Here is a 57,671-nt window from a genome sequence, read left to right as displayed (position 1 = left end):
CAAGACCTGATGCTCGGCCGCTCGATGGAAGTCGATGCGCTGCTGGCCGTGCCGCTCGAACTTGCGCGGATGACGGGGGTAGCGACGCCGACGCTCGACCTTATCGTCGGCCTCGCCGTTCAGCGCGCCCGCGCGGCAGGACTGTACAAAGACTGAGGCACGGCATTGAAATCGCGGGCAGATCTTCGCCCGCGATTTCCAAGAGCTGGGCATATAATAGGAAGTTATACCGCCGTCACAGCCCATCTATCGCGGTTGTAATCATTGTTATAAGGTCTTGCTCAAGACAAATAACGCCGGACGAAGTGGAGAGTAGTCATGCAGGCACGACCGCCTGTTGAAACGGGCATGGATGGGCAATCTTCGACCAAAGGTTCGAAATATCGCCAGCATCCCGCCGCTCCCCTTCATCTGAAAGCCCGGACGGCCGTGATCGACGGCCTTTGGGATGCCTCTACATCGAGAGCATAGCTCTCATAAACCGCCGGACCGACGGCTAAGGTCGCACGGAATGATCCGTGCTGTCTCTTGGCTCGCGGTTCTGATCGCCACATCCGGCCGAATGGCAGAATGAATATTTCGCCCGGACACATAAGCTCTGAAAAAGGGAGGGGTTTACTATGAAAAAGACATACAAGCATTTCGGCATGACCAGCCTGGGCGTAGTTTCGCTGATGCTGATGACGTCAGCCCCCGCCATGGCGCAGACCACTGAGGCGCCCCAGGACGCGCAGGCCTCCGGCGGATTGCAGGATATCGTCGTCACCGCGCAGAAGCGCGCGCAGAATGTTCAAGATGTCCCGATCGCCATCTCCGCAGTCCTTGGAGAATCCCTCGCCAAGGCCGGGGTGGTCACGACCGAGGACCTCAAGACGACCTTCGCAGGCGTCAACATCAAGACCACCAGCTCGCAGTTTCAGCCCTCCATTCGTGGCGTTGGCACCTCGACCTCCAACGTCGAGAACGCGGTCGCCCTCTATATCGACGGCGTCTATTATGCGAACCAGAGCGACGCCCGCCGCGAACTGAACGATATCGAGCAGGTTGCCGTGCTCAAGGGTCCGCAGGGCACCCTGTTCGGCCGCAACGCGACCGCCGGCGTTATCCAGATCACCACCCGCGCGCCCTCCCATAGCTGGAGTGGCGAGGTGAACGCCAATGTCGATCAATATGCGACGCTGCGCACCGGCGCCTACATCACCGGGCCGCTCAGCGACACGCTCGCCTTCAGCCTTTCCGGCAACTACACCACGCAGGGCGAAGGCTGGGGCAAGAACTACACCACCGGCAAGGACACCTACAAGATCGACCATATCGCGGCGATCCGTGGCAAACTGCTGTTCGAGCCCGGCGACAATACCGACATTACGCTGATCGGCGACTATACGTCGCGCAGGGACAATCTGGGCGCCTATTTCCGTGCCTTCCCTGGCACGACCGTCAACCCGCTGGTCCCCTATGTCCAGCCGCCAGGCGTGCATGACAGCTACAACAATGTCGATTCCCTGAACCGCTATGATGGCGGAGGCGCGAGCCTGACGATCAACCATGAATTTGGTTTCGGCAAGTTTCAGAGCATCACCGCCTATCGCAAGTTCACCACCGGCTACATCATCGATGCCGATATGACGCGCGCAGCAGGTCATCGCCTCGACACCAGCCACAACAAGGGCGAAAGCTTCTCGCAGGAAGTACAGCTGACGTCTGCCGAAGGCAGCCCGCTCAACTGGGCGGTCGGGGCCTTCTACTTCCACTACACCAACGCGCTCGATCCGATGCACCGCGACTTCGGGACGCCGCTCTACATCACGTCGCCAGCTTCCTATGTCACCCGCGACCTCTTCAGCAAGGAGACGGTGGACTCCGTCGCGCCCTATGCCCAGGCGGATTTCGAGATCCTGCCTGCAACGCGGCTGACCCTTGGCGCGCGCTGGACCTATGAAAAGCGCTCGCTCGACTCCCGCTGGCCTTCGACCCGCGCGGACGGCACTTTCGTCCCGAACAGCATCCCGGCGGTCGACGGCGCGTCGATCACCGCCAAGCGGCCGACATGGCGTATCGCCCTCGATCACAAGTTCAGCGACGATATTCTGGGCTATGTGTCGTGGAACCGCGGCTTCAAGAGCGGCGGCTTCAACCTCGCCAACCCTGCGAACCCGCCCTACAAGCCCGAGCGGCTGGACGCCTATGAAGCGGGCCTGAAGACCACGCTGCTGGATCGTAAGCTGCGCCTGAACATCGCCGGCTTCTACTATAAGTACGACAATCTCCAGGTCCTCCAGCTGAGCGCGGCGGCACCGGTCATCACGAACGGCGCCAAGGCGGAACTGTACGGCGTGGACATGGACTTCGAGGCGCAGCTCACGCCGGAACTGCGCTTCATGGGCAGCGCCGAGGTGCTGCACGCGGAGTTCACCAGCTATCCGGGCGCGGTCATCAGCTTCACGCAGCCGACGGGAGGCATCGGCACGCGCTTTGGCGACGTCAGCGGCAATCGCCTGCCGCTTTCGCAGAAGTTCGTGGCGAACGCCGCGCTCGACTATACGAAGCAAGTGTCCTTCGGTGAGATCAACCTGAACGCGGCCGTCGCCTATAATGGCAACTACGCCTTCGACCCGGACAATGTAGTCAAGCAGAAGGGCTATACGAACATCAACCTTGCCGCGAACTGGACGCTTCCCGACGATGATTTCACAATCGGCGTCTTCGTCCGCAACCTGCTGAACAACAAGGTGATCTCCTACTCGACCGCATCGTCGCCGCTGGGATACATCACGACTTATGACAATCCGCCCATCACCTACGGTGTCTCGGCCAAATATAAGTTCTGATGCCTTCGGAGCCGATCGCTCCATGACATGAACGTGAACCCGGCGGTGTTGCTCCTTTGAGGATAGGCGCCGCCGGGTTTTCGCGTTCAGCCGCTGCCGGGGTCGGGGGATAACGGGGCCTTATACCCCTACATCCCCGACCTTCGATCAGGGTTGCCCCAGGTGCCGGTAACACCCCATCTCATCTCGATACAGCAACTGGGCGGCCGCGTACCGCCAGCGATAGGGAAAACAAGATAGTGCCAGGCGGACATTCTCCGGTGATTCTTTCCGCTTCCGATCTTGTGGACCCTGCGCTCCTCATCGAACGGGCGCAGATCGCGGGCGAGTGGGTCGCGGCGCAGAGCGGCGCGACGCTTATCGTGACCGACCCGGCCAGCGGGAAAACAATTGGCACCGTCCCCGATTGCGGCGCCGCCGACACCCGGCGCGCCATCGACGCGGCGGCTGCGGCGCTCCCTGCCTGGCGCGCCCGCACCGCGGGGGAACGCGCCGCCATCATCGAGCGCTGGCATGATCTGGTGCTCGCCAATGTGGACGACCTCGCCCGCATCATGACCGCCGAGCAGGGCAAGCCCCTGGACGAGGCAGCAGGCGAGATCCGCTACGCCGCCACCTTCATCAAATGGTTCGCGGAGGAAGGCCGGCGCGTCAGCGGTCATGACATTCCCGCCCCGACGGCTGATCGCCGGATCATGGTGCGCAGAGAGCCGGTCGGCGTGTGCGCGGCGATCACCCCCTGGAACTTCCCGGCGGCGATGATCACGCGGAAGGTTGCACCCGCCCTCGCCGCAGGCTGCACGATCGTCGTCAAGCCTTCGGACCTGACGCCCTTCACCGCTCTTGCACTGGGGCTGCTGGCCGAGCGGGCGGGTGTTCCGGCGGGCGTGCTGAACACCGTCACGGGGCGGCCGGAGGAAATCGGGCAGGAACTGACGCAGAGTCCGATCGTGCGCAAGCTGACCTTCACCGGCTCGACGCGCGTCGGCGCCCTGCTGATGCGGCAATGTGCGGACACGATCAAGAAGCTCAGCCTGGAACTGGGCGGCAATGCGCCCTTCATCGTCTTTGACGACGCCGATGTCGACCTGGCCGTCGACGGCGTCATGTCGAGCAAGTTCCGCAACGCCGGCCAGACCTGCGTCTGCGCCAACCGCATCTTCGTGCAATCGGGCATCCACGACCGCTTCGTCGAGAAGCTGGGGATCGCGATCGCCGCGCTGAAGGTCGGACCAGGCGTCGCGCCCGGCGTCGGCATCGGCCCCCTCATCAACCAGGCGGCGCGGGACAAGGTGGCGCAGCATGTCGCTGACGCCGTCGGCAAGGGCGCCCGCGTCGCCGCCGCCGCTGAGGTGCCGGGCGACAGCTACACTCAGCCGGTGCTCATCACCGGCGCCACGCCCGACATGCTGCTGGCGAGCGAGGAGACGTTCGGCCCGGTCGCTCCGGTCTTCCGCTTCGAGGAGGAGCAGGATGCGGTCGCGCTCGCCAATGGGACGCCGTTTGGCCTTGCCGCCTATTTCTACACGGACGACCTCCACCGCGCCTGGCGGGTGGGAGAGGCGCTCGACTTCGGCATGGTCGGGCTCAACACCGGCAGCATCGCGATGGAGATGGCGCCGTTCGGGGGCGTCAAGCATTCCGGCCTCGGCCGCGAAGGCGGGCGCGAGGGGATCGAGGAATATCTCGAAACCAAGGCATTCCACTGGGCCGGCCTGAAGCCCGCCTGACGCAGATCATATCCACAAGGAACATAGGATGAGTGAGAAGAAAAGCTATCGCATCGCCGTCATTCCCGGCGATGGTATCGGCAAGGAAGTCGTGCCCGGCGGCATCCAGGTGCTGGAAGCCGCCGCCGCCGCTTATGGCTTTACCATCGAGCAGCAATGGCATGATTTCGCCTGCTGCGAATATTATGCCGAACATGGTCAGATGATGCCTGATGATTGGAAGGCGCAGATCGGCGACGCCGACGCCATTTATTTCGGCGCGGTCGGCTGGCCCGACACCGTGCCCGACCATATCTCGCTCTGGGGCTCGCTGATCCAGTTCCGCCGCGAATATGACCAATATGTCAACCTGCGCCCGGTTCGCCTGATGCCGGGCGTCCCCTGCCCGCTGGCGGGCCGCAAGCCCGGCGACATCGACATGATGATCGTGCGCGAGAATACCGAGGGCGAATATTCGGCTATCGGCGGCATCTCCTTCCCCGGCACCGACCGCGAGATCGTGCTGCAGGAGACGGTGATGACGCGCTTCGGCACCGACCGCCTCCTGAAATATGCCTTTGATCTCGCCCAGGCGCGTCCGAAGAAGCACATCACTTCGGCCACCAAGTCCAACGGTATCGCCATTACCATGCCCTGGTGGGATGGCCGAGTCGAGGAAATGGCGAAAAATTATCCCGAGGTCCGCTCGGACAAATATCATATCGACATTCTCGCCGCGCAGTTCGTGATGAACCCGGACCGCTTCGACGTCGTCGTCGCCTCCAACCTGTTCGGCGATATCCTGTCCGACCTAGGCCCAGCCTGCACCGGCACGATCGGCATCGCGCCCTGCGGCAACATCAATCCCGACCGATCCAAGCCATCCCTGTTCGAGCCGGTCCACGGCTCGGCTCCCGACATCGCCGGCAAGGGCATCGCCAATCCGGTAGGTCAGATCTGGTGCGGCGCCATGATGCTCGACCATCTGGGCGAAACCGATGCCGCCGCGGCGGTCGTGTCTGCGATCGAGGAGGTGCTGGCTCAGGACAATCTGCGCACGCGCGATCTGGGCGGCACTGCCAATACGGAAGAATGCGCCGCCGCAATTGCAGCCGCCGTGCGGTGATGGCTTTGGCAGGGCAATATGTAGTCGCATAATGCCCTGCCATCGCCCGCACGCTGATCGTTCCACCAAGTGTGTTGAGCACAGCTCAACGACGCATCAATCCGTGAAGGACTAATTTCGCCTGAAAGCTTCGGCTATATGCGAGATCTCGACCGCGACTGATGTCGTGGGATCATTTGACATTGAGGCTCGTACATGGCTCACACCGCCGGCATCTCGGAACCGCCGACCTCCACAGAGATGGATGTTGAGCCGCGCTCGGGCTGGAGCGCCGTTTTCGCCCTGACACTTTGCGTTTCAACACTGATCGCATCGGAGTTCATGCCGATCAGTATCCTGACCCCGATTGCGTCGGACCTCCATCTTAGCGAGGGCGCGGCCGGGCAGGCCATCTCCATCTCCGGGCTGTTCGCCGTCATCGCCAGCCTGTCGATCGCCACGATCGCCCGCGGGATCGACCGCCGCCGCCTGCTGCTTGGCCTTACAGCATTGATGCTGGCATCGGGCGTCACCGTAGCGCTTGCCCCCAGTTACACTGTGCTGATGATCGGTCGCGCCCTGATTGGCGTCGTGATCGGGGGCTTCTGGTCGATGTCTGCCGCCACGGTCATGCGCCTCGTGCCAGAGGATCAGGTGCCGCGCGCACTTGCAATGCTTAATGGCGGAAACGCGCTTGCGACGACGATCGCGGCGCCGCTCGGCAGCTTCCTCGGCCAATTTATCGGGTGGCGGGGCGCCTTCTTCGCCGTCGTTCCGCTCGCTGCCGTCACCTTTGCATGGCAATGGCTGACGCTGCCGGCAATGCCCTCCGATCGCAATGGGTCGGACGCCAACGCGCTCGGTCTGCTGGCCCGCCCGGTGACTCGCGGCGGAATGCTGGCAGTCGCGCTGCTGTTCATGGGCCAGTTCGCCCTGTTCACCTATCTCCGGCCGTTTCTCGAAGGCACCACCGGCCTGAGCGTCTCGCTTCTCTCGCTGATATTGTTCATGATGGGCGGGGCGGGATTGTTGGGGACGTGGCTGATCGGTCGCGCCATCGCTGCCAGTCTTGCCGCCATCCTCATGCTCACGCCGCTCCTGATGGCGGGTATCGCGCTTGCGCTCACACTGCTCGGCACCGTTCCCACAGCCACCGCCCTGCTGCTCGCCGCCTGGGGCATGATCGGAACCGCCGTGCCGGTCGCCTGGTGGACCTGGCTCAGCCGCGCCTTGCCCGATGATGCGGAGGCCGGCGGCGGACTGATGGTCGCGGTCATCCAGCTCGCGATCACCTTGGGCGCAGCGGGCGGCGGCCTGCTGTTCGACACGGGCGGCTACCGCGCTACCTTCATCGCTGCTGCCGTCCTGCTCGGCGCATCAGCCCTGGTGGGAGCGACGAGCGCAAGGCGGGCGATGAAGAACACATTGGCAGGAGCAACGGCATGATCACCGCCAACGCCACTCACCGGAGCGCGCTGGAGCTCGATCGTCGCACGATGCTGCGCGGAGCAGGTGTCACGGCACTCTGCCTGCCCATCCTCACCTCCCCAATCGCAGAGGCAAGAACCATGATCAAAGATGCAGACAATTTCTATGTCAGCGACAAGGTGACAATCGACAAGGTCACCTTCAGCGACCAGTTCCGGATGAAAATCGCCGGCAACCTGTTCGCGCCCAAAACGGTTGCGCGCGGCACTCGGCATCCCGCCATCATCGTTGGCCATCCCATGGGCGCGGTGAAGGAGCAGAGCGCCAATCTCTATGCGACCAAGATGGCGGAGCGCGGTTTCATCACGCTCTCGATCGATCTGCCATTCTGGGGCGAAAGCGAGGGCGCGCCCCGCAATGCGGTATCGCCCGACATGTATGCGGAAGCATTCAGCGCCGCGGCCGACTTTCTCGGCACCCAGCCGCTGGTGGACAAGGATGCTATCGGCGTTATCGGCATCTGCGGCAGCGGCAGCTTCGCGATCAGCGCCGCCAAGATCGATCCTCGGCTTCGGGCGATCGCGACAGTGAGCATGTACGACATGGGCGCGGCCAACCGTAGCGGCTTGGGCAAGGGCGTGTCAGTCGATCAGCGCAAGTCGTTCATAGCCGCCGCCGCCAACCAGCGGGACGTCGAATTCGCCGGTGGTAGGATCGGATATACCGGCGGCTGCACGCATGAACTGACCCCGCAGACAGACCCGATCCAGCGTGAGTTTTACGATTTCTACCGGACGCCACGCGGCGAGTTCACTCCGAAGAACGGTTCGCCGCTTACGACGACCCACCCGACGCTGACGAGCAACGTCAAGTTCATGAACTTCTATCCGTTCAACGATATCGATACGATCTCGCCCCGGCCCATGCTCTTCATCGCCGGGAACGAGGCCCACAGCCGGGAGTTCAGCGAGGACGCATTTGCGAGAGCCGCCGAACCAAAGGAACTCGCCTGGGTAAAGGGTGCAGGACATGTCGATCTGTACGACCGCGTCGACCTCATACCCTGGGACAAGCTCGACGGCTTCTTCCGCCGGCATCTGGTATGATGCGATGAGACCGCATCGCGTCATCGCACTCACTCTCTGGCTCCTCGGCTCGACAACGGCGAGCGCGAAGCCGGACGGCTCCCCTCCAGCACAAGGAGTTCCAATCATGGAAATCACACGCAAGGCTGACCTGAAAACCATTGACGGCCCGGCCGAGTTCTTCACGGGTAAGGTCACTATCACGGGCCAGTTCCAGCGCCACGAGCCGTCCCGCGTGGGGGGCGCCATCGTCCATTTCGAGCCAGGCGCCCGCACTGCCTGGCACAGGCACCCGCTCGGCCAGACGCTGATCGTGACGGAGGGGATCGGCTGGACACAGGTCGAGGGCGGCGAGATTCACGAGTTCCGTGCCGGCGACCAGATCTGGTGTCCCAAGGACAAGAAGCACTGGCACGGCGCCACGCCAACGACGGGCATGACCCATATCGCGATCCAGGAAAGCAAGGACGGCTCGCCCGTCACCTGGCTGGACCATGTCACCGACGAGGAATATCTTGCCGGCCCTTCGGCTTTGAATTCGGGGAGATAAAGCATGCGCGCGACCACCATGCCCGGCGCACGGGACGTTCGGATCGAGAATGTCCCGGACGCCACGATCGAACAGCCCACCGATGCCGTCATCCGGATCACGCGCGCCTGTATCTGCGGCAGCGACCTGTGGCCCTATAATGACGGTCCGAACGTGGCTCATCAGTGCATGGGCCATGAAGCGGTCGGCGTCGTCCTTGACGTCGGCAGCGACGTCCAGCGGATCAAACCTGGGCAAGTCGTTATCATGCCCTTCGCGGATTCCGACGGCACCTGCCTGTTTTGCGAAGAGGGTCTTCAGACCGCCTGTGTCCAGGTGAACTTCTTCGGCAGCGGCACCGGGCTTGGCGGAGCCCAGGCCGAGGCGCTGCGCATTCCCAACGCCGACGGCACGCTTTACCCCCTCGACATCGGCGAGGACGACGCGCTCATGCCGTCGCTCCTAACCCTTTCCGATGTGATGGGCACCGGACACCATGCGGCAGTGACCGCCCGCGTCCGTCGCGGCGGCAGCGTCGCGATCGTGGGTGATGGCGCGGTGGGCCTGTGCGGCGTGATTGCGGCCAAGCGGATAGGGGCCGAACAGATCATCATCATGGGCCGGCATCAGGACAGGATCGACCTTGCGCGGCGCTTCGGCGCGACCGATGTGGTGAGCGAACGCGGCGACGAAGCGATCGCGCGGGTTCGCGAACTGACCGGCGGCTATGGCGTCCAGTCCGTGCTGGAATGCGTCGGATCGGAGCCTGCGATTGTGACTTCGCTCGGCATCGTGCGGGCAGGTGGCGCCATTGGACGCGTCGGACTTCCGCATTATGACGCGGTACCCAACACCCGCCCCGCCTTCTACCAGAATGTGATCGTCGCTGGTGGGCCCGCGCCCGTACGAGCATATATCGACGAACTGCTGCCCGACATCCTGGACGGCCGCATAGAGCCCGGCCTTGTGTTCGACCGTACGGTCGACCTCGACGGCGTGCCGGATGGCTATCGCGCGATGAATGAGCGTGAGGCACTCAAGGTACTGATCCGTCCCTGACCCAGCCGAGGGCAGCCAATAAAGCCGCTCCTCACATCCAGTCGATAGGGCCGAGATGCCGGCGCCCGTCCGACGATCAGGAGTAAATGCGATGAACCCCACCTATGATTTCAAGGGCAAGGTCGCGTTCGTGACGGGCGCCAGCCAGGGCATGGGTCTTGCCGCCGCGCAAGCCTATGCCCGGGCGGGTGCCGCCGTGGTGTTGACTGACGTGCAGGCAGCGAAGGTCGCCGCCGAGGCCGATCGGATCGTTGCCGATGGCGGCAAGGCGGTCGGTATCGCCTGCGACGTCAGCGATGAAACCCAGGTTGCTGACGCGATCGGCCGGACTGCGGCGGAATTCGGCAGGCTCGACATGGCGTTCAACAATGCCGGCGTGCAGGCGCCGGCGGTCGACCTCGCGGACCAGGATGCCGCCGACTTCGACCGCGTCGCCGCGATCAACCTGCGCGGCCTTTGGGCCTGCATGAAGCATGAGCTCAAGCAGATGCGCACGCAGAAAAGCGGCACGATCGTCAACATGGCCTCGGCAGGCGGCCTTGTTGGGAACCTTGACCTCGCCGCCTATAACGCCACCAAGCACGGCGTCGTGGGCCTGACCAAAAGCGCCGCGCTGCGCTATGCGAAACAGGGCATCCGGATAAATGCGGTCTGCCCTTCGACCATCAACACGCCCATGGTCGCGAGCATGCTGGCAACCCAACCCGAAGCGATGGATGACATCATGCGTCTCCAGGTCATCGGCCGCCTTGGTGAACCGGAAGAGGTAGCGGCGGCTGTGATGTGGCTCTCCAGCTCCGGCGCCAGCTTCGTCCACGGCGTAGCGCTGCCGGTCGACGGCGGCTTCACCGCCAATTGACGACGAGCGGTCGCATATCATGAACGCCGTGCGTCCCCTCCCGACGAGGCGATGTATTATTTTTCGAGGAGCCGATCTCCATGTCTCAAAAGCCTGATCCCATCGGAACCGTCATCGCCCGGGCCGTCACCTATTCTGGTCCCGGCGGCTATGAAGTAGTCTCCCTCGCCGACCGGGCAGTCCGGCCGCCTGAGCCGGGCGAGGTCCGCATCAGGGTCGCCGCTGCGGCGTCGAGCCCGACGGACATATTGCTGCGCAGTTCTAACCGCGCCAGCCGTTTGCCCCCGCCGCTCACTCCGGGAATGGACGCCGCTGGCACAGTCGAGTCGGTGGGCTCGGGCGTCAATCATCTCGCAGTTGGCGACGCTGTGATGGCCACTGTTTCGCCGATGCGCCCTGAAGGTGGGGCGCAGGCTAGCTTCATCGTCATTCCTGCCGCTTCTGCAGTCCGCGCTCCGACGGGCATCTCATTCGCCCAGGCCGCGACCATTCCCATGAACGGCCTGACCGCCCTCTATGCACTCGAAATCGCCGCGCGCTCTCCCGGACAGACGCTTGCCGTGACGGGCGGTGCGGGCTGGCTCGCCTATCTCACGATCGTCATCGCGAAGCTGCGCGGGCTGCGCGTGGTAGCCGATGCCAAGATCTCCGACTTCGATCTTGTTCGCGGCTATGGCGCGGATGTGGTGGTGGAACGCGGGCAGGGCTTCACCGCGTCCGTTCGCCAAGCAGTGCCCGAGGGTGTCGATATGCTGCTCGACACCGCGCTCCTGGCCGAAACATCTTTCCCCGCGATCCGCGACGGTGGCATCTACATTCCCGTCAGGGGCTGGAACGGTCCCGACGCGGAACGCGGCATAGCCATCAAGCCGGTGATGGTGCCCGATGTGCTCGAACGGACGGACTGGCTGGAGGAACTGCGGGCGCTTGTGACCGCGGGACACATCACGCCGCTCGTGGCCGCGGAGTTTCCGGCCGAGCGTGTCGCCGATGCCCAGCGCCTGCTCGAGGCGGGCGGCGTTCGGGGCCGACCGGTGATCCTCTTCTAGCCAGGCGCCGCTACTGATCGATCCCGGAACGCAGCGGAGCGAGAAAATTTCACGGCTCGACTCTCGACGCGGCTGATCACGGTCGCCGAACGGATCAATTCCGCCGCGCTCCGCTCGCTTCAGGTCAGCGCTATCGGGTGAAATGGGATAGGGGAGCGGCGATCATCTAGAAATTCTTGTTGATGAACACATTGATCATCCGCGGCTCGTTATAAGCCCGATAGTAGGTCGGGTAGAGGCCGGCATTGGTCGGCGAATAGCCGCCCGCCTGCCCCCGCCGCAGGTCGAAGATGTTGCTGACCTTTATGCCCGTCGTCAGGCTTTCATCCTGCGTCGTGTAGTTGATCGTCCCATTGACGAACGTCTGACCGGGCACCGCAGTCTGCGCCGTATTGTAGAGATCGACGAACCGCCGCGATTCATATTGCGCGTCCACGCCGATCCGCCAGGCGCCGTCCGCTGCCAGCGGCAGGCGGTAATTGGCGGAGCCGGCGACTTGCCATTTGGGCGACAGCGGGAATTCCAGTCCGACCAGTGTCGTTCGTCCGGCCACATTGGGAGGCAGCGTCGCGGTGAAAGTGCGATATCGGGTCTTCAGATAGGAAATGCTGCTGCTGAGGTTCAGCCCCTCCGCCGGCGATGTCGCCAATTCCAGCTCCCCGCCCCAACTCGCCGCCTTGCCCGCGTTGATGAGCTGGTTGGTCACGATACCCTGCGCCGCCGTGCTGGTGGCGCGCACCTGGAAATCCTTGATGTCATTGTAGAAGACCGCAAGGTTCGCCGTCAGCAGATCGCCGAACAGGCGCGTTTTCAGCCCGATCTCATATGTGGTGAGCAGTTGCGGCTTGTAGGGTGTCTGGCTGCCCGCGACCGTGTTAGTGCGCAGGTCGTAGCCGCCCGACTTGAAGCCTTGCGACCAGGAGAGATATTGGAAGATCTGCGGCGACCATTCCACCTGCAGGCCAAATTTCGGCGTGAAGCTGGAAAAGCTTTTGGGTTTGGCAGTCACGTCGAAGCTGGTGAAGCTGCTGCTGGCCGATGTGCCCGTCGGATAGAGGCGGAAGAAGGCATCGGGATCATATCCCCATTCCTGCGGATCATGCAGCCCCCAGCGTGTCCCCTGCTGACCGATGTTGCGGAACTTGCGCCTGTCCGTAGTCCAGCGGCCGCCGATCGTCAGCGTCAGCGCGTCCGTCGCCTTGTAGTTGAGCTGACCGTAGGCGGAATAGCTGGTGGTGCGCAGCCAATTATTGGTATGCGTCACCGTCCCGATATTATCGACCGTGGCCCCGGCCGACTGGCTGAGGCGGTGATTGTGGAACCATTCCTGAAAATAATAGAGGCCAAGGACGAAGTTCAGGCGATCAAACTCGCCGTTAAGGTTGAATTCCTGGGTTTTCTGCCACTGGCGAAAGCTCGCATGGCTATCGCTCTTGATGGCGGTGACACCGTCATTGTCATAATAGATCGGACCATCGATCCCGCGATAGGCGGTCATCGACTTGGCGACGAGGTGATCGTCGATCTCATATTGCAGCGTCAGCGAGCCGCCATAAGCGTTCGTGGCGTTATAGGGCAGCGTGTCGGACCAGGTGAGGTCGGGATCGGTCTTGCGGCCGGTGCCGGTCTGTCCGTCCGGCTGGTTGACGGGCGTATAGTAGCTCTGGCTCGACCGGTCGAACATCGCGTCGCCGCTCAGCGTCACCGTCAGCCGATGGGTCAGCTGCGACTTCAGCTTACCCCGCAGGATGGTGAGGTCGAGGTCGTTGACGTCACGGTTGAGCGGCACGCTATATTGCCACCCGTCGCGCGTGTGACGGATGATGGAGAAGGCGGCGTTCAGCTTGTCGTCGGGCAGTATCGCGCCGGTGACCCGCGCCTTCAGGTCAAGGTTGTCGAAGCTGCCATAAGTGGCGCTGACGTAGAGATTATGTTCGGCCGTCGGGTCTTTGGTGATGAAGCGGATCGCGCCGGCACTGGAATTGCGGCCGTAGAGCGTACCCTGTGGTCCGCGCAGCACCTCCACCCGTTCAAGGTCCGGCGTGTCGTAGAGCGAGCCCACGGTGCGGGCCAGATAGACGTCATCGACATAAACCGCGACCGATGGTTCGGGATAGGTATCGATCTCTCCAATGCCGCGGATCGAGTAAGTTTGCGTCGTATAGGCGGTCGACCGCTTGGGCGCGAGCAGGCCGGGCACGCGCCCCGACAGATCGCGGAAGGTCGAGATGCCCTGCTGCTGGATGCCGTCCGCGCCGATCGCGGTGACGGCGATCGGCGTTTTCTGAATGCTCTCCTCACGCCGCGACGCGGTCACGAAGATCTCGGCCGTGGTATCGGCGGATGCATCCGCGGCAGCGTCACTCGCCTGTGCCGCCTGGATCGTCGCGCAGAGGGCAAGGAGTGCGACCCCGCCTTTCAGCAACGGGCGGCGGGCAGTCGAGCGATCGGTGTCTGTGGATATCATGATGTCCCCCTGTTCGGAGGTCTGACTAGCTCAGATCATGATGTCGTGAACAATGACAATGATTGTCGATATATTGTTTGATCTCATATCCAATTGTCATCAACGACATAGAGATAAATTCCATCTCCGAAATTTCCGGTGATGAGTCCATTCTCTTCCCCATATGATCGGAGGCTGCTGCTGATATGAGAAATACTCGATTGCCGGCATGGCCCTCATAATTAGTAGATATTCATGACAGCCGGAACGCGGCATGCGCCGGATTGTCGCATCTCTATAGATAGGAGAAGCCAGCGGGGAAACATGCAGTCGATTACGATTGGGATCAGGGCCGGTGTGGCCCTGATGGCGATGGCGCTCGGCCAGCATTCGCAGGCGCAGGGCTTGCCCGTGAATGACGCCGCAATCGGAGCTGCGCGCGATCCCATCGTCGTGACGGGAACCCGTCGGACGGACCGCACGGTCAGCGAGTCCGGGGGCCTATGGCGACACCCGGACTCAGACCATCGGCATCTTCCGCATGATCGAACCCTTTCTGGCAGCGCAGCGCTATAGTCTCAAGGACGTCATCAAGCTGACCGTGTTCCTCGTCGGCGACCCCAAGCTGGGCGGCAAGCAGGATTTCAAAGGCTTTTCGGAAGTCTATGCCCAGTTCTTCGGAACAGATGCCCCGCCCAATAAGGTCGCGCGCTCCATAGTGCAGGCTTCCCGCCTTTCCTGGTCGAGATCGAGGCGGTGGCGGCGAAGGTCCGGAGAGCGAGCCGCCCCGGTCCTGACCGTTCAGCAGTATCAAACAGCCTATGAGAAGGCCTCGTTGGTCGCCGCCCGGCCCTTCGCCTAAGTTCAACCCATCATCGAAAGGATCGGACAATGGCAGGGACGGCAAAGCGACAACTGCATCTTGGCGCCATTCTCGAAGGGGTCGGCGCCGATCATCAGACTTGGCTGGACCCCGATCTGCCGGGCGATGCCAGCATCGACATCAGTTGGTATATCGAGCAGGCCCGCGCCGCTGAAGCGGCCAAGTTCGACCTCGTCTTCCTCGTCGATTCACCCTATATCACGTCCGACACCGCTCCGCATTTTCTGAACCGGCTGGAACCCCTGACGCTGCTTTCGGCGGTGGCAGCCACCACATCGCATATCGGGTTGGTCGGCACGCTCACCACCTCCTACTGGGAACCCTATAATGTTGCGCGGCAGTTCGGGTCGCTCGACCAGATCAGCCGCGGCCGCGCCGGGTGGAATGTTGTCACCACAGGCCTCGAAGGCGCCGCCCGCAACTATGGGCGGGAAGAGCATTTCGACCATAAGCTGCGCTACGGCCGCGCCCGCGAGTTCGTGGATGTCGTGCGGGGCCTCTGGGACAGCTATGAGGATGACGCTTTCCCGCGTGACCGGAAATCAGGCATATTCCTCGACAAGAGCAAGCAGCACCGGCTGGACCATCAGGGGGAGCATTTCTCCGTCGCGGGGCCGCTGGCACTCAGCCGCTCAGCGCAGGGACAGCCCGTCATTTTCCAGGCTGGCGACAGCAATGAAGGCCGCAACCTGGGCGCTGCCATCGCGGAGGGCGCGTTCGCCAGCGCTCAGGATTTCGAAACCGGCCGCGCCTATTATGCCGATGTGAAGGCGCGCGCGGCAGCGCTGGGCCGCAATCCGGACCAGATCAAGGTGCTGCCGGGCCTCGTTCCCATCATCGCCGAGACGGACGACGAAGCCCATGCCATCGCAGAGGCGGCACAGGACGCACTGGACATTAAAAAGCTGCTGCTCCAGATCGGTCGCGCGTTCAACTATCACGACTTTTCGCAATATGATCTGGATGCGCCCTTCCCCGACCTGTCAGGCGTCACGCTCAACAGCTACAAGGGCCAGGCCGAACGGATCATTCGTATCGCCAGGCAGGACCGGCTGACGTTGCGCGAAGCCGCCTATCGCTTCGGCCAATGGCGTTCGGATTTCGTCGGATCGCCGGAAACGATCGCTAATGAAATCCAGCGCTGGTTCGATGGGCGAGCCGCCGACGGCTTCCTGTTGCGCGTCACGCGTCCGGCCGACTTCCGCCTGTTCCGGGAGAAGGTCGTGCCGATCCTTCAGCAGCGGGGGCTGTTCCGCACTGACTATGAAGGAACGACGCTGCGTAGCCATCTCGGCCTGCCGGTGCCCGAAAACCGCTACGCTCGCGAGCTTCCCGCCATCGCCGCTGAATGAGCAGCTTTCCTGCCGGACGGCCCTGAACCGGCGGTCCGCCTGCGAACTGCCGCCCCACAATCGCGCCGCTATGCCCCTTCGGCAGCGTGATGGGGCGGCATTTTTTTCGGCGCTTCTTCTTCACCCGCTGCTGCCCTTGGCATCAGTTCCCGGATCACGCCCCAATAGCCGCGCGTGATATGCGCGTCCGCTGCATAAGCCGGATCGGTGGTCATCAGATGCACATGCAGCCGGCGCAGATTTTGCCAGGGCACGGAGGGGAACAGATGATGTTCCAGATGATAGCTGACATTGAAGGGCGCGATCAGGAACCGGTCCAGCAATGTGGGGATGATGGTGCGTGTGCCGTTCAGTTCCCGCTCGTCCGCGACGCCATTATGCTCGGCGATCGCGCGGATGCGATTGAAGACATTGGCCCAGATGAATTGCGGGATCAGGAGAAGCCCCAATATCTGCCAGCGCCAGGGCGACACCAGGATCAGCCCGTAGAACAGCAGAGCCCAGACCACATATCGGACGCGCAGCCCCAGGCGGTAATCGAAGCCGAAGCGCCCGGGGTTATGGAAATTGGCGAAGGGTGCCCAGATGCGGCTGTCCCGCGCCATGCGGTAGAAATTGAGCCCGGTCACGCTGCGGACCAGCAGCCAGGCCATGGCAGCCGGGCTTTTCGGAAAATGCTGGTCGGGGTCCCTCTGCTGAACGCGATAGTCGCGGTCGCGCAGCGTGTTGGTATGGCGGTGGTGAACCATGTGATTGGCGCGGTACAGATGGATGCTGAAGCCGAGCGGAAAAGCTACGAACAGGTCCCCCATCCAGTCATTCACGCGGCGATTGCTGAACAGCATGCCATGACACGCGTCGTGCATCATCACCGCCAGGCACTGAATGCGCGATCCGATGACAAGGCCGGCGAGCAGATATACCGGCACCCGATCGACATGGATCGCGAGCGCGCCGGCGCCGATCATGATGGCCCACTGCAGGATGAGCAGCAGCGCGTTACGGCGATTGTCGATAACGGAAAGTTCGCGGACCAGCGCCAGCGTACCACGTCGCGAATAGCGATATCCGGGTGCACGCTCCTCCGCGATGTCTCCCATGAACAATTGACTCCGAATGCCTCACCAATCGCGCGGGGACGCTATGATCGGCGCCTTGCGGCGTCAAGAGTTACGCTCCGTGCCGCGTCCGTAAGGGCGACCCGGGGCGCAACCTTCCGCTAATCGAACGTCAGAAGCGTGTCCGAAGCGTCACGCCATAGGTACGCGGATCGCCCAGCGTGCCGGTAATCGCGCCCGTGTTGGCGGCTGATAGACTCTGATAATAGTCCTTGTTGAAGAGGTTGCGGCCCCACAATTGGACATCCACGCTCCCGTCGAGCGCCCGCACGCCAATGCGGGCGTTGAGCAGGCTGTAGCCGGGGATCAGCGAATAGCGCGAGAGGCTGGCCGTGGTGTAGAAGTTGGAGCGGTAGCTATAGTCGGCGCCGGCATAGATCTCCGCTTCCTGCCCCAGCGTTCTGCCGATCGCCGCCTTCGCCTCGCCGCCGGCCGAGAAAGCCCATTTGGAAACGCCCGGCAGCCGGCCGCCCGACAGGTTGCAGAATGTCGCCCCGATGGTTTCGATCGGGCACGGCGCCGTGTCATAGCTCACATATTTGGCGTTGGTGTAGCTGCCCGAGCCGTAGAGCGAGAGCCATGGCGCAGGGCTGGCGCGCAGGTCCGCCTCGACGCCGCGGGTGCGTACCTTGCCAACATTGGTGAAGTAGGAGATATTGTTGCGATCAGGCGCGGTATCGACGATCGTCGTCTGATAGTCGCTGACGTCGGTCCAGAAGCCGGCGAGATTGGCAGTCAGCTTGCCGCCCAGCCAGCTCGTCTTGAGTCCCAGTTCATAGCTATCGATCGTCTCAGGCTTGATTACCGGATCGACGGCGAATTGGCCGGTGGTGATGATGTTGGCGAGGTTGAGGCCGCCGAACTTGTTGCCCCGGCCGTATGTCGCATAGAGCAGCGCATCGGGCGTCACCTTCCACGACAGCGTCGCCTGGCCCGAAAGCCGGCCTTCCTTGGTCTTCGCTTCATAAAAATTGGCAACGCCATAGCGGCCCCGGATCGCCTGGGCAGCGGCCTGCTGCGCGGTGGTCAGGCCAGCCAGGCTGGCACCGGTCGCCACCTGGTCGAACCAGCCGGTCTTGGTTTCATAGGTGTAGCGCAGGCCCGTGGTGAGGTCGATGGTCGGCGTGATGTGCCAGATCGTCTGGCCGAACGCCGCATAGCTGTTCGTCACCGGCCGGGAGTGGCTGAGTACCGTGTAATTGTTGAGCGCCGCCGCACCAACCGCCGGGTCCGTGCTGGGCGCGAGGAACCAGCGCGCCGCGTCCGAGCCATAGGCGTTCAGCGCTTCGGCCTTGATCGATTGCCACAGATAATAGAGGCCCGCGATGTAGTCGACCTTGCGCTCGCCCTCCGACGCGATGCGCAATTCCTGGCTGAATTGCTGCTGGTTGTTGCTCTGGTGGAAGTCCCGGCCCGCATCGAGCCGCGTCCCGTCGCCATCATTATGCGGATACCAGTCCCAGCGCCGCCAGGACGTGACGGACGTCAGGCTGTTCCCCGGCAGCGTCAGGTCGGCAATCGCGGCCACCCCGCCCTGCCGCATCTTGTAGCGGGGGTTGCCATTCACATCGACGATGCGTTCGCCCGGCGCCTCTGTCACGACCGGCACGCCCAGCCGGGTCACACGGTCGGTATAGTTGTTGGCGAAGTTGGTGCCATTATCATAGCTGCGGATAACCCCGGTGAGCACCGCCGCAGCCGTTTGCTGCTTCTGGAAGCCATAGTCGCCGATCACGCGCAGCTTGAAATTGTCGGTCGGCGTGTAGAGCAGCTGCCCGCGCAGCCCGAAATCATGATAATCTTGGGTCTTGCCATTGTCGAAGCGGTTGGTGACATAGCCGTCCCGGTCCGTCTTCGACACATAGAGACGCGCGGCCAGCTTGTCTTCGATCAGCGCGCCGCTCGCATAAGCGTGCAGCTGGCGAAAGTCATGATTGCCATAGGTGACGTCGCCCCCAAATTCAGGTTGGAACGTGGGCGACTTGGTGGTGATGACGACGGCGCCGGCGGACGTATTCTTGCCGAACAGCGTGCCCTGCGGTCCGCGCAGCACTTCGATCCGCTCGACATCGGCAAGATCGAACACGGCCTGCCCCGGACGTGCTAGATAAACCTGATCCATATAGACGCCGACGGCCGGCTCCAGCCCGTCATTATAGACCGAGACATTGTTGCCGAGGCCGCGAATATTGATGCTGGTGTTGCGCGGATTGGTGACTGTCACCACCAGACTGGGGCTGAGCGCCTGAAGATCGCGCAGGTTATAGGTGCGGGTGGATGCCAGTTGCTCCCCGCCGAAGCTGTTGGCGGCGACGGGAACATCCTCGATCTTCTCATCACGACGCCGCGCAGTGACGATGATGGCGGCGCTGTCATCGATGGCATCGACAGCGGCAGCCGCGTTTTCCGCCGCATGGGCTTGCGGGAGTGGGGCCGCTGCGAGGGCAGCGGCAAGGGCGAGGGACGAGGAAGAACGCAGGTTGGTCATGAAACCCCTTTCACGGCGACCGGACAGTTGAGTTATTCTCAATCGCTTGACTAGAGAAAACGCTGGACATTGCGCCAGACAATTTTTCTATCGATGTCATAGACAATTGATTGCTTCGAATTCCTGCCCCTCCTGGCCTAGGTGCCACGACTGAAGTGCCAATCAGCTCTGGAGATGGTGGGATGAACAAACTTCTGAAATCAGCTATTTTTCTTGGCTTCACTGCACTGTCGTGGGGCGGCGGGGGCCATGCTCAGGCGGCGCCGGCTACAAGCCCCAGCCCCGCTCCTGCACCTGCGGCACAACGGCCGAATTTTCTGCTCATCGTCGCCGATGATCTTGGCTGGTCGGACCTTGGCTCCTTTGGCGGGGAGATTGCGACGCCCAATCTGGATGCGATTGCGACCGCTGGCGTGCGCTTCACCGGCTTCCACACAGCGCCGACCTGCTCGCCAACCCGGTCGATGCTGCTGAGCGGCGTCGACAATCATCAGGCCGGTCTTGGCAGCATGGCAGAAACGCTTCAGCCCGGACAAACAGGGCAGCCGGGCTATGAAGGCTATCTCAACGACCGGGTGGCCTCGATCGCCGAGCTGTTGCACGAGGGGGGGTACCGGACACTGATGGCGGGGAAATGGCATCTCGGGCTCACCCCGGAACGCGGGCCGGCGGCGCGCGGTTTCGAGCGCTCCTATGCTCTGCTTCAGGGCCTCGGCAATCATTTCGGCGCGGACCAGACCCATGCGTGGAAGGCGATCGACGCGGCACCGACCTATCGTGACAATGGCAAGATCGTGTCCTATCCCAAGGGCCGTTTTTCGGCGGACTATTTCACAGACCGGCTGATCGGCTTCCTGGAGGAAGGCGCGAAGGACAAGCGCCCCTTCTTCGCCTATCTGCCCTATTCGACGCCGCACTGGCCAATCCAGGCGCCGGCGGAAGTCATCGCCAAATATAAGGGCCGCTATGACGCGGGCTATGAAGCGCTGCGCGAAGCCCGGCTGAAGCGCCAGAAGGAACTGGGCCTCGTGCCCGCCGATCTCACTCCTCACGAACTTGTGGATGTCAAGCCATGGGCATCGCTGACCCCGCAGGAAAAAGCGGTGGAAGCACGCAAGATGGAAGTCTACGCGGCGATGGTCGATCGCATGGACGAGAATGTCGGCCGCGTCGTCGCGACGCTCAAGCGCCTCGGCAAATATGACGACACCGTCATCATCTTCCTCGCCGACAATGGGCCGGAGGGGAATGCCATCGACGCGCCGCATCAAGCCGCGCTGAAGCCCGAGGGCGCGGCGAAGCTGGGCATCGACAACAGCCTGGGGAATATCGGCGCGGCGACATCCTATCTCGGCTACGGGCCAGGCTGGGCACAGGCGAACAGCTCGCCATCCTGGCTGGTCAAGGGTTATCCGACCGAGGGCGGTACCCGCGTCACCGCCTTTGCCGCCGGGCCGCATATTGCGGGCGGCCGGATCGCCAGCGCGTTCCTCAGTGTCACCGACGTCGCTCCGACCCTGCTCGACCTCGCCGGCCAGACCCAGCCCGCCAGCTTTGCCGGCCGCCCCATCCTCCCCTTTCAGGGGCACAGTCTGGTGCCGGTGCTGAGCGGCAGCCAAGGTGCGGTCCGGCAATCGAGCGAGCCCGTCGGGACCGAACTGTTCTACCGCCGGGCATTGCGTAAGGGCGACTGGAAGGCGGTCTATCTGCCCGCATCTGGCAGCGCCTATCCGCGCAAGAGCGTCGGCAACGGCACTTGGCAATTGTTCAACGTCGCGAAGGACCCAGCCGAGACCCATGATCTGGCGCCAAGCGAGCCCGTCAAGCTGCGCGAGCTGATCGCCGATTGGGACAGCTACGCCAGGGAAAAGGGCGTCGTTCTTCCCGCTGCCCCGGCGCCGCAGCAATGAGGCGGATGCGGCGGATCGCGTGCGCGGCGTTCATCGCCACGGCCGGGGCTGCGCTGTTGAGCGCAGCGCCGCCGCCCCGCAGCACGTCGCTGCAAGCCGCAGGCTGCGACGTTCGCGATGGCCGGGTGCTGGTTCCGGCTGGCACCGTGCTGCTGGGCGAGGATGGCGAAGGACGGCCGGGCAGGAAGGTCGCGGTCGCCGCCTTCTGGATCGACCGGCATGAGGTTACCAATCGGCAGTTCGCAGCCTTCGTCGCTGCCACCGGATACCGCACCGCGGCGGAGCGGGAGGGCGGCTCCGCCATCTTCGTGCCCCCGGCGGGGCCGGTCGATCTCAACAATGCCGCCAGTTGGTGGCGCTATCGCAAGGGGGCCGACTGGCGGCATCCCGATGGCGCAGGCAGCAGCATCGAGGGGCGTGAAGATTGGCCGGTCATCCATGTCGATCATGAGGACGCCGCCGCCTATGCGCGCTGGGCTAGCGCTGCCCTGCCCGATGAAGCGCAATGGGAACGCGCCGCGCGCGACGATCAGGCAGCCTCCCGCCCTCCGGCCAGTTGGGCCTATGACGACGAAGGCCACCCGACGGCGAACAGCTGGCAGGGCGTATTCCCGGTTCGCGACACCGGTCGGGACGGCTATGCCGGACTGGCGCCCGTCGGCTGCTTCAAGGGCAACAGCTTCGGCCTGCACGACATGGTCGGCAATGTCTGGGAATGGACGAGCGAACAGCGCGGCCGCAGCGGACTCGTCAAAGGCGGCTCCTATCTCTGTGCGATGAACTATTGCGCCAATTTCCGCCCGGCCGCTTTCCAGGCGCAGGAGCTGGACCTTGGTACGTCGCATATTGGCTTCAGGACCATCAGCGCGGCGGGAGGTTCTCCCGCTCGGCGGTAACCGCCTTGCCTCGGTTCGCCCCTCACGAGGGGCCATGATGTCGGGTTCTCCGGGCACGCCGGATCACCCGCCGGCGCGGCGTGTCGCCTATTTTCTCGCCGGGGTGCTGACCGGGCGCGAATAAAATCAGCTTTACCGCCGCGCCCACCTATCGCCCCGACGCCCCGCTGGGTCCGTCAGGTCCGATCGGACCTGTCACCTTGTGGGGAGAATGACGGGAACTTTGCCCGCCTTGCTGCGCTCTCCCCCTGCAATCGGAGGCATCTATGGCAAGGACGATCAAGGCTCTATTCCCCAGCCGCCGCGAAGTGGAACTGGCGGTCGAGCATCTGGTTCAGGAATATGGGATCGAGCGCACGGACATCTTCATCGAGCCCGCTGGCCAGCAGAATAGCTCCGGCGCGCAGCCTGCCGGTGCCGATGTGGAAAGCGGCCATCCGGGAGAGAGCACGGACGCTCGGGGCGCCGCCTATGAGGGCGAATTGCTCGTCTCCGTCGACATGAACGAAGATGAAAGCGACGCCGTGAGGGAGGCGTTCCGGGAGGCTGGGGCCGCCGACGTGACCGTCTCATGAGCGCGGGAACAACAATGGGGTCGATCATGACCCGTCCGAACATCCGTTCGTCCTGAGCCTCTCGAAGGACGCGCGCAGGCTTCGACAGGCTCAGCCCGAACGGTGGTGTTGCGGATCAATGCAAAGCCTGGATCGCTTTCCCTGATTGAGGCCAGCGCAAGGGAGACAGGTCATCGCTACCTTCATGTTCGCGACCGGTGTCGAAAACAGCGTACCGACCATCGACAATGGCCGGACGCGGGTCGATGAAATGGAAAGCTGCGGCCATTATGACCGCTGGCAGGAGGATTTCGCGCTCGTCAGGGATATGGGCATCGGCTATCTACGCTACGGCCCGCCCATTCACCTGACCTGGCTTGGCCCGGATAAATATGACTGGGACTTTGCCGACAAGAGTTTCGCGGAACTCCAGCGGCTGGACCTCGTGCCGATTGTCGATCTCTGCCACTTCGGCGTGCCGGACTGGGTGGGGAATTTTCAGAACCCCGACTTTCCCGATCAGTTCGCGATCTATGCCGGCCGCTTCGCCGAGCGCTACCCTTGGGTGCAACTCTACACGCCAGTCAATGAAATGTATATCTGCGCGACCTTCTCGGCGCGCTATGGCTGGTGGAACGAGCAACTGAGCGACGACCGGGCGTTTGTGACCGCGCTCAAGCATCTGGTCCGCGCCAATGTCTGTGCGATGCGCCGGATATTGGAAGTGCGAGCCGACGCCATCTTCATTCAGAGCGAATCTTCCGAATATTTTCATGCGGAATCCCCAGCGGCTATTCGCCCTGCCGAGCTCATGAACTCGCAGCGCTTCCTCTCGCTCGATCTCAATTACGGCCGCCGCCTGGATTCGGAAATGTACGAATATCTGATGGATAACGGCATGACACGGGAGGAATATCATTTCTTCCTCGACAACCGCCTGAAACAGCATTGCATCATGGGCAATGACTATTATGTGACCAACGAACACCGGGTATCGGAAGACGGCCGGACCCGAGCATCAGGCGAGATATTCGGCTATAGCGAGATCACCCGCCAATATCATCAGCGCTATCATCTGCCGGTGATGCACACCGAAACCAACCTGTCGCAGGGCCCGCTCGGCACCGAAGCGGTCGATTGGTTGTGGAAGCAATGGGCCAACGTCCTGCGCGTCCGCAACGATGGCGTGCCGATCGTTGGCTTCACCTGGTATTCACTGACCGATCAGGTCGACTGGGACAGCGCCCTTCGCGAGAAGCGCGGCAACGTCAATCCGCTCGGCCTCTACGATCTCGACCGCAAGATCCGCCCGGTGGGTGAAGCCTATAAGCGGTTGATCCAGCAATGGCGCGATGTCCTTCCGACGCAGAGCCTATGCCTGACCGTGCCGGTGGTGCTGCCCAGCGACGCCGACCGCAATTTCGCGGCCGAGCAGCGCGCCCGCGCCAAGCGGATGATCAGGACGCCGGCCACCTCGCCGGCCGTGCAGGAGGATGGATGATGGAAGCGCGTTTCAAGGACCGCGTCGCGATCATCACGGGCGGGGCGGGCGGGATCGGCGCCGCCATCGCCGCGCGCCTCCGTGCCGAGGGCGCGGCCGCCCTCATTGCCGATCTCGACAGCGCCGCCGCCCAGGCCACGGCGGGCAAGATGGGCGGCGCAGCGCTCGGCTTCGGCTGCGACGTCGGCGCGGAGGATCAGGTGGCGGCTTGCGTCCAGGCGGCACTCGACCGGTTCGGCAGGCTCGACATCATCGTCAACAATGCAGGACTCATGTCCTTCAAGACGCTGGCGGAATGGTCCGGCGACGACTGGATGAAGGTGCTGCGCGTCGACCTGCTCGGGGCGGCCTTCTTCACCAAACAGGCCTTTCTCCATTTCGGCAGCAAAGGCGGCGCGATCGTCAACATCGCGAGCGTCCATGCCATGGAAACCAGCGCCAATGCCGCCCCTTATGCAGCGGCCAAGGCGGCCATGCTCTCGCTTACCCGCAGCACCGCGATCGAGGGGCGCGACGTGGCGATCCGTGCCAATGCGGTGCTGCCGGGCGCCATCGATACGCCGATGTTGTGGAACAATCCGAACGTCAAGTCAGGCGCCGAGACGATCGACAAGCGCGATGTAGGCACGCCGGCCAATATCGCCGCCGCCGTCGCCTTTCTGGCGAGCGACGACGCAGCCTTCATCACAGGCGCGTCGCTGGCGGTGGACGGCGGCCGCCTCGCCCGGCTTTGAGGGATCAGCCCGGCAGCCCGATCCCTGTGATCTCGGCAAACCGTTCCAGCAGCCGATCCTGAAACTCGACGTCGGCGGCCTCTTCCGCCGGCTCCTCCGTCCGAAGATTGTGCCAGTATCGGCCGCTGATCAGACCTGCCGGTTCCTCAGTAGCGGCGAGCCAGCTCTGCGTCCGCTGCCCGGTGTCGATATCGACAGGCGCGCTCGATCCGCCCATCCGCGTGCGCACCCAGCCGGGATCGACCGCGCTGCACAACACATCGGGCCAGCGGCGCGCCAGCGCAAAGGCGAGCGCCACGGCCTGCAACTTGCTTTCCGCATAGGCCTTCCCCGCATCCCAGCGCCGCACTGTCCAATCAAGATCGGGCAGCGATCCCTCGCCTCCCCGATGCAGGCCGCTGCTCATGTAAACGAGCCGCGCTGGGCGCTCGATCAATGCGGTCAGCATATAAGGCGCCAGACTGTTCACCGCGAAGATCGTGGCGTGCCCCTCCGGGGTCGATCCCCGCTCCGCCGTGCTGTATATCCCCGCATTGTGGATAATCGCGTCCATCCGCCCCAGCGCATTGACCTGATCGGCAACGGCGCGAACCTCGCTCCCGCTGGACAGATCGCCCACCGCCAGCCCGGCCGACCGTTCCGCGATATCCGAAACCGCCGAGACGCGCTCCTTCGAGCGCGCGTGGAGCACCACCTCATGACCTTGGCTCATCAGCGCTTCGGCTGCGGCACGGCCCAGACCCTCCGTGCTGCCGGTGATGAAGATGCGGGCCATGCTCCGCCTGCCTTTCGCTTGATCCATTCTGCCCCCGTAACGCTCCACGCCCCGAAAGGCTGCTTCAGCCGCAGCCACATGAGCCCGGCCGCATCGACCCGAGATATTTCACCTTCCCGTGCCGGACTCGACCCGAAAAGCGGGAACTAACCGGACCGTCATCCCTTACCCGCTTTGAACCGCCGAACTCATCCAGAACCGCCCGGGAGAATCCTTATGCCGACGCAAATTTCCGGCTTCAGCATCGCTCGCGAAGGCGACGAATATATCCTCACCTTCGAGGCGGGGGATCAGCCCGCCATCGAACTGACCGCCAGCTACGAACAACTCGACCTGATCGCCGAGGCCCTCGACGACCAGCTCGACCGCGATGAGGAAGATGCTCTCAGCTTCGATCCGGACGATGAGTGATCAGAATTTCACCCCCAGCCGAGCATAGTAAAACCCGCCGCTAAGGCCGAAGGGCGCGAAACTGCCGTAGAGGCCACCCCCGGTGCTGGCCTGCGTGATGCCGATCGCGTCCGGGTAGACGTCGAACAGATTGTTCGCACCGACCGCCAGGTTGACAGCGGGGGTCAGCTGCGCCGACACATCCAGATCGGTCACCCATTTTGCGCCGAACGTCCGATCGTCCGCTGTCGATGTCTGGCTGCTGCCCGTTTCGGTATAATGGCCAAACCGCGTCACGCGCAGCAGGCTCCGCACGGGGCCGATCGACCAGTCTCCGCTGAGGACCAGCTTGTCGCGCGGAGTGGCACGGACGAGGTCGGCCCTCGCCTGCCGCCCGAACAGCAGGGTGTTGGTCAGATTGCCAGGGTTTTCTGCCACGCGCAGCAATTTCGTCTTGTTGTAACTATAGGCGGCGTTGAGCTTGAGCTCACCCAGGCTCGCCGTCCGCAGCGTATATTCACCGACCAGGTCGACCCCTCGCGTCCGCGTATCTACCCCATTGATGAAGAATTGTGCGCTGCTGATCCCCGGCACCCCTCGCTGAGCAAGAATGGCCGTTACCTCCGGGCTGGTCAGGATCGCCCGCGCCTCCGCGCTGTTCAGGATTTCCGTCTTGACGATCCTGTCCTTGATACGAATCTGATAGGCATCGAGAGTCAGGCGGAAGGCGCCGCTTTCGAAGGTCGCCCCGCCGGTAAAGTTCAAGGACTTTTCCGGGGTCAGCGGCTTGGCGCCGAAATATCCAGCGATCGGATCATTGGGTGCGAGGAACTTCACCAATTGGGTGACATAGTCGCCATTGAGGACGATGCCGGTATTCTGGGATGTGGAGAAGCCCTGCTGCGCCAGCGACGGCGCGCGAAAGCCGGTGTTGACGCCGCCGCGCAGGGCGAAGCCGGGGAACAACTCATAGCGAGTCGAGATTTTGCCGCTGACCGTGTCGCCCGAACTATCGGTATAATGTTCAGCCCGCCCTGCGACACCGACGAACCAGGCGGGGGTGATATTCGCGCCGATATCGACATAGCCGGCGAAGTTGTTGCGCGTCAGGACGAAGGCGTCGGCGGCCGTCGTGCCGGTGAAGGACACCAGGCTCGCGGCGGGGCGCTGGCCGCCATAGGCCAGTTGGAAGGGGGTCGTTCCACGCGGAATGACATAGCCGCCGTCGCGATAGCTGTCCGGCTCGCCCGCCTTGTTCTGGAACCGCTCCCAGCGATGCTCGACGCCGAAGGCCAGCGTCAGCGGTTCGGCAAGGCCGATGTCGAAGGTCCGGCTGAAATCGATATTGTTGACCCACAGGCTGGAAATCTGCTTGCCCATGAAGAAGCTGGTCTTGCTGCTCGGCCCCAGCGACGGGTTCAGCGTATTGACCGCGCCCAGTTTCACATGATCGCGGCCGAAGCTGCTGCTGAAATCGACGTCAAGCCCCGCGAATGTCGTGCGCAGACCACCCGTGATCTGAAAATCCGTTTCCCAGATACGGCGCTTGGCAAGAAAGCCATTGGGGTAGAGTTCTGGCAGCGAATTCACATTATTGGCGTTGAACTGCCCGCGCCCGTCCTTGATATCGCGATAGCTGAGCGTCGAGAAGCTGTAGAGCGTCGTGTCCTCGCCTATCGGCAGTTCCGCATTATAGCTTCCATTGACGATATAGTCGCGGTTGGTGCGGCCATAATTGCCCGCGCGGTTACGATCGATCGTCGCCTCGCGCGGATCGCGCGAACCATCGGCCAGCCGAGGATAGAGATCGACCGAACCAGGCACGATCGCACCCGATGGATCGGCGCGGTCGTGAAACTTGCCCTCCACCGCGAAACGGATGAAGCCGCCGTCCGGCCCCAGCCGGGTGCCATAACTGACCGCTTGCTGGACCAGTTCGCCGCCCTTCTCATAAAGGCTACCTGCGGTGGTCGTGAACTCGCCCCCTTCCGGCGCTGCGTCCAGGATGAAGTTGATGACGCCGGAAATCGCGTCCGACCCATATTGAGCCGCCGCCCCGTCGCGCAGCACCTCGACCCGGCCGACCGCATTGGCGGGCAGAAGGTCGATGTCGACCGGCGTGCTGCCGCCCGAGATGCGGGAAAGATTGTTGATCAGCGAACTTGTGTGACGCCGCTTACCGTTCACCAGCACCAGCACATAATCACCGCTGAGGCCCCGGATCGCGATCGGCTTCGCGCCGGATGAGGTGCCGCCCCCGCTCAAAGCCGGCACGGTCAGCGACGGCACGATATTGCCCAGAATCTCCTTCAGCCCGACCCGCCCGGTGGCTTGCAACTCGCGCGTGTCGATGACGTCTATCGGAACAGGGCTGTCCGCAACGGTTCGGGCTCGGGCACCGCGCACGCCCGTCACCACGATGGCGGCGCTGTCCGCGGCTGCGTCGTCGGGCAGGACGGCGGCGGCATCATTGGCGGCAGCCTGCGATGTCGCCGCGCCGACGATCCCAATTGCAAGAACGGCGGCGGAAACAGACAGGCGCGGCCAGAGCGAAACGGACATAGATTCTTCCCCGATCAAAATGTGTCGGGACAAGAGTTATCGGGTGAGTTTATTCTGGCTAAGTGAATTAAACTGTATCCAACTTGAATTTAACTTTAATAAGATGTTCTCATAAGCATATTCGAATGCGTGATAACATTGCATCCGGTAGGCACGATTATTGGCAGAGACGATCCGCTGGAGCCAAAGAATTAACGGGAGGAGGCCGTAGTCTCCTCCCGCGTCAATGGGAAACGCGTTCGCAGTCAGGGTCACAGGTCCGCGTAGAGCGGCTCGTCGGCAATCAGAACGCGATGCAGCAGGCGCGGATAATCCCCATAGTTGCGCACCGCATAATGAACCGCCGCACGATTGTCCCAGAAGGCGACCGATCCCGGCTTCCAGGAGAAGCGAACCTGAAATTCAGGCCGCTTATATTGCAGCAGGACCTCATCGATCAGGCCCCGGCTCTCCGAAAGCTCCACCCCCAATATCTGCGGGTTCTGCGTCAGGTTGACCCAGAGGATCTTCTCCCCCGTCTCGCGATGGGTGCGCACGACCGGATGGGCGACGATCGGGTAATCATGGCCATCGGCATTGAGCGCGGCGCGATAATCATGGGTGACGTGCAAGCCCTCAAGCCGCTCCTTCACCGCGTCGGAAAGCCCCTCATAGGCGAGATGCGCGTCCACCCAGACGGTATCGCCGCCAACTGGCGGCAGGTCGACTGCGCGCAACACCGCTCCCCAGGTCGGGACAAGCCGCCAGCTCGTGTCGCTGTGATAAGCCTCGCCCGGCCGGATCGGCTGCGCGTAGCGCTTGTCGAAACGCGCATTGTCGCGGGCGGCGATGTTGTGAATGGGCGTGATCTTGGGGTCGTGCGCCGTGCTGGGGTGGGTGTAGAGCGGCCCGAACTGGCGGGCGAAGGCTGCATGGCTCTCATTGTCCAGCTGCTGGTCGCGAAAGAAGACGACCTTATATTTCAGCACCGCCGCCCGGATTGCGTCGCGCTGCGCGGGCGTGATCGGCTTGCCGATATCGATCCCGTGAATTTCCGCGCCGACGGTCGGCTGCAAGGGCCGCAGGTCTAGCTCATTGAAGTCATTTTGCGTGATGCTGTGGGCTGTAGCGGTGGACATATTCACACTCCTTTGGGCCAGACTCCTTGTAGAGTCATGCCGCAGGATTAAGGCGGCCGGGCCGCCGAATCTCATGAATATTTGTCACCATCCTATCAGTCCTGCCCATAGTAGCGACCAGATGATCCGCCGCCCTCTTCTATTTGATCAAGTCATAGAAGATCGGTCGATGCGCGTTGGTCTGTCCATACCGCCGCCGCTATCACCGGCAACCAACCTTTATCAGTGAGAACATCATGCCCCAACCACGCCACATCAAGCTTGGCTTCATCCTGCACGGCGTCGGCCGCACCTGGAACGACTGGCGCCATCCGGACCGCGACGTCAATGCCAGCACCAGCCTTGCCCATTATCAGAAGCAGGCCGCTACCGCAGAACGCGGAAAGTTCGATTTCCTGTTCGTCGCCGACAGCCTATCGATCACGGAAAAGTCGAGCCCGCATTATCTCAACCGTTTCGAACCGATCACGATCCTGTCCGCGCTGGCGGCCACGACGTCCCGCATCGGCCTGGTAGCCACCTTGACCGTCAGCTATTCCGAACCGTTCAACGTCGCGCGCCAGTTCGCCTCGCTGGATCACCTCAGCGGCGGCCGTGCCGGCTGGAACATCGTTACATCCTGGCTGGGCGACACGGCGGCGAACTTCAGCAAGACCGAACATCCGCCGCATGCCGTCCGCTATCGCATCGCCGGTGAATATCTGGACGTGGTGCAGGGGCTGTGGGACAGTTGGGAGGAAGGCGCCCATGTCGGCGACAAGAAAAGCGGCCGGTTCGTCGATCCGCAACGGCTGCATCGGCTCGATCACAAGGGGGAATTCTTCCAGGTGCGGGGCCCGCTCAACATAAAGCGCACACCGCAAGGCCAGCCCGTCATCTTCCAGGCAGGAGCCTCCGACGATGGACGGAACTTCGCGGCGAAACGTGCGGAAGTCATCTTCACCCATGCCGATGATGCGGAAGCGGGCCGCGCCTATTATGCCGATGTAAAGGCGCGCGCGAGGGGTTTTGGCCGCGACGCAGACCAATTGTTCATTCTGCCCGGCATCTCGCCCATCGTCGGAGAAACCGATGAAGATGCGGAAGCCCGATATCGGGAAGTCGCGGCACTGGAATCGATCGAAACCGGCCTTGGCTTCCTCTCACGCACCTTCAACGATCATGACTTCCGCCAATATGATCTGGACGCGCCCTTCCCCGATGTCGAACATATCGGCCTCAACAGCCAGCAAAGCGGCACGCTGCGGATTTTAAAGCAAGTACGGGAGGAAAATCTGACCTTGCGCCAAGTGGCCGAGCGGCTCGCGACTCCGCGCGGCGCTTTTGTCGGATCGCCAGAAACAGTGGCCGATCGGCTTCAGGCATGGTTCGAAAGCGGCGCTGCCGACGGCTTCGTCATATTCGAGCCGCTGCCGGGCCAGCTCGACCTGTTCGTGGACAAGGTGATCCCGATCCTTCAGGCGCGCGGTCTGTTTCGCACCGATTATGATGGAACGACGTTCCGCGAACATCTCGGGCTTCCCCGGCCGGACAACCGCTACAGCCGGACTTCTGAAAAGAGCGCAGCCTGATCCTGCTGAGTTGAACCCGTAGGGAGGGGAGGCGCCCGCCTCCCCATCTTCAACGCGTCAAAGCCTGGTTTCGCCGATCTCAAGATCGATGCGGCCCAATATGGCGTCCGCCTCCGGCCGGTCGAGCCAATCGGGGCTAACATGCAGCCAGCGCACGATGCGGCCGCTGTCCAGCAAAAGGAAGGAGGGCTGCGGCAGTTCCCAGCTGTTCGTGCCGGCGGTTTCGCCGATCCATCCGGCAGGCGGCGGGCTAGGCCGCTCGTCCGGCTGGAAGGCGATCCCCAGCAGCCGTGCCAGGTGGTTGTCGGTGTCGGTCGCAATGGCGAAGGGAAGAGCATGCCGCTCTTTGATCGCCTTCAGCAGATGGGCTGGCTGGGGACTGAGCGCCAGGAAGCCTATACCCCGTTCGGTAAGGCCGGGAGCCAATGCCCGCGCATAATAAGGCAGTGCGATATTGTCGGCCGGGCATCCCGCATAGCGGAAAAACGCGATCAGCGCGTGTCCCGGCGCGGTGATCTCGCCGAGCGACACCGTACCCCCCTCTACATTTGCAAAGGATAGGGGCGGCAGAACCACACCCGGCTGCGCAACGGCGGCAGGGTCGAACCGCTGCGATAGAAGCTGGCGCTGGTGAATATTGCCCTCTAGCTGGGCGGCGGTCCAGCTCTGTTCGCGCTCCGCCTGCAAAGCCGCGTAACGGGCCTTGAGCGTGTCGCCGGCTATGGTCGCCATGATCTTCTCCTTCGGGCAGGGGGCCTCCTATCTGGCGCCGGCGGGCGGCTGGCGCCAATGAGAGTTGCCCTGCGACGCCCGAAGAATGATCATAGGTGGCGCATCATCCGATGTTGCGCCTTGTCATGCGTCAGAGCCGGGCAACAGCCGCTCCACTCTGCTCAGAAGCCATCGGGCAGCGGCGGTGGCGGCGCCTCGATCTCCGGCTTGAACGTCAGATGGCATGCAACACATTGTTCGTTGATCCGGTCGCCCGCCTTCTGAAGCGCGGGATAGTCCTTACGCTCGGCAGCTTCCGCGCTGGCGCTGGCGGCCGCCCTGAAGGATGCCAGATGCCTGTCCCATTCCACATCGGGGATGCCATAGGCCGAATGTTCCAGCCCATAGCTTAGCTGCTGCAACGTCAGCGCGTCGCTTTCAGCATTTTCCCAGTCCTCATCGGTGACGGGTTTGCCGGACCGTTCGCCCTGCAGGTCGGTTTCCTCGGCCGTCCACTGCCATATCTGCTCGGCGTTGCGCTGCATGACATGGCCCATGAATTCCTTTATCTGCAGTTCCGACTGATCATTGAGCGAGGCACCCGCGAGCGCGTTGGCGCCTGCAAGACAGGCCAGCGCTCCGAATAGTAGGGCGAGCGCAATCTTCATCTTTGTTCGATCCTGATCTCAGTCAATTGTCGCGCGGCCTTTTAGAGCGAGACGACACCGATCAAACCAAGGATACCGACATTAGATATTCTCACAGGGCCTAAAGGAGAGCTGCGTCGGCTGCTCCTAGGAGACGCAGCCTAGACCTAAGATCATGAAAAGCAGCGTTTTATCTCAGCATGCCCGCAATGGACCTCGCTTTTCCCCGGCATGCACAAACGCTTGTCAACGCAAAGTTTCTCAATCAGATAAGTTGAGTTACAAAGCTACCCTGCCGTGGATGCTTGAAGATGCGCAACAGGGGAAAAAGCGTGAAGCATCAACGGGAGCATCGTTTCCGGGCATTAGGCCTGCACCAACTCGCCTGGACGCGGAGGACGGTGTGAACTTCCAGCAACTCCGCTATGTCCGAACCGCGATTCAGCACAATCTCAACCTCACGGAGGTCGCCAACCGGCTCTCCACGTCGCAGTCGGGCGTGAGCAAACAAATCAAGGAACTGGAAGCCGAGCTGAAGGTCGACATCTTCGTCCGGCGCGGGAAGCGGCTGACCGGCCTTACCAAGGCAGGCGAAAACGCGGCTCAACTGATCGACAAGCTGCTCAACCAGGCCGACAATCTGAAGCGCCTGTCCGAACAGTTCGTGCAGGAGGACAAAGGCCGGCTGGTCGTCGCTACCACCCATAACCAGGCGAATTACGTCCTTCCGCCCGTGCTGCTGCGCTTCAGCGAGCGCTTTCCGGAGGTGGAAATCGAGCTGCGCCAGGGCACGCCCCGCTACGTCGTCGAACAGGTGCTGCGGGGGGAGGCTGACATCGGCATCGCAACCGAAGCGGTGGACGATTATCCCGAGCTTCAGACCTATCCGTGCTTCAGCTGGGAGCATGTCGTGATCGTGCCGTCCAATCACCCGCTCGCGCAGGCGGAACAAGTGTCTCTCGCCGATACCGCCCGCTATCCGATCATCACCTATAATCCGGAATTTTCGGGCCGCTCACAGATCACCGACGCCTATGAGCAGGCGGGGATAGAGCCCGACATCCGGCTGACGGCGATGGATGCCGATGTGATCAAGACCTATGTGCGACTGGGCATGGGCGTGGGCATCGTCTCGCAATTGGCGGTGAGCAACGGACCAGGCGACTCGCTGACCGTGCTCTCCGGCTCGAACCGCTTCTTTGAACCCAGCGTCACCAAGATCGCGACGCTCAAGGGCTCGCTGCTGCGCAACTATGCCTATGAGCTGATGGAAATGCTGGCTCCCCATCTGGACGCAGCGATATTGTCGGGCGCCAAGCGGCGGCCGGCCCTGGAGCGTGCCGTGCCGCTGCTGAGCTTCGCCGAGCGCGCCGATCTGCACGGCGAACGACTTTGCGCCTGAGCTCGTCTATTCTTCTATCCTCTGCTCCGAGTGAAACGACCATGAACAGCATCAACAGACGGCAATTCGTCACCGCCGCGGCGGGCATGTTCGCGGGCGCGCCTGACCTGGCGCGCGCGGCGACGGTGCGCCTGCCCTTCGACAATGGGGAGCGGCCCCTGGTGCAGCTGCCGCAGAAGCGCCCGCTCATTGGACTGACCACGCGCCCGCCGCAGCTGGAAACGCCGTTCGACATCTTCAACCACGGGCTGCTCACGCCCAATGACGCCTTCTTCGTGCGTTATCATGTGTCCGGGTTGCCGACGACCATCGATCCCGCCCGGTTCCGCCTCAGCATCGGCGGCCATGTGGGCAAGCCGCTGTCGCTTTCGCTCGCTGCGCTCAAGCGCGATTTCCCGCGTCAGGAGATCGTCGCCGTCAACCAATGCTCCGGCAACAGCCGTGGCTTCTCCGATCCGCGGGTGGGCGGCGGACAGCTCGGCAATGGGGCGATGGGCAATGCCCGTTGGTTCGGTGTGCCGCTGAAGGCGCTGCTCGACCGGGCTGGCGTGAGAGAGGGCGCGCGACAGGTGACCTTCAACGGACTCGACACGCCGCCGGTCGACAGCATCCCCGACTTCGTGAAGGCGCTCGACATCGATCATGCGCGCGATGGAGAAGTGATGGTCGCCTGGGCGATGAACGACGCAGATCTGCCCTTCCTCAACGGCTATCCGCTGCGCCTCGTCGTGCCTGGCTACTACGGCACCTACTGGATCAAGCATCTGCATGAGATCAATGTCGTCGACGCCCAATATGACGGCTATTGGATGAAGACCGCCTATCGCATCCCCGACAATGACTGCAATTGCGTGACACCGGGGCAAAAGCCGGACAAGACGAAGCCCATCGGCCGCTTCAACATCCGCTCCTTCGTGACGAGCCACGAGGATGGCGATACCGTGCGTGCCGGCGCCCCGACGGCTTTCCGCGGCATCGCGTTCAACGGCGGCAGCGGCATCGCCCGCGTCGAACTGTCGATCGACGATGGCGCCAGCTGGAAGGAGGCGCGCCTTGGTGAGGATCTCGGTCGCTATTCCTTTCGGGAATGGACGATCACGGAGAGGCTCGCCGCCGGCGAGCATGACGTCAAGGTCCGGGCGATCGGGCATGACGGCGAAACCCAGCCCGTCTCGCCGCGCTGGCAACCCGCCGGCTACATGCGCAATGTCGTCGAAAGCATCAAGGTGCGCGCAGCATGAGCCGCAGACCCGTCCTGCTTCTCCTGGCTTCAGGCCTCCTTGCCGCCGCTCCGACCGCCCGGCCGCGCGAATACACATTGCCGGCTGACAGCGTGCCCGCCGCCCTTGCAGGGCCGCAGGGGGAGGTCATCGTCAACAACTGCATGGGCTGTCATTCGCTCGATTACATTACGAGCCAGCCAAAGGGCAAAGGCTCGCAATTCTGGCGAGATGCCGTCATCAAGATGATCAATGTCTATGGCGCGCCCATCGACCCTGCCGACCTGGATGCCCTCACCGCAGCCCTGCAGACGCAGGGCTGACCCCCGTTCCTGCCATTTAGATTATGGGAGAATGATCCTATGACCGCGACCGACCGACCCGTCAGCACGGATTTTAGCCGCGAGGTGCTCGACCTGTTCGACGCCTATGTGCATGGCGGCCTCGACCGTCGCGGCTTCCTTCGCCAATGCGCTGTCCATGCCGGCAGCCTTGCCGCAGCCACCGCAATGCTGACCGCCCTCAGCCCGAATTTCGCACTCGGCCAGGTCATCGCGCCGGAGGATCGACGGGTCGCGACCACATGGGTCGATATCCCCACGCGACAGGGCAATGGTACCATTCGGGCCTATGTCGCCCGGCCTGCAAAAGCGAAGAAGCAGCTGCCGGTCATCATCGTCGCGCATGAAAATCGCGGGCTCAACCCGCATATCCAGGATATCGCCCGCCGCCTCGCCGTCGATGGCTTCATCGCCGTCGCGCCGGATGCGCTCACCACTCTTGGCGGTTATCCCGGAGATGAGGACAAGGCGCGCGCACTATTCGCGACGCTCGACCGCAACAAGATCGGCGAGGATTTCGTCGCTGCCGCCCGCCACGCCCTGACGATCGACGGCGGTGATGGAAAGCTCGGCGCGACCGGCTTCTGCTTCGGCGGCGGCGTCGCCAATCTGCTGGCGACGCGCCTGCCCGAGTTGCGCGCAGCCGTGCCCTTCTATGGCAGTGCCCCGCCGCTTTCCGACGTGCCGAAGATCAACGCCGAACTGCTGCTCCACTTCGCTGGCAATGACGCGCGCACGAATGCGGGCTGGCCGCCCTATGAGGAGGCGCTGAAGCAGGCCGGCAAACGCTACACCGTCTATATCTACGAAGGCGCCGAGCACGGCTTCAACAACGACATCACACCGCGGTTCGACAAGGCGGCAGCCGCTCTCGCCTGGAGCCGTACCCTCGCCCTGTTCAAGCGCACCCTCACCTGACCGGCGCGCACCGCTTCCGCCAGGCCCGCGTTCGCGAAGCGGGCCCAAGCCCTCTAGGCTCGTCTTTCGCTTTTTCAGGAAACGGGCCGCAGATATTCCGGCAGTTCATCCGCCTGAGAGCCCCGGCATTCTATACGCGGTGAGGTGCTCCAGGTGCTGAATTTTTCGAGCGGCAGCGCAGTCCCGCAAAAGCCGCATTCGGCCGTCATGCGCCCAATGATCCATTGCTGCCTCCCGCAACCGGCGCAGTGATTTGCTTCGTCATCCCGATAAAGGGGGATGTAAGCTAAACGGAATTCCTTTCCGGCGTCGTTGAAGGCAGTGGTACGCATAATCTTACCTCGACATCTGTCAGCATGGGCAAGTAACGGCTCAGGAAAGGCATCGGTTTCATTAACCGTTTGTAAGATATCGGGTTGAGCCTCCCATAGCTGGCATTGATGTTGATGCTTTCGCCTCACCAGCGCGACGGGCAGGGTGAGGCGACTTAGCCCCGCCGCGATCTGGCGATCCTCACCGATGCTGCGCCGCTACTGGCGAGCAGCAGGGGCGGCTGCGAGGAACAACATCGAGTGCCGCCCGTTGCCGTCTTATGAAGGAGGCCGTGGCATGGATGAGGTGCTGACTCCGGCGCGGCAAGTGGAATGCTAGGCTATGAGGGACTGGTTCAACAGGGTCGCCACAGGATGTGCCCGATTTACCGGCCAGCCGCCCATGTTGATAACCTGCATGGTCATCTCAGTGCTCGGCATCCTCGCCTATGTGTCAGGTGACGAGCATTTTCTGGGAGGCGCGAACCTTGCACTGAGCATCGTGACCCTTCTCCTGCTGCCGATCTTGCAGGCCTCTCAAAATCGGGACGGCGCCGCGCTTCAGGCGAAGCTGGACGAGTTGATCAAGGTGAACCATGACGCCCGCAATGCGCTCATCGGGCTGGAAAACCGCAGCGAGGCCGAAATCGAACGGATGCGGGCGGTTGTGGAAGAAGGCGTCGAACGAGCAGGACTGGACGACTAAGCAGCTGGCAGGCGTTCACCGAGAAGGCTCGCGAAGTCCGCATCGATGCATTCCCTCCAACCTTTGATCCAGATTGTAGACGGGATTCCGTAAAGTTGGAAAATGCCGCAGCGATCCAAAGCTGAGCAGAATGGCCGATGCAATTTCTCCAGGATTTCCATACCGAATTTTCAAAGGCGTTGGCAGACGACCGAGGACGCCTCAGTTGGCGCATCGAACCAGAGGTCTTCGAGCATCTGAAGTCGCTCGCAAAAAGTCAGGGGACCATTATCGCGCCAGATTCGCTGATCCTGTTTCTGCCCTATGAGATCGGAAGCACCCATACGGGGACCATAGAGTTGCTCCGCAAATAATCTCGACCATGCAAGCCTCCTCGTCAGTGCGCCGACCCCGATCGAGGTCGCGTCGCGGGGCTTGCGGGTCCAGGGCACAGGCGGACAAGGCACCCTCGATCATCGCCTCCTTGGGGTCCCGTCCAACTGTCATCAAGTTGCAACCTGATCGTCATATCCTCCGGAAGTGAAGCATCTGTCCGGAACCGAACATTGTCTCTGAGCCTCCTGATCGTCGAAGATGATGAAGAACTGGCGACCCAGCTGGGCGAGCAGCTCAGCCTGTTCGGACATCGTTATACGATCATAGGCGACGGCCGCCGCGCAAATCAGATGATAGCGACAACGCATTTCGACGCGGTCATTCTGGACCGCATATTGCCGATGATCGATGGCGTGACCCTGCTTAAAAGCTTGCGCCAACATAATATCCTGACTCCGGTCATCATGATGACGGCGCTCGGCCAATCCCGGCAGAAGGTGGAGGGACTGGAAAGCGGCGCAGATGATTATGTCGTGAAGCCTGTGGATCCAGCCGAACTCAACGCCCGGCTCCAGGCCCTGGTACGGGCGCGGGGATGGACGGACAACAGGGCCGACGAGACATTGCGCGTGGGCGATCTGGTGGTCAGCCCCGCGCGGCACAGCGCCTGGCGGGATGGCAAGGCGCTGCGGCTGCAAAAGACCGAGTTCAAGGTGCTGGCCGAACTCGTCCGCCACGCCGGCACGCCCGTGACCCGCGCCATGTTGCTGGAGCGGGTGTGGAACTATGATTTCGAACCGGCGACCAATTTGGTGGAAGCCTATATCCGCCGTCTGCGGATAAAGTTGATGGAATTTGGCGGCGACGATCCCGTCGTGACCATTCGTGGGCTTGGCTATATGATCCGGGGGTGATTTTCTTCCGATCCTTGCGGGCGCTGACGCTCGCCTTCCTGTTCTTCTTCCTTTTCGCCACGCTGGCGACGGCGTTCGGCATCTATTTCGCGACGCTGAAGACGATCGACCATATGGTCGTGCAGCGCATCACGAGCACGAGCGAAGTGCTGGCGCCCGAGGGAGAACAGCTGTCGGCGGGCCGGATCGGCAGGCGCATCATGGCGGCCGCACGCGATCGCGACACTGGCGACCTTGGCCTGATCCTGCTGGAGCGAGGGCGGCAGATCGCGGGCAATGTGCGCGTGTCGCGACCCCTGCCCCTCGGCCTGTCGCAGGTCGATCCGGCCGACGAGATCAAGGGCCTTTCCCACGGCCGCGTGCTGGTCCGCGATCTGGGCGGCGGCCTGCGGCTGGCGGTGATCGCCGAGACGGAGCCGTTCGACAATTACAACGCTGCCCGCAAGCGCATCTATATATTCGGCTTCGGCTCGATCATCCTGGTGGCGCTGGCGGCCGCGACGACGTTCACGCTGATCATCAGGCAGCGGATAATCGAGATGCGCCGGACCGTGGACGCCATTGTCGAAGGCGACCTGTCGCAGCGCGTGCCAGGAAGCGGGCCACACACCGCCTTTGGACAGCAGGCGCACGCCTTCAACCGCATGCTGGACCGCATCGGCGATCTGATGACGGAGGTGCAGAACGTCACCAATGGCGTGGCGCACGAATTGCGCACGCCGCTTGCACGCCTGCGCAATCATCTGACCCTCATCGCCCATGATCCGCGAGCGCTCCCCGTGCGCGACAGGATCGAGGAAGCGCAAGCACAGGCCGACAGCTTGCTCAGCCTCTTTTCCGCGCTGCTGCGCATGGCCGAGATCGATAGTGGAGCGCGGCGGGAAAATTTCGCGGTCCTAAACCTCGCCGACCTGGTCGCCGATTGCGCTGAGGCGCTGGAAGTCGTGGTCGAGGATAGCGGGCATCATTTGTCGGTGGCGCCCCTGCAGCCCATCTTTGTCCGGGGCGACACTCAACTCCTCTCTCAGATGGTCATCAATCTTCTGGAAAATGCGGTCCGCCACACGCCATCGGGTAGCGAAATCCGCCTCAGCCTTTCGGTCGCGCAACCGGGTCGGGCGGCGTTGATCGTGGCGGACAACGGTCCCGGTATCGCGCCGGTCGACCGCGAGCGGGCGCTGGATCGCTTCGGTCGATTATCCCGCGGAAGCGAGGTGAAGGGGCATGGCTTCGGTCTGCCGCTGGTCGCGTCCATCGTGCGGCTGCATGGCGGATCGATCGAGCTGGGCGACGCACAGCCCGGCCTCGAGGTGACGGTGCTGCTGCCGACCGCATGAAAATTGGCGCGCCGCACGGGAGCGGCGCGCCGTTTTTCTTCACCGGGTCGGGCGGATCAGAACTTCACGCTCGCTTCGATACCGTAGGTGCGCGGCGCGTTGAAGTTGCCATAGTCGCCCAGCACGTTGGCGATGCTGCCGGTGGTGGTGCTGGTCGTCGGTGCGGCCGGCAGGCTGTTCGACGGGTCGCGACGGAAGACATGCTGCTCGTTGAAGAGGTTGCGGCCCCAGAGGCTGAGCGTCAGGCTGTGGCCGTTACCGGTGCCGATATCCGCCAGAGAGATGCGGCCATTGAAGATCAGCGAGCTGTCATTCTTCGTCGCGAACTGGTCGAAGGCCTGCGTTGCCTGCGAATAATTGCCGTCGAAGTGGAACTTCAGCTTCGTGTCGTTGCCGCCGATCGGCAGTGCATAGTCGATCGACCCGCTGGCGGCATTGCGCGGCGTGAACACGATGTAGAAGTTCTGATAGACACCCGTGGCTGCGATGAACACCGGCGGGATCTTCGTATAGGTATAGGCATAGCTGGCGTTCAGCGTCAGCCCTTCGACCGGGTTCAGCGTCAGGTCCGCCTCGATCCCGCGGATCTTGGTGGTGCCCGGCGCATTGATCGTGACCAGATTGTTGAAGCTTGTCGCGCCGACGAACTGGATGGAGCTGATGTCCACCTGGCTGTCCTTGCGGTCCATGATGTAACCGGCCAGGTTGAAGCGGGCGCGGCCATTCCAGAAGTCCGACTTCAGCCCGACTTCGTAGGACTTCACATCTTCAGGATCGAACGCCTGATAGTTGGACGTGCGCGAGCTGGCTCCGCCTGCGCGATAGCCGGTCGCATATTTGGCATAGACGTGCAGGTCGTTGCTGACGTCGTAGGCGATCGTCGCCATCGGGTTGAAGCGGTTCCAGCTCGCGTCCAGCGGCTTGTAACCGACGCTGGCGGCCGGCGGGTTGGCGTCGTAATTCACGTTGCGCGAGAAATGGAGCACGCCCTTCTTCTCGTCATGCGTGTAGCGGCCGCCGACCGTGATATGCAGCGCGTCGGTAGCGTTCCAGGTCAGCTGACCATAGGCGGCGTAGCTCTTTGACCAGACTTCTGACGCGCGGTCGATCGAGCAGCCATTGACGGCCGTGCCGACGAACAGCGGCGTGGATGCGGTGCAGAAGGGAATGTTGACATAGGTGGGCACGCCGCCGACCAGCGCCACGCCCCGGGAGCTGGGCGTCGCCGCGTCGTCGCTCACATGTTCGTTGAAGTAGAACAGGCCTGCGACATAGTCGATGCTGCCGACGGTGCCAACAGCCTGGAACTCCTGGCTGAACTGGCGCTGGCGCAGGTCGGCAAGGCTGTAGCGGCTGAACGCGCAGGGAGCCGTTAGGGTGCAGGCGGTGGTCAGGTTGACGACCGGCGGACGGTGAGCGCCACCCGAATTGTCCCACTGGGTGGCATCGACGCCGCGCCATGCGGTGATCGAGCGCAGTTCGAACGCGTCGCCCAGATTCCACTTCAACGTGTTGGTGAAGCCATGGGTCTTGTCGACGCTCACCTGCTGCGGCACGCCGATGTCCGCCACGCCCATGCGGGTGTCGCCATTGATGACCACGCCGGGCAGCGGATTGCGGACGGTGCCGGTCAACGTGGTGTAGTTCGTGCCGGGCAGCTTGCAGTTGGGCGAAACGGCCTGGGTGCCCGCGACGCAGCCATTGGGGTTGAAGTTCAGCAGCTGGCTGTAAAAGGGCGTGTTCTCGTCCTTTGCAACGTCATATGCGAAGTCGTTGGTGATGGTGCTGGTCGGCTGCCAGCGGACGGCGGCGCGCAGGCCCTTGCGGTTGTAATAGTTCCAGCCGGCCTGACCCGCGAGCGGGTTGCGGGTGGTTTCGTCCTGATGCTGGATCACGCCGTCCAGCTTGACGCTGAAGCCCGCGACCTTGGGCAGGTCGAGGTGGACGTCGGCGGAGCGGCTGCCATAATTGCCCGCGCCCGCTTCGATGCGGCCGCCCCATTCGCCGGTCGGGGCCTTGCTCACGATGCTGAGCGCGCCGCCTTCGGTATTGCGGCCGAACAGCGTGCCCTGCGGACCTTTCAGCACCTCGACCCGCTCGATGTCGAACAGCGCGGCGTTCAGGCCATGCTGACGGCCCATATAGACGCCATCGACATAGATGCCGACCCCCTGCTCACGGGCGGGCTGATTGGCGTCGAGCGGCACGATGCCGCGAATACCGATGGTCAGAGCGGACTGGCGAGCCTCAAAGGTCGCGACCCGCAGCGAGGGAACCGCGCCATCGGCAAAGTCGTACATGCTCTGCACATGGCGATCCTCCAGCGCCTGCGTGTCGACCACGGCCATGGAAATCGGCGTTTCCTGCAAATTGGTTTCGCGCTTGGTGGCGGTGACGACGATCGCATCCATGCCTTCGCTGTCAGCTGCATCGGCGGCGGGCGCGGCGGCCGGCTGTTCATCAAAAGCGGCACTGGCGAGCGCGGGCATCGAACCCGATGCCAGCAGCAGGGCGGCAGCCGGCGCGCGCAGCAGGGTAGTGGAAGAGCGCATCATGTGTAATCCCTTTTCGGATCCATCAAGTGGATGTTTTGCGGGGCCGGCCACTAGGCACTCATCACAACATTTTTGTGACAATCATTGTCACATTGACAGTAGTTATTTTTTCATTTTCGCGTCATTTTTTGTTTTCGGTAAGAATTCTTATAATAACTTAAGAACTACTGATGGTCCGCTCCGATTGGTTCGGAACATTCCTAAGATATATCGGCCGATGTTTGTATTTTCGCGATGTTGGAACAGGACTTTACACCCGTTGCCATGGGTAACAACTCGAACTTATATTACGGCAACTGCGCGGCTCTGATGCGCCGAAGGACCGGCCGAGCGATCGGGGAATGTCGTGCCACCGATGGTTACTCTCCGCGAAAAGTTCGCTTCAGAAGGGGCATGAAGCAGTAAATTATACAATGATTGACACGCCGACCAAAAATGCGAAAATCAGACAACAGCGAAGGGAGAGGGCGGTATGGATTTCGGCATCAAGGGCAAGATCGCCATCTCTGGCGGCGGTAGCAAGGGAATGGGACGCGCGGTGTCCGAAGATCTGGCGCGAGAGGGTTGCCGGGTGGTGGTCTCAGCGCGAGGCAAGGAAGCGGTCGACCAGACGGTCGCAAAAATCCGGGATGAAGGGGGCGAAGCCGTTGCTGCTTATGCCGATATGTCGACAAAAGAGGGAATTCTTCAAGTACAGGAGGTGGCGAGTGCGGCCTATGGCGACCCGGACATCGTAGTGGGCAATGTATATGGCCCGACGCATGGCCGATGGGATAATACGAAAGACGAAGATTTCCTGACCGCCTATGACGGCATCGTGATGAGCCAGGTCCATCTGTTACGCACCTTCACCCCGGCGATGCGGGACAAGAAATGGGGCCGCATTGTCCTCATCAATTCGGTCGCGTCGAAGGAACCCCACAAGGAACTGCCGCTGGTCACCGCCAACGTAACCCGCGTCGCTGCGCTTTCGCTCAACAAGAGCGTGTCGGACGAGATCGCCAAATTCGGCATTACGATCAATACGATCGGCACGGGCGGCTTTGCGACTGACCGCTATTACGAGCAGATGAAGCGCATGGTGGCCGAAAATGGCCGCGACTGGGACGAACGCGAGGCCGAGCGGCGCGAAGAAATTCCGGTGGGGCGCCTGGGACGTCCCGAAGAGATCGCTGCCGTCATCACTTTCCTCTGTTCGGCCCGCGCCAGCTATGTGACCGGCCAATTCATCGTCGTGGACGGCGGCCAGGTGAAGGCGCTCTACTGAAGGCTGCGGCAGATGTTTGATGCCAGCGAAAGGAGATTTCATGCGCGACGGAACAGCGGACCTTACCATTGAGGAGCGTCTGGCGCGGCTGGAAGACCGTGCCGAATTGCACAGGCTTCAGATTCTCTACGCTCATTATGGCGATAAGGGCTGGGGCGCGGCGGGAGGTGATCCGAATGCTTTGGCCGCGCTTTTTACGGAAGACGCCGTGTGGGAGTCGGCAGCTATGGGGCGGTTCGAGGGTCGTGAGGCCATCGCTGCCGGGCTGTCGGGCAGCGGTCTGGCGATGGCTGTCCATTTGCTCGCGCAGGCTGACCCAGTGATCGAAGGCGACGAGGCGCACGGCAACTGGAAGGTAACCCTATTCCTCAAGAAAGCAGATGGAGCCTATCTGGTGGGCGCAGGCACCTACGTCTGTCGCTACCGTCGAACCAAGGAGGGGTGGCGCATTGCATCGCTTTCGATGGTAGCCGCGGGCATGGGCGGCCTAACGTGAGTCGGTCGCCAATGACACATACTGGCGATGCTGGCAGTGATGTGTGCCTGCTACTTGTTGCATCGTCTTATCAATCCTTATCGGCCGCCCGACCAGATCCGTAGACCATCAGCGAAAGCCACACCGCCGTGCAACGCTCCGAGCGCACCGCGCGCGCCGATGCCAAGCGCTCAGCGGCTCGCTCGGTGGTCGAACGCGCGCGCCGCAGAAGCATCGCATATCCGCTTCCTGCGCACCATCTGCATCGCCAATCTGCCCTCAAATCCCTAGGCTTGCGTAGCTCGCGGCGAATACTGTGCCCGCGTGAAGGCAAACAGCGAAAAATACTACCGAATCACCGAGTCCCGCAAAAGGCCTGACCACCCTCGCGGCTGGAGGTCGCTGCTAAACCGGCGGTTCTTCGAGGTGTTTATCGGCCTGAAGCTATGCGCTTGCCGCCTTACCGTCATGCACATCATCTGATGACTGAATCACTCATTAGTGATGGGTCAGGAGGGCCGCTTCCGTTCACAGCGACGCTTCACATTATCGATGCGTAGATTTCGATCGAAATGGGTTGCGCGAGCGGGCCGATAGCACAAATCTTGCGGTCTGCGGACGGTTTCGATGCGTCGAGGCCGGATCAGTAGCGAGAAGTGCTTTCGATGCGAGGCACCTATGCATGAGGAAGGGAGCGTATGACGGGCATCCGAGGGGATGGGATTTGCGACCTTGTCGTGGTCGGCTCTGGTGCGGGCGGGCTTGCCGCGGCGGTTACAGCTGCCAAGGCAGGCCTTGATGTAATCGTCGTTGAAAAATCGCGCTATTTCGGCGGGACGACCGCCTTTGCGGGCGGGTTCCTCTGGATTCCCAACAACCATTTAGCGCGCGCGGCAGGGATGAAAGACTCAGCTGAGGAGGCGCGCCGATATGTTGTAGCGCTGGCCGGCAATCACTTTGATTCTGAGCGCGTCGACGCCTATCTGGATGCCGGACCGCAGATGCTCCGTTTTTTCATGGAGCAGGCGGGGCTGAAGCTGCTGCTTGCCGAGGTCCGATCGGACTTTCACAGCGAACTGCCCGGAGCCGTCAAGAGTGGCCGGTCCTTGTTTCCCGCTCCTGTCCATGCAGGCATATTGGGCAATGCGCACAAGCGGCTGCGCCCGCCGCTCCCGGAAACCGGGTTCATGGGGGTGCCGATCGACATGGGCAATGACCTCTTGCACTTCCTGAATGTGACCCGGTCGACGAAATCCGCCTTGTTCGTGGCGAAGTGGCTGGTGAAGCACGGCTATGAAATGCTGCGATATGGCCGCGCCATGGAGGCGGTGAACGGCAATTCGCTTGTGGCTCAGCTTGCTGCGGCTGCCATGCAAGAAGGCGTCACCATCCTCTATGACACGCCAGCGGTCGGGTTGATCGAGCGTGACGGAGCAGTTGCCGGCATCAGGATCGGCACGTCCGAGGACGAGCGACAAATTAGTGCTCGAAGGGGCGTGGTGCTGGCGTCAGGAGGGTTCCCCTGGGATCTTGCGCGGCGCGCCGCGCTCTATCCGCATCCGGCGAACGAAGACCAGCATTTTTCGCTCGCGCCGCGCACGAACACCGGTGATGGTCTAAGGCTGGCAGAACAAGTCGGGGGGCAGATCATCACAGTCGCAAACAATGGCGCCTGGATGCCGATTTCGCGCCTGCCCAAGCCGGGTGGACTGACGCGCAGCGTGCCGCACTCCTTCATGGCGTCTATGCCGGGCGTTATTGCCGTAACGCCTGAAGGGCGGCGCTTCGTCAATGAATCGGTGCCTTGGCAGGATTATTGCGAGGGGCTGCTAACGGCGCGTCGACCCGGCATGCCGGCCGAAGGTTTCCTGATCGCGGATCATCGTGCGATCCGTGATTACGGATTGGGCTTTGTGAGGCCCGCGCCTGTGCCGATGGGCCCTCATTTGCGCAGCAGCTATCTGATGCGTGGGAAAACTATCCGCGATCTGGCGAAGGGAGCCGGGATCGATGCAGAGGCGCTGGAAGCGACGGTGGAGCGTTTCAACAGCGACGCGCGGGCCGGGAAGGATACTCTATTCGGCCGTGGTGGCACGCGCTATAGCCGATCCATGGGCGATTGCCGGTTCACGCCCAACCCGACGCTTGCTCCCCTGGAAACAGGGCCTTTCTATGCGGTGCGCATTCACGCGGGGGACATCGGTACGCTGGCCGGATTGCGCACCGATGGCAAGGCGCGTGTGCTCGATACCGGCGACAGGCCGATACCCGGCTTGTTCGCTGCGGGCAATGACGCGGCCACGATCTTCGGCGGAGCCTATCCCGGCGCCGGCTCCACCATCGGGCCGGCGATGACCTTCGGTTTCATCGCTGCGCGCGAGGCCGCGGCCGCTGGGGAACCCCAATGGGCGTGACGCCGTGAGTCAAGGGATGGAAATTCGCACCTTGGGTCGATCGGGCCTCCGCTTCGCGCCGCTGATGTTCGGGGGTAATGTTCTAGGCTGGACGATGGACCGGCCGACATCCTTTCGTGTGCTCGACGAATTTCTGGACGCGGGCTTTTCGGCGATCGACACAGCCGACGTCTACGCGCCTTGGACGGACGAGGGCGTGGGTACGTCGGAGCGCGTCCTGGGCGAATGGTTCGCGCTGGGCGGCGGGCGACGCGAGCGGGTGATGTTGGCCACCAAGGTCGGCCTGCCGATGGCGCGGGGAAAGAAGGGCCTGTCGCGCGCGTACATCATGGAAGCGATCGACGCCTCGCTCGCCCGCTTGCGGACGACTCACATCGACCTCTACTTGGCTCATTGCGACGATCCGAAGACGCCCTTGGCCGAAACGCTGGATGCTTTTGCGGAGCTGATCCGCGCCGGCAAGGTGCGTGCGGTCGGCGCGTCGAATATGAGTGCCGGCCGCGTACGAGAGGCGCTTGCGATTGCCGACCGGATTGGGCTTCCCCGGTTCGAAGCCGTGCAGCCATTGTATAATCTGTATGATCGGCGCGACTATGAGTCCGACATGCAGGCGCTGGCTGTCGAGCAGGATTTGGGCGTGATCCCCTTCTTCGCGCTGGCAAGCGGCTTCCTGACCGGCAAGTACCGCTCGGCTGCTGATCTTCGACCCGGCATGCGGGGCGAGCTGGTTGGCAAATATCTCGACACGCAAGGACAGCGCCTTTTGGACGTGCTGGATGCGGTCGCAGCCCGGCATGACGCCGTGCCCGCGCAGATCGCGCTCGCCTGGCTGCTGACGAAGCCAGGCATCACCGCGCCAATTGCGAGCGCCACCAGCGTAGGGCAGCTACAACAGTTGATCAAGGCGTGCGACATCGACCTGACAGATGACGACATTGCGGCGCTGGACGGCACCTGCGCCGAAATGGAAGGCGGTCATGCACTTACAAACCCGCGCTGAAACGGCAGGAATGATGGCAAGAAGTTGGTCGTCCTGTCCGATCTGAACTCGATCATGACGCCTGTTGCGGCCCCAGTGCGGACAGCGCGGCCGCTGAGGGAGGATATAGGAGCATGGCTTCGGCGGTATCCAGAAAATTTTCGAGCGTGGACGGGTCGGCCCAGAACTCCTGCCAGAATTTCGCCTGCCCAGACCCGCCTTCCCGGGTCGCCATGAATGTCCATATGTAGGGGATGAGAAAATAAAGGCGCTGTTTGAACAGTTTTTCGGGATAATCGGGAATGAGGCCGCGCAGATAAGCGACGCAACGCTGGTAGGCCTGATCCCACTTGCCAGGGATTTCGCTGTGCATGGAGTCCCGGCGGTAGATCTGAAGCATTGTGAACAGGCGCATCTGCTCATCACTTTCAAAGCCATCGACCAGGACGAGGATTGTCATGATCGCGCGGAGGGTGATGGGATTATTCGACTCCTCCAACGCATCCAGTTGCCGTCCCCGGATGGTGTCGAGTTCGCGTGCCGCGTCGTTCAACACCTCCAGTACGAGATCCTCTTTGCATCGGAAGTAATAGTTGACCGATCCTCCGTTGCGCTGACCTGCGGCTTTGGCGATGTCCCTGATCGTGACCGTGTCGATGCCATATTGCGCGAAGAGACGGCGCGCCTCCCCCTTGATGCGTTCGCGTGCGATCTCCCCCTTGCCTGGTCTGCTTTCGCCAGCGATGCCCACCTAATAAGTCTCCGGAACGATCATTTTCGGCTACAGAGACCGCGTCACCGCGAAAGTCAACCTCGCGTTACCGCGTCCTTTGCTGAATTTTTCGCGCCCGCCGTCCGCAACCGCATTCCGCGCTATTGCCACGTCCGTTCCGACGAAAACTTCGGTAGCATGTCTCACGGCTCGTCCTCCTGCGATCAGCTCGGCTCTGCCACTCCGAGCGACCTCGCCACCACCGTTCAGGGCGAGGCAACCGCTCGGCGATCCCCAGCATGAATATCATGAGCGGGCGTTGGTGACTCTGGGCGACGGCCATGATCCCAGCGCAAGCCCGACATCCCCTTGATCGAAGCACGGCTGAAAGCGCTTGCGAAAAATTAGGCGCGGCGGACACCCCGAAAAGCCTGACAGGCCGGGTCAGCGCCACCTTCCGTTGACGCATGTTCACCGCTCCCAAGGGCAACTATTCGACAGCTAGGCTGGAAGCCCCGCCGTTGACCCAACGCTCCAGCGCCGCGCGCGAGCCTTCATCCACAAGTTCCAGGCGTACACCACAGAGGCATCCAGGGCTGGTCTTTGCGTTTCCCACCCCCGTCGGCGAAAACAGGAGAGATTCGATTTCCATGTCGCCGAAGCGCTCATTCCATTCGACGGTGCCATATTCAGGCACCCACAGCCCTATGTGATGAATTCCTTCACCTTGTGAGATCGCGTAATACCCTTCGCTCTGACCTTCGATGAGCTCGATGTAGGGAGGTTCCTTCGAGTAGGTCACTCTTATATCCATGTCCAGTTTCTGCCCATGCCATTCAATCGGCGCTCGCATCACGCTGGGAGGGTTGAACACCACGCCAAATAATTTGCTGAACTTGGGGATCGCCGCATCCAGGTCGGCGACAAGGATTCCGATATGGAAGTAATTGGTGCTCATTCGCGTCTCCAGTACCTAGTTTCCAGCGCCTGTCCGTCTGCTGCCTCGCAAGCCGTAATGAAGGTGGATCGTAAACTGCGCCCGATCACTTCAGGAGAGGTGCAGACAAGCACCGATCAGCGCGTTCAGCTCAATCCAGAGTGAAATGCAGTTCCTCATATTTCAGTTGCGCCTGGATATCGGTGTCATGGAACAGATCCGGGTTCTTGATACCGCACAGCCGAGACAAGAGCCAGCCGTCGGGGTTTCGGACGAACTCCGCGTGATAGCTGCCATCCCAGTGCTGGATGCTCGTCGTACCGTCGCGCTGAGGGATCTTGAGTTGGGCCACCTGGAAGAATTTGCCTTCTGCAGTATCGCCCTTCACCTCGATATGACAGGCTGCGGGACTGATCCGCAAGTCGGTGATGGATTCCATGTCCTTGAAGAATCCGGCAGCCGCATTCCGGATAGCGGCCTTTCCCTGAAGATTGCCGTAGCGCGCATCCTCAGTCCAGATCGACATGAAGAGGTCAAGATCGCGCGTTATCTCCGCGACCTGGTATATCTGATGAAGTCGTCGGCAAGACAGCTCATCCAGAAGATTTAAGTGATACTGTTGTGGCGCCATCATACCAGACATCGCATGTCTCCCAGTTATTTTGGTAGCCGGGCGGTTGATGGACCGACGGGTCCGATCCCGTTGGTACGCGGCCACCCCATCATTGAAAATAATGCCTCATCCGCTCTGAACTTATCTACAAACGCCTAGTCCTCTTCGAATAGTTGGCTGAAGCGTTCACTGTACCGCGCCGGAATGTAACTTTTCAGGCTGGCCTCAGTGATTCCATAATCCTCCGCTTTATATACATGGCGTCCGTGCTTGTGCTGCGGACTCTCTGCGAGATGCCGGCGAATTCTTTCCGCATGCTCGTCAACGAAGGGGAGATTGAAAGCGTCGTGGATCCGACGCACGACGCTCACCGGGTCTCTCACTGTATCTCGGTAGGCGACGTCCACGATACGCGCGTCAAGCACTGGATCCCGCTCTCGTGCGGCCAGACTGCGTTCAAGATGCGCGCCAAACATCTTCTGGACAAGCTGCCCGACCTCCTCACGGCTCACGCTGGGATCTCGCCCGCTGAGCAGCGTGTATATCAAGCTTGCCGTCGACGGAATCGTCCGCATCGGATCGCGATGAGTCTGAACGAGCATAGCGTTGGGATAGGCCTCAAGGAGCAGATCCAGGTTGAGCTGGTGCATTGGCTCCGTCAGAGTCCATCGCCCCCTGGGGCCTCGCCAACCGAACTGCTGCAGAAGGCGCTTGTGCGTGCGATACACCCCCTCCTGAGCGTTGCTGGCGAGCCAATCAACATAGCCTGGCACCTTATAGGAGGCCATGAAGTTCGTGCTGGCGAAGTGTAGATTGAACAGCTGAAGACAAGGAGCCGGAAGCTCCGCCCCCCAGGGATGCATGGCCCGGACTTCAGGAATTGCCGCAAGCAGCTGATCGAGTTCGCCCTGCATGCGCGCGATGCGCGGATCGGTATGGAACGAGCCTGCTTCGGTGGGAGGGCACGGAAAGGCGGCTTCCCATTGCCTGGGGGCCCGCGCAGCCGGATCGAGGGCCAGCAGGTCAAGCAATATCGTGGTGCCGGTTCGCGCAAGCCCGACACCCACGACTGGCGCGTCGATAACGACATCCAGGATTTCGGGGTGTCGCACTTGATCATCCACCAGACGGAGACGCGTGGCAAGCAGCTGGACCAGCTGGTTTCGAAACTGCTCGACAACCACATCGGAACGATCGATGCGAGTGAAATCTTGTACTAATATGTCAAGGCCGATGCGGAAGGATAAATCTGGTCCCCAGTCATGAAGGTCGGTGGCCTTCTCCGCCTGTCCCATCAATATTTCTGCCGTCAGATCCATTACTTCTCTCTCCAATCAACATGCTTGCCGCCCAGCATGATCAACCGGACAGTTCGCACATCCCATAGCCCTCTTCGCCATCCCACTCGAAGCGGGCGAACCCCTGGGACATGATCATCCTAGCCTCTTGCACCAGACCATAGCCGTTGCCGAAAATTCCGTAGGCCGCGTGGTCCGGAGTCTTGAAGATCCCTCCCCATTCGCCGATTGGCACCCACGAGGTGAGCTTGTTAAACCCGCGAATGCGCGCTGTTTCGGCCGGGGTTTGCAGCACCACTTCATACTCAGGCTGCTGCGGCACACGGACGAGGTCGGGCGTTTGAAGGATCTTCGCGCGGACAGCCTTATGGCCGTCGAGCAGATAGGCTTGGCTGAAGTAAGGATTACCGGCCTCATCGTGCAGTTGCTTGAGATTAAAGCCCCGCCCGCTGGGAAATATGCCGCATATCCAGCTGTGGAATGCCATTCCGGCGGTGTCGCGCGCACCACGCACATGTCCCCGGACGCCTGAGCCGGAAAATTCCCAGCTTTCGTCATTGACGGACACCCGCCCGTCGGCACGAAGGAGCTGCTCGTATTTACCAAGATAGCTATCCCCTTCAAATTCCGGCTCGCCCAACTGAAATGCAGGTCCGGTTGAAAGGGGCATAACCCAGGCTTCACTCACCGCCTCAGCTACAAGCTCGACAGAAACCCTGGCTTGTTCTCCGCCGTGAGAAACATGACCCTGGGACTGATCCTGGAACGACGCCAGTTCAGCCATGCCGTTCCAGCTGTACCTCCACCGTTTGAACGGCTCTAGGCAGCGGTAGACATAGGTATCATCACCAGGCGCTCGAGGGTCCGTATACCGCCCTGTCGACATCGAGAAATATTGGCGACCATCACCCAGCAGAATCGCCGAGCGTTCCCGGGCTTCTCCGCCGCGGACATGGATCAGGTTCGGATTCAGCCCGATGTTGCGCTCGCCATCGTAGATGAAGGTGTTGAAGGTCTCATAGACGAGCGGATTGGAATGCGCTTGAGGCAAAGCGTAATCACATTGCGCAGGCAGGCCACTCGAGAAATCGTTCTCAGCTTCCATGGTCATCCTCTACTTTGCCTTGATCGTTTGCGGAGTCGTCGCTGTGCAATCTTGTCTTCACGGCGCGCTCGATGGCTGCATAGTCGCCGCCAAAGTCAGCATCGTCAGTGTGGTCAAAAGCCGCCAGCAGCTCCTGGCACTGACCTTCGATGACTTCGAGACTTTTGCCATGCGTGAACACGTAATATTTATCGTCCAACACGGCCTTCAGCATCTGCGCTGCGACATTCTCAGGCCCCATGCCTTGTTTGAAGATGTCCCGAATCTGTGCGTCGAGGGGCGGAGCCGCTCCGGTCACGGCTTCTCTGGTACGGCGCGTGTTCTCGGAAAATTCGGTATTGGTGAGGCTGGGCACGATCAACGAAAGACCTACGTTCGTGCTCTGCAGCTCCTGACGGAGGGCATTGCTTAGTCCCACGACGGCAGCCTTGGAGGCGCAGTAAGCCGACATCCCGGCGTTGGCCCTGTACGCAGACGTGGATGACACATTGAGGATGTGGGATTCCTCCCCCCGTTCCAGCATTCGGGGCAGTATCGTGCGGATGCCATTGAAGGGTCCCATTACGTTGGTCTTCATGACGTAGAGCCACCAATTCGGGTCCGCATCGCGAACGAGTTCACTATCGCCCACCGCAGCGTTGTTGCAGAGGAGAGCGACATCCCCGAGGTCCCGTTCGACCTTGCGAAGCGCTTCCTGCCACGCTGAAAGGTCGACGACATCAAGCTCCAGTGGCAGCGCCCTGATCCCGTGCTCGCGCAACTCCGCGGCGGCTACTTCTAGGGGCGCAAGTCGGCGGCCCGCCAACGCGATTTGCATTCCCTCGCGGCCAAGCGCGTGGGCGAACGCCAGGCCGATCCCGCTCCCGCCACCAGTTATCAGCGCAATGCGCCCCTCCAGCCGTTTCAAGTCTGCCTACTCCCAACAGAAGGTCGCGCGCTCATTCCAAGGTTATGCAGCATCTGTTCCTTCTCGAGACGCATGTGCCATGCAAATCTGCCCTGGACGTCGACGCGCTCCGGCTCGCTCGTCACGGCTGTTCCTTCATATCGTGCGGGATATGAGGGAGCGCGCGGGCACAGCCGGTAGCCTGCCCGCTGACGCTCAAAGCGCCGCGATTTGCGGCGGCTTCCCCGCCTATAAGGCTAAGCCTTGGCTTTGTTGACCGCGATGACACGACTCCAGTCCTCGATCTCTTCATCGAGAATGGCAGAAAATTCGGGCACCGTGGTGACGTGCTCCCCCGTGATCAGATCGTTCTCGAACGGGAAGACCGCGGCGCACGCATATTCCTTCATGGTTCCGTCAGGTCCCACATGTGGGATGAGCGAGTCGATCATGACTGCATCGTCATTCACCCACATGCCACGGATGACGTTGCCCGGCGAAGGATTGAGCGACCACCCCACATGGAGCGGCGCCATGTCTTCCACCTTCACCGGAGTGCGGCGCGCCAGTTGTTGCGTGTACATCTCGCGGATCGCTTCCATGCCTTCCACCCGCATGCCGTTCCAAAGCGTGTATATCGGGTTGGGCACTAGAGTGGCCAAGACCGCTTCCAAGTCGCCCGCGCGCTCCATCGCGGCATGCTGCCGGACGAGATTGACCATATGTTCATACTTGGCGTTCAAGGTTCTCTCTCCACTTATAAGGACGTTGGCTCGTGCGCATTCACCGCCGGGTGAATAGTTCGCCTACCATTGTGACATTGGCTCATCGCCAGATGAGGGGAACTTCCAAAGGACCCACGCCAGCGAAAAGCTGTTCCTGGACCACGAAGCCATCGGGCATCCGATAGTCGGGGATGCGCTTGTGCCATTCCTGGAGCGCTATGCGCATGTCGGTCCGCGCAACGTGCAAGCCCAGGCACATGTGCGGGCCGGCACCAAATCCGACATGCCTAGAGGGACGAGACAGGTCGATCTTCTTGGAATTCTCGAACAGGCGCGGATCGCGGTTCGCCGCAGGCTTGTGCGCGGAAACCAACATGCCCTTCTTGAGCTCGACTCCGCCCAGTACAAAGTCCTTCTTCACGATCCGGAAAGTCTCACCCATCGAGTAGATCCGGATCATTTCCTCGACGAACCTTGGGAACAGCTCCGGGTTCTCGCGCAGATGGCGACGATCCTCGGGATGCCGGGCAAGATGGATGAATTGCCTCGACAGCGCACCTTTCGTGGTATGAAATCCTCCGAGGCAAAGCAGCAAGGCCATCATCACGATCTCGTAATCGGTGAGCTTGCGGTCATCGACTTCGGCGTCAAGCATAGCATCGAAAAGCCCATTCCGCGGCTTGACGCGACGCTGTTTGATTTGATCGTAGAGATAGTTCCGCAGAACTTCCATGCCCCTGCGGTTGAGGCTCCTGTCGGGATCTTCCGCCGGTGGCGTCCAGACCAATGCCTCATGTTCGACCAGGTACGGCACGTCTTCCAGCGGCAAATCAAGCAATTGGCAAAAGATCAGACAGGGGTAGGGCTTTCCGAAAGCCTCGATGAACTCACAGCTTCCGTCAGCGACGAACCCGTCGATCAGCCGGTTTGCCAACGCTTTCATCCCATCTTCAAGTTCGCGCACTGCGCGCGGCGTGAAGAATGGCTGAAGAACATTACGGTACTTGGTGTGTTCGGGAGGGTCCATCGACGAGGGGAGCAAATTGTCTTCGATGTATGGGTCGTCCTCGTCTTTTCTGTTCGTAAAATGTTCGAAGTCGGACAGAACGAAGCGAGCCTCTTCCGCGCGCAGGAAAACATATATTTCCGAGTCACGGCGGGGGAGACGGACCGCTGGATATTTTTCACGAAGCTCGTCAAGATGCTGGTAATAGCTCTTGTCGATATCGACGACTACATCCGGTAGGTCGCCTGAAGTCACGAGAGGCGGTATAAACCGTTCTGCACTTTCCACTTCACCCATTACCTTCTCCCATACCTCTCCCATTCACTTTTCACGGGCAGCGCGGTGGTCGCGCCCATCTCGCCACATGCGATCGCAATCGGGGCGGATCCGCTGCGGTCATTACTCACCGGGCACTAGCACCGCTGATTCATCAGGCTCAAAGCCATAGAAGGCTGCGCCATTCGCATTGATTCGTTGAGCGCCCTTGACTGGCTTACGGGTTCCGGAGCAAAAATCAACAAGCAAATAAAATGCTGCTTGAAAATCTTTTCCGTGCTTTTAAACCGGGAGCGACCCCCGCGCGGGCGCGGCCGTGCGGGGGCAATTCGAAGATCGCCTGTGGGAGAAAGTCTTTGCAGCCAACTTTGGATCAGATCACGGATCTACGCTGTGAGTGATGCGGAATTTGTCACTCCCGGACAGGATGGCTGGCACGGTCTAAAGCGCTACACAGGGTTTCTCATCACTTTGTGGCTTGCCGAGATGACCGGCTCTTTCGAATCGACGATGGTGATCGCGGCGATGCGCTATCTCATCGAGGATTTCGGTGACCCGGCCAAGATCGGCTGGCTAATCACAGCCTATCTCATCGTCGGCGCGGCGGCAGCAGCCGTCGTTGGACGACTTGGCGACCTGTTCGGCCGCAGGCGCATTCTCATCATTGTTCTGGTAACCGGCTTGGTGGGCTCTATCGTCAGTGCCGTGGCTCCAAGCTTTGCCTGGTTGCTGGCCGGTCGCATTCTCCAGGGTATCACTACCGCGATTCTTCCGCTGTGTATTGGCATTGTGCGTGAAGACGTGCCGCCACAGCATGTACCGATGTCCGTCGGCCTGATGATCTCAGGGGCGTCGCTCGGCAATGCGGCGGGACTGGTCCTCGGTGGCTGGATCGTGGACAACTACAGCTGGCACGGCGTCTTTATGGCGAGCGCGTTGTTCTGCTCAGCGACGATCGTTGGGGTCCTCGCCTGCGTGCCGCGTTCGCCGCACGGAGGCTCGTCTCGGGGGATCGACTGGCTTTCCGGCGTCCTGTTCGCGCCGGGAACGATGCTGGTCCTCTACTATGTTAGCTCGATCACGAAAAAGGGTCTGGACTATCCTGTTGGATTAATGGCCTTCGGGATGGGGGCGGTGCTGCTTGCCTATTGGGGCTGGCGCAGTTTGAAGGACCCCAATCCGTTGCTGGACATACGCCAATTCACCATTCCCCACGTGGTCGGAGCGAACCTCGTGACCGCGCTGGCTGCGCTCGGGTCGATGCAAGGCGTGTTGGTATTTTCCATTCTGCTACAGACGCCGGCTTGGACCGGCATTGGCCTCGGCGCCACGGCATTTGTTGCCGGGCTGGCAAAACTGCCCTCGAGTTTGCTGGGGACGTTTGCAAGCCCCCTCAGTGGCTGGTTGACGGGTCGGGGCGGAGGGCGAAACGCGATGTTGGTCGGTGGTGCGGTGTCGACTGCGGGCTGGATTTTCGCTTATTGCGTGCACGATACGGTGGAGGCCGCGATCATCGCGCTGTGTATCATTTCATTTGGCGCCGCGATGCTGTTCGCGGTCGCCCCGACAATCCTGGCTCAGGCGGTGCCGAAGGATCGCACCAGCGAGATTTCGGGCATGCTAACGGTCGTCCGGAGCCTCTTTGTCGG

The 57,671-nt window shown here is 61.9% G+C and carries 50 protein-coding genes (2 of these 50 only partly in view); 32 read left to right on the top strand and 18 right to left on the bottom strand.

Features of this window, described 5'->3' with window-relative positions:
* From L858_RS0112675 to L858_RS0112630, 10 genes are all read left to right on the top strand, one after another.
* Positions 1-156 carry the final stretch of a ketopantoate reductase family protein gene (locus L858_RS0112675; protein ID WP_022683525.1) on the top strand. Its footprint begins 828 nt before the window's first position, so the window shows 156 of its 984 coding nt (coding positions 829-984); its start codon lies off the left edge, out of view; the stop codon is at positions 154-156.
* Between the two features lie 464 nt (positions 157-620).
* Positions 621-2,831 carry a TonB-dependent receptor gene (locus L858_RS0112670; RefSeq protein ID WP_022683524.1) on the top strand — a complete coding sequence of 737 codons (2,211 nt, stop codon included), beginning with the start codon at positions 621-623 and terminating at the stop codon, positions 2,829-2,831.
* Between the two features lie 260 nt (positions 2,832-3,091).
* Positions 3,092-4,561, top strand: coding sequence for an NAD-dependent succinate-semialdehyde dehydrogenase (locus L858_RS0112665; RefSeq protein WP_022683523.1), 1,470 nt, complete (start codon positions 3,092-3,094; stop codon positions 4,559-4,561).
* Between the two features lie 28 nt (positions 4,562-4,589).
* Positions 4,590-5,666 carry a tartrate dehydrogenase gene (locus L858_RS0112660; RefSeq protein ID WP_022683522.1) on the top strand — a complete coding sequence of 359 codons (1,077 nt, stop codon included), beginning with the start codon at positions 4,590-4,592 and terminating at the stop codon, positions 5,664-5,666.
* A 195-nt stretch (positions 5,667-5,861) separates the two neighbouring features.
* Positions 5,862-7,091: an MFS transporter gene (locus L858_RS0112655; RefSeq protein WP_022683521.1), complete on the top strand. Its 1,230-nt coding sequence runs from the start codon at positions 5,862-5,864 to the stop codon at positions 7,089-7,091.
* Positions 7,088-8,179: an alpha/beta hydrolase gene (locus tag L858_RS0112650; protein ID WP_022683520.1), complete on the top strand. Its 1,092-nt coding sequence runs from the start codon at positions 7,088-7,090 to the stop codon at positions 8,177-8,179. The genes L858_RS0112655 and L858_RS0112650 overlap by 4 nt, the downstream gene beginning before the upstream one ends.
* Positions 8,180-8,285: 106 nt before the next feature.
* Positions 8,286-8,708, top strand: coding sequence for a (R)-mandelonitrile lyase (locus L858_RS0112645; protein ID WP_022683519.1), 423 nt, complete (start codon positions 8,286-8,288; stop codon positions 8,706-8,708).
* Positions 8,709-8,711: 3 nt separating this feature from the next.
* Positions 8,712-9,746, top strand: coding sequence for a zinc-dependent alcohol dehydrogenase family protein (locus L858_RS0112640; protein ID WP_022683518.1), 1,035 nt, complete (start codon positions 8,712-8,714; stop codon positions 9,744-9,746).
* 91 nt (positions 9,747-9,837) lie between these two features.
* Positions 9,838-10,605: an SDR family NAD(P)-dependent oxidoreductase gene (locus tag L858_RS0112635; protein WP_022683517.1), complete on the top strand. Its 768-nt coding sequence runs from the start codon at positions 9,838-9,840 to the stop codon at positions 10,603-10,605.
* 80 nt (positions 10,606-10,685) lie between these two features.
* On the top strand, positions 10,686-11,654 hold the full coding sequence (locus L858_RS0112630; protein ID WP_022683516.1) for a quinone oxidoreductase family protein: 969 nt from the start codon (positions 10,686-10,688) through the stop codon (positions 11,652-11,654).
* A gap of 166 nt (positions 11,655-11,820) precedes the next feature.
* On the opposite strand, the gene L858_RS0112625 is transcribed toward L858_RS0112630, so the two are convergent.
* Complete coding sequence (locus L858_RS0112625) at positions 11,821-14,121, bottom strand: TonB-dependent receptor (protein WP_022683515.1); 2,301 nt, start codon at positions 14,119-14,121, stop codon at positions 11,821-11,823.
* Positions 14,122-14,641: 520 nt separating this feature from the next.
* On the opposite strand from L858_RS0112625, the gene L858_RS20060 reads away from it, so the two are divergent.
* Both L858_RS20060 and L858_RS0112615 read left to right on the top strand, forming a co-directional pair.
* The gene (locus L858_RS20060) at positions 14,642-14,962 is read left to right on the top strand and encodes a RidA family protein (RefSeq protein ID WP_051132631.1); all 321 of its coding nucleotides are present in this window, start codon (positions 14,642-14,644) and stop codon (positions 14,960-14,962) included.
* A 29-nt stretch (positions 14,963-14,991) separates the two neighbouring features.
* Positions 14,992-16,335 (top strand): LLM class flavin-dependent oxidoreductase, encoded by a 1,344-nt coding sequence (locus L858_RS0112615; protein ID WP_022683514.1) that lies wholly within the window; start codon positions 14,992-14,994, stop codon positions 16,333-16,335.
* Between the two features lie 68 nt (positions 16,336-16,403).
* Here the strand turns inward: L858_RS0112615 and L858_RS20055 are convergent, their stop codons facing one another.
* A complete protein-coding gene (locus L858_RS20055) occupies positions 16,404-17,435 on the bottom strand; it encodes a fatty acid desaturase family protein (protein WP_051132638.1) in 1,032 nt (343 codons plus the stop codon).
* Positions 17,436-17,565: 130 nt separating this feature from the next.
* Positions 17,566-19,941 (bottom strand): TonB-dependent receptor, encoded by a 2,376-nt coding sequence (locus L858_RS0112605; RefSeq protein WP_022683512.1) that lies wholly within the window; start codon positions 19,939-19,941, stop codon positions 17,566-17,568.
* A 182-nt stretch (positions 19,942-20,123) separates the two neighbouring features.
* Between L858_RS0112605 and L858_RS0112600 the strand changes: the two genes are divergently transcribed.
* The 5 genes from L858_RS0112600 (at position 20,124) to L858_RS0112580 (ending at position 25,536) form a co-directional block, all read left to right on the top strand.
* Positions 20,124-21,851 (top strand): arylsulfatase, encoded by a 1,728-nt coding sequence (locus L858_RS0112600; RefSeq protein ID WP_022683511.1) that lies wholly within the window; start codon positions 20,124-20,126, stop codon positions 21,849-21,851.
* On the top strand, positions 21,848-22,747 hold the full coding sequence (locus L858_RS0112595; RefSeq protein WP_028056080.1) for an SUMF1/EgtB/PvdO family nonheme iron enzyme: 900 nt from the start codon (positions 21,848-21,850) through the stop codon (positions 22,745-22,747). Before L858_RS0112600 ends, L858_RS0112595 begins: the two co-directional genes overlap by 4 nt.
* A gap of 266 nt (positions 22,748-23,013) precedes the next feature.
* On the top strand, positions 23,014-23,322 hold the full coding sequence (locus L858_RS0112590) for a hypothetical protein (RefSeq protein ID WP_022683509.1): 309 nt from the start codon (positions 23,014-23,016) through the stop codon (positions 23,320-23,322).
* A 184-nt stretch (positions 23,323-23,506) separates the two neighbouring features.
* Positions 23,507-24,802: a family 1 glycosylhydrolase gene (locus tag L858_RS0112585; RefSeq protein WP_028056079.1), complete on the top strand. Its 1,296-nt coding sequence runs from the start codon at positions 23,507-23,509 to the stop codon at positions 24,800-24,802.
* Entirely contained in the window at positions 24,799-25,536 is a 738-nt protein-coding gene (locus L858_RS0112580; RefSeq protein ID WP_238564967.1) for an SDR family NAD(P)-dependent oxidoreductase, read from the top strand. Before L858_RS0112585 ends, L858_RS0112580 begins: the two co-directional genes overlap by 4 nt.
* A 4-nt stretch (positions 25,537-25,540) precedes the next feature.
* Here L858_RS0112580 and L858_RS0112575 read toward each other — a convergent pair whose 3' ends face one another.
* On the bottom strand, positions 25,541-26,311 hold the full coding sequence (locus L858_RS0112575; RefSeq protein WP_022683506.1) for an SDR family NAD(P)-dependent oxidoreductase: 771 nt from the start codon (positions 26,309-26,311) through the stop codon (positions 25,541-25,543).
* Positions 26,312-26,527: 216 nt separating this feature from the next.
* On the opposite strand from L858_RS0112575, the gene L858_RS0112570 reads away from it, so the two are divergent.
* Positions 26,528-26,722, top strand: coding sequence for a hypothetical protein (locus L858_RS0112570; protein ID WP_022683505.1), 195 nt, complete (start codon positions 26,528-26,530; stop codon positions 26,720-26,722).
* Here L858_RS0112570 and L858_RS0112565 read toward each other — a convergent pair whose 3' ends face one another.
* Both L858_RS0112565 and L858_RS0112560 read right to left on the bottom strand, forming a co-directional pair.
* Positions 26,723-29,263: a TonB-dependent receptor plug domain-containing protein gene (locus L858_RS0112565; RefSeq protein WP_022683504.1), complete on the bottom strand. Its 2,541-nt coding sequence runs from the start codon at positions 29,261-29,263 to the stop codon at positions 26,723-26,725. It abuts the gene before it with no gap.
* Positions 29,264-29,514: 251 nt separating this feature from the next.
* Positions 29,515-30,381, bottom strand: coding sequence for a TauD/TfdA dioxygenase family protein (locus tag L858_RS0112560; RefSeq protein ID WP_022683503.1), 867 nt, complete (start codon positions 30,379-30,381; stop codon positions 29,515-29,517).
* Between the two features lie 236 nt (positions 30,382-30,617).
* Between L858_RS0112560 and L858_RS0112555 the strand changes: the two genes are divergently transcribed.
* A complete protein-coding gene (locus L858_RS0112555; protein WP_022683502.1) occupies positions 30,618-31,952 on the top strand; it encodes an LLM class flavin-dependent oxidoreductase in 1,335 nt (444 codons plus the stop codon).
* A gap of 57 nt (positions 31,953-32,009) precedes the next feature.
* Here L858_RS0112555 and L858_RS0112550 read toward each other — a convergent pair whose 3' ends face one another.
* Together L858_RS0112550 and L858_RS0112545 are read right to left on the bottom strand one after the other, a co-directional pair.
* On the bottom strand, positions 32,010-32,684 hold the full coding sequence (locus tag L858_RS0112550) for a peroxiredoxin-like family protein (RefSeq protein WP_022683501.1): 675 nt from the start codon (positions 32,682-32,684) through the stop codon (positions 32,010-32,012).
* A 161-nt stretch (positions 32,685-32,845) separates the two neighbouring features.
* The gene (locus tag L858_RS0112545; RefSeq protein ID WP_022683500.1) at positions 32,846-33,331 is read right to left on the bottom strand and encodes a cytochrome c; all 486 of its coding nucleotides are present in this window, start codon (positions 33,329-33,331) and stop codon (positions 32,846-32,848) included.
* Positions 33,332-33,713: 382 nt separating this feature from the next.
* Between L858_RS0112545 and L858_RS20050 the strand changes: the two genes are divergently transcribed.
* The 4 genes from L858_RS20050 to L858_RS0112525 are packed head-to-tail and all read left to right on the top strand — an operon-like array spanning position 33,714 to position 37,191.
* Positions 33,714-34,712 (top strand): LysR substrate-binding domain-containing protein, encoded by a 999-nt coding sequence (locus L858_RS20050; protein ID WP_022683499.1) that lies wholly within the window; start codon positions 33,714-33,716, stop codon positions 34,710-34,712.
* A 41-nt stretch (positions 34,713-34,753) separates the two neighbouring features.
* Positions 34,754-35,953 carry a SorA family sulfite dehydrogenase catalytic subunit gene (gene sorA / locus L858_RS0112535; RefSeq protein WP_022683498.1) on the top strand — a complete coding sequence of 400 codons (1,200 nt, stop codon included), beginning with the start codon at positions 34,754-34,756 and terminating at the stop codon, positions 35,951-35,953.
* Entirely contained in the window at positions 35,950-36,255 is a 306-nt protein-coding gene (locus tag L858_RS0112530) for a hypothetical protein (protein ID WP_022683497.1), read from the top strand. The genes sorA and L858_RS0112530 overlap by 4 nt, the downstream gene beginning before the upstream one ends.
* Positions 36,256-36,294: 39 nt before the next feature.
* Positions 36,295-37,191 (top strand): dienelactone hydrolase family protein, encoded by an 897-nt coding sequence (locus tag L858_RS0112525; protein ID WP_022683496.1) that lies wholly within the window; start codon positions 36,295-36,297, stop codon positions 37,189-37,191.
* A gap of 74 nt (positions 37,192-37,265) precedes the next feature.
* Here L858_RS0112525 and L858_RS21305 read toward each other — a convergent pair whose 3' ends face one another.
* Positions 37,266-37,523, bottom strand: a complete 258-nt coding sequence (locus L858_RS21305; protein WP_081643347.1) for a hypothetical protein — start codon at positions 37,521-37,523, stop codon at positions 37,266-37,268.
* Between the two features lie 322 nt (positions 37,524-37,845).
* On the opposite strand from L858_RS21305, the gene L858_RS0112515 reads away from it, so the two are divergent.
* The 4 genes from L858_RS0112515 (at position 37,846) to L858_RS0112500 (ending at position 40,774) form a co-directional block, all read left to right on the top strand.
* Positions 37,846-38,208, top strand: coding sequence for a low affinity iron permease family protein (locus L858_RS0112515; RefSeq protein WP_022683494.1), 363 nt, complete (start codon positions 37,846-37,848; stop codon positions 38,206-38,208).
* 137 nt (positions 38,209-38,345) lie between these two features.
* Entirely contained in the window at positions 38,346-38,561 is a 216-nt protein-coding gene (locus tag L858_RS22275; protein ID WP_022683493.1) for a hypothetical protein, read from the top strand.
* A 192-nt stretch (positions 38,562-38,753) separates the two neighbouring features.
* Positions 38,754-39,437: a response regulator transcription factor gene (locus L858_RS0112505; protein ID WP_022683492.1), complete on the top strand. Its 684-nt coding sequence runs from the start codon at positions 38,754-38,756 to the stop codon at positions 39,435-39,437.
* Positions 39,434-40,774, top strand: a complete 1,341-nt coding sequence (locus L858_RS0112500) for a sensor histidine kinase (protein ID WP_022683491.1) — start codon at positions 39,434-39,436, stop codon at positions 40,772-40,774. Before L858_RS0112505 ends, L858_RS0112500 begins: the two co-directional genes overlap by 4 nt.
* 56 nt (positions 40,775-40,830) lie before the next feature.
* Here the strand turns inward: L858_RS0112500 and L858_RS0112495 are convergent, their stop codons facing one another.
* A complete protein-coding gene (locus L858_RS0112495; RefSeq protein ID WP_022683490.1) occupies positions 40,831-43,329 on the bottom strand; it encodes a TonB-dependent receptor in 2,499 nt (832 codons plus the stop codon).
* 472 nt (positions 43,330-43,801) lie between these two features.
* Between L858_RS0112495 and L858_RS0112490 the strand changes: the two genes are divergently transcribed.
* The 4 genes from L858_RS0112490 (at position 43,802) to L858_RS20040 (ending at position 48,485) form a co-directional block, all read left to right on the top strand.
* Entirely contained in the window at positions 43,802-44,596 is a 795-nt protein-coding gene (locus tag L858_RS0112490) for an SDR family oxidoreductase (RefSeq protein WP_022683489.1), read from the top strand.
* Positions 44,597-44,636: 40 nt separating this feature from the next.
* Positions 44,637-45,092 (top strand): nuclear transport factor 2 family protein, encoded by a 456-nt coding sequence (locus L858_RS21015; RefSeq protein ID WP_022683488.1) that lies wholly within the window; start codon positions 44,637-44,639, stop codon positions 45,090-45,092.
* Positions 45,093-45,769: 677 nt separating this feature from the next.
* Positions 45,770-47,485, top strand: coding sequence for an FAD-dependent oxidoreductase (locus L858_RS0112475; protein ID WP_022683486.1), 1,716 nt, complete (start codon positions 45,770-45,772; stop codon positions 47,483-47,485).
* 16 nt (positions 47,486-47,501) lie between these two features.
* Positions 47,502-48,485, top strand: a complete 984-nt coding sequence (locus L858_RS20040; RefSeq protein ID WP_022683485.1) for an aldo/keto reductase — start codon at positions 47,502-47,504, stop codon at positions 48,483-48,485.
* Positions 48,486-48,537: 52 nt separating this feature from the next.
* On the opposite strand, the gene L858_RS20035 is transcribed toward L858_RS20040, so the two are convergent.
* From L858_RS20035 to L858_RS21295, 8 genes are all read right to left on the bottom strand, one after another.
* Positions 48,538-49,215 carry a TetR/AcrR family transcriptional regulator gene (locus L858_RS20035; RefSeq protein WP_022683484.1) on the bottom strand — a complete coding sequence of 226 codons (678 nt, stop codon included), beginning with the start codon at positions 49,213-49,215 and terminating at the stop codon, positions 48,538-48,540.
* Positions 49,216-49,666: 451 nt separating this feature from the next.
* Positions 49,667-50,134 (bottom strand): VOC family protein, encoded by a 468-nt coding sequence (locus L858_RS0112460; protein ID WP_022683483.1) that lies wholly within the window; start codon positions 50,132-50,134, stop codon positions 49,667-49,669.
* 130 nt (positions 50,135-50,264) lie between these two features.
* Entirely contained in the window at positions 50,265-50,756 is a 492-nt protein-coding gene (locus tag L858_RS0112455) for a nuclear transport factor 2 family protein (RefSeq protein ID WP_081643345.1), read from the bottom strand.
* A 125-nt stretch (positions 50,757-50,881) separates the two neighbouring features.
* On the bottom strand, positions 50,882-52,045 hold the full coding sequence (locus L858_RS21300) for a sulfotransferase family protein (RefSeq protein ID WP_022683481.1): 1,164 nt from the start codon (positions 52,043-52,045) through the stop codon (positions 50,882-50,884).
* Between the two features lie 40 nt (positions 52,046-52,085).
* Complete coding sequence (locus L858_RS0112445; protein WP_028056074.1) at positions 52,086-53,135, bottom strand: hypothetical protein; 1,050 nt, start codon at positions 53,133-53,135, stop codon at positions 52,086-52,088.
* A complete protein-coding gene (locus tag L858_RS21000; protein ID WP_022683479.1) occupies positions 53,119-54,036 on the bottom strand; it encodes an SDR family NAD(P)-dependent oxidoreductase in 918 nt (305 codons plus the stop codon). Before L858_RS21000 ends, L858_RS0112445 begins: the two co-directional genes overlap by 17 nt.
* Positions 54,037-54,272: 236 nt before the next feature.
* Entirely contained in the window at positions 54,273-54,758 is a 486-nt protein-coding gene (locus L858_RS0112435) for a nuclear transport factor 2 family protein (protein WP_022683478.1), read from the bottom strand.
* An 82-nt stretch (positions 54,759-54,840) separates the two neighbouring features.
* The gene (locus L858_RS21295; RefSeq protein WP_193742868.1) at positions 54,841-56,043 is read right to left on the bottom strand and encodes a cytochrome P450; all 1,203 of its coding nucleotides are present in this window, start codon (positions 56,041-56,043) and stop codon (positions 54,841-54,843) included.
* Positions 56,044-56,415: 372 nt separating this feature from the next.
* Between L858_RS21295 and L858_RS0112420 the strand changes: the two genes are divergently transcribed.
* Positions 56,416-57,671, top strand: partial view of an MFS transporter gene (locus L858_RS0112420; protein WP_152639818.1) — the 5' portion only. The gene runs 217 nt beyond the window's last position; only the first 1,256 of its 1,473 coding nucleotides appear in the window; the start codon lies at positions 56,416-56,418; its stop codon lies off the right edge, out of view.

Origin of the sequence: Sphingobium bisphenolivorans (genome assembly GCF_000412635.1) — a bacterium.
Lineage (GTDB): Bacteria > Pseudomonadota > Alphaproteobacteria > Sphingomonadales > Sphingomonadaceae > Sphingobium > Sphingobium bisphenolivorans.
The sequence above is the reverse complement of the archived record's forward strand: the minus strand, read 5'-3'. Positions and strand labels throughout refer to the sequence as shown.

What these genes read in the sequence shown, in the direction of transcription:
- L858_RS0112670 (WP_022683524.1), top strand. Translation starts at nt 621, where the DNA reads ATGAAAAAGACATACAAGCATTTCGGCATGACCAGCCTGGGCGTAGTT.
- L858_RS0112660 (WP_022683522.1), top strand. Translation starts at nt 4,590, where the DNA reads ATGAGTGAGAAGAAAAGCTATCGCATCGCCGTCATTCCCGGCGATGGT.
- L858_RS0112655 (WP_022683521.1), top strand. Translation starts at nt 5,862, where the DNA reads ATGGCTCACACCGCCGGCATCTCGGAACCGCCGACCTCCACAGAGATG.
- L858_RS0112650 (WP_022683520.1), top strand. Translation starts at nt 7,088, where the DNA reads ATGATCACCGCCAACGCCACTCACCGGAGCGCGCTGGAGCTCGATCGT.
- L858_RS0112645 (WP_022683519.1), top strand. Translation starts at nt 8,286, where the DNA reads ATGGAAATCACACGCAAGGCTGACCTGAAAACCATTGACGGCCCGGCC.
- L858_RS0112640 (WP_022683518.1), top strand. Translation starts at nt 8,712, where the DNA reads ATGCGCGCGACCACCATGCCCGGCGCACGGGACGTTCGGATCGAGAAT.
- L858_RS0112635 (WP_022683517.1), top strand. Translation starts at nt 9,838, where the DNA reads ATGAACCCCACCTATGATTTCAAGGGCAAGGTCGCGTTCGTGACGGGC.
- L858_RS0112630 (WP_022683516.1), top strand. Translation starts at nt 10,686, where the DNA reads ATGTCTCAAAAGCCTGATCCCATCGGAACCGTCATCGCCCGGGCCGTC.
- L858_RS0112625 (WP_022683515.1), bottom strand. Translation starts at nt 14,121, where the DNA reads ATGATATCCACAGACACCGATCGCTCGACTGCCCGCCGCCCGTTGCTG.
- L858_RS20060 (WP_051132631.1), top strand. Translation starts at nt 14,642, where the DNA reads ATGATCGAACCCTTTCTGGCAGCGCAGCGCTATAGTCTCAAGGACGTC.
- L858_RS0112615 (WP_022683514.1), top strand. Translation starts at nt 14,992, where the DNA reads ATGGCAGGGACGGCAAAGCGACAACTGCATCTTGGCGCCATTCTCGAA.
- L858_RS20055 (WP_051132638.1), bottom strand. Translation starts at nt 17,435, where the DNA reads ATGGGAGACATCGCGGAGGAGCGTGCACCCGGATATCGCTATTCGCGA.
- L858_RS0112605 (WP_022683512.1), bottom strand. Translation starts at nt 19,941, where the DNA reads ATGACCAACCTGCGTTCTTCCTCGTCCCTCGCCCTTGCCGCTGCCCTC.
- L858_RS0112600 (WP_022683511.1), top strand. Translation starts at nt 20,124, where the DNA reads ATGAACAAACTTCTGAAATCAGCTATTTTTCTTGGCTTCACTGCACTG.
- L858_RS0112595 (WP_028056080.1), top strand. Translation starts at nt 21,848, where the DNA reads ATGAGGCGGATGCGGCGGATCGCGTGCGCGGCGTTCATCGCCACGGCC.
- L858_RS0112590 (WP_022683509.1), top strand. Translation starts at nt 23,014, where the DNA reads ATGGCAAGGACGATCAAGGCTCTATTCCCCAGCCGCCGCGAAGTGGAA.
- L858_RS0112585 (WP_028056079.1), top strand. Translation starts at nt 23,507, where the DNA reads ATGTTCGCGACCGGTGTCGAAAACAGCGTACCGACCATCGACAATGGC.
- L858_RS0112580 (WP_238564967.1), top strand. Translation starts at nt 24,799, where the DNA reads ATGATGGAAGCGCGTTTCAAGGACCGCGTCGCGATCATCACGGGCGGG.
- L858_RS0112575 (WP_022683506.1), bottom strand. Translation starts at nt 26,311, where the DNA reads ATGGCCCGCATCTTCATCACCGGCAGCACGGAGGGTCTGGGCCGTGCC.
- L858_RS0112570 (WP_022683505.1), top strand. Translation starts at nt 26,528, where the DNA reads ATGCCGACGCAAATTTCCGGCTTCAGCATCGCTCGCGAAGGCGACGAA.
- L858_RS0112565 (WP_022683504.1), bottom strand. Translation starts at nt 29,263, where the DNA reads ATGTCCGTTTCGCTCTGGCCGCGCCTGTCTGTTTCCGCCGCCGTTCTT.
- L858_RS0112560 (WP_022683503.1), bottom strand. Translation starts at nt 30,381, where the DNA reads ATGTCCACCGCTACAGCCCACAGCATCACGCAAAATGACTTCAATGAG.
- L858_RS0112555 (WP_022683502.1), top strand. Translation starts at nt 30,618, where the DNA reads ATGCCCCAACCACGCCACATCAAGCTTGGCTTCATCCTGCACGGCGTC.
- L858_RS0112550 (WP_022683501.1), bottom strand. Translation starts at nt 32,684, where the DNA reads ATGGCGACCATAGCCGGCGACACGCTCAAGGCCCGTTACGCGGCTTTG.
- L858_RS0112545 (WP_022683500.1), bottom strand. Translation starts at nt 33,331, where the DNA reads ATGAAGATTGCGCTCGCCCTACTATTCGGAGCGCTGGCCTGTCTTGCA.
- sorA (WP_022683498.1), top strand. Translation starts at nt 34,754, where the DNA reads ATGAACAGCATCAACAGACGGCAATTCGTCACCGCCGCGGCGGGCATG.
- L858_RS0112530 (WP_022683497.1), top strand. Translation starts at nt 35,950, where the DNA reads ATGAGCCGCAGACCCGTCCTGCTTCTCCTGGCTTCAGGCCTCCTTGCC.
- L858_RS0112525 (WP_022683496.1), top strand. Translation starts at nt 36,295, where the DNA reads ATGACCGCGACCGACCGACCCGTCAGCACGGATTTTAGCCGCGAGGTG.
- L858_RS21305 (WP_081643347.1), bottom strand. Translation starts at nt 37,523, where the DNA reads ATGCGTACCACTGCCTTCAACGACGCCGGAAAGGAATTCCGTTTAGCT.
- L858_RS0112515 (WP_022683494.1), top strand. Translation starts at nt 37,846, where the DNA reads ATGAGGGACTGGTTCAACAGGGTCGCCACAGGATGTGCCCGATTTACC.
- L858_RS22275 (WP_022683493.1), top strand. Translation starts at nt 38,346, where the DNA reads ATGCAATTTCTCCAGGATTTCCATACCGAATTTTCAAAGGCGTTGGCA.
- L858_RS0112495 (WP_022683490.1), bottom strand. Translation starts at nt 43,329, where the DNA reads ATGATGCGCTCTTCCACTACCCTGCTGCGCGCGCCGGCTGCCGCCCTG.
- L858_RS0112490 (WP_022683489.1), top strand. Translation starts at nt 43,802, where the DNA reads ATGGATTTCGGCATCAAGGGCAAGATCGCCATCTCTGGCGGCGGTAGC.
- L858_RS21015 (WP_022683488.1), top strand. Translation starts at nt 44,637, where the DNA reads ATGCGCGACGGAACAGCGGACCTTACCATTGAGGAGCGTCTGGCGCGG.
- L858_RS0112475 (WP_022683486.1), top strand. Translation starts at nt 45,770, where the DNA reads ATGACGGGCATCCGAGGGGATGGGATTTGCGACCTTGTCGTGGTCGGC.
- L858_RS20040 (WP_022683485.1), top strand. Translation starts at nt 47,502, where the DNA reads ATGGAAATTCGCACCTTGGGTCGATCGGGCCTCCGCTTCGCGCCGCTG.
- L858_RS0112460 (WP_022683483.1), bottom strand. Translation starts at nt 50,134, where the DNA reads ATGAGCACCAATTACTTCCATATCGGAATCCTTGTCGCCGACCTGGAT.
- L858_RS0112455 (WP_081643345.1), bottom strand. Translation starts at nt 50,756, where the DNA reads ATGTCTGGTATGATGGCGCCACAACAGTATCACTTAAATCTTCTGGAT.
- L858_RS21300 (WP_022683481.1), bottom strand. Translation starts at nt 52,045, where the DNA reads ATGGATCTGACGGCAGAAATATTGATGGGACAGGCGGAGAAGGCCACC.
- L858_RS0112445 (WP_028056074.1), bottom strand. Translation starts at nt 53,135, where the DNA reads ATGACCATGGAAGCTGAGAACGATTTCTCGAGTGGCCTGCCTGCGCAA.
- L858_RS21295 (WP_193742868.1), bottom strand. Translation starts at nt 56,043, where the DNA reads ATGGGTGAAGTGGAAAGTGCAGAACGGTTTATACCGCCTCTCGTGACT.